54 protein-coding genes and 1 tRNA gene are annotated in these 55,778 nt (G+C 65.0%); 27 read left to right on the top strand and 28 right to left on the bottom strand.

The window, feature by feature from the left end:
- Window positions 1-100: 100 nt before the first annotated feature.
- Window positions 101-1,600, bottom strand: coding sequence for a CoA-acylating methylmalonate-semialdehyde dehydrogenase (locus tag ACU0B3_RS03735; protein WP_446259463.1), 1,500 nt, complete (start codon window positions 1,598-1,600; stop codon window positions 101-103).
- Window positions 1,601-1,747: 147 nt separating this feature from the next.
- Here ACU0B3_RS03735 and ACU0B3_RS03730 point away from each other — a divergent pair, with 147 nt between their 5' ends.
- The 3 genes from ACU0B3_RS03730 to ACU0B3_RS03720 all read left to right on the top strand — a co-directional run bounded on the left by ACU0B3_RS03730 (window position 1,748) and on the right by ACU0B3_RS03720 (window position 3,261).
- Window positions 1,748-2,182 (top strand): CBS domain-containing protein, encoded by a 435-nt coding sequence (locus ACU0B3_RS03730; protein WP_446259462.1) that lies wholly within the window; start codon window positions 1,748-1,750, stop codon window positions 2,180-2,182.
- Window positions 2,183-2,325: 143 nt separating this feature from the next.
- On the top strand, window positions 2,326-2,820 hold the full coding sequence (coaD, locus tag ACU0B3_RS03725) for a pantetheine-phosphate adenylyltransferase (RefSeq protein WP_446259461.1): 495 nt from the start codon (window positions 2,326-2,328) through the stop codon (window positions 2,818-2,820).
- A gap of 6 nt (window positions 2,821-2,826) precedes the next feature.
- Window positions 2,827-3,261, top strand: a complete 435-nt coding sequence (locus tag ACU0B3_RS03720; protein WP_446259460.1) for a gamma-glutamylcyclotransferase family protein — start codon at window positions 2,827-2,829, stop codon at window positions 3,259-3,261.
- Between the two features lie 31 nt (window positions 3,262-3,292).
- Here the strand turns inward: ACU0B3_RS03720 and ACU0B3_RS03715 are convergent, their stop codons facing one another.
- From ACU0B3_RS03715 to gap (ACU0B3_RS03695), 5 genes are all read right to left on the bottom strand, one after another.
- Window positions 3,293-3,457: a hypothetical protein gene (locus ACU0B3_RS03715; RefSeq protein ID WP_446259459.1), complete on the bottom strand. Its 165-nt coding sequence runs from the start codon at window positions 3,455-3,457 to the stop codon at window positions 3,293-3,295.
- A 148-nt stretch (window positions 3,458-3,605) separates the two neighbouring features.
- A complete protein-coding gene (locus ACU0B3_RS03710) occupies window positions 3,606-4,016 on the bottom strand; it encodes a DUF2383 domain-containing protein (RefSeq protein ID WP_446259458.1) in 411 nt (136 codons plus the stop codon).
- Between the two features lie 119 nt (window positions 4,017-4,135).
- A complete protein-coding gene (gene gap, locus ACU0B3_RS03705) occupies window positions 4,136-5,137 on the bottom strand; it encodes a type I glyceraldehyde-3-phosphate dehydrogenase (RefSeq protein ID WP_446259457.1) in 1,002 nt (333 codons plus the stop codon).
- Window positions 5,138-5,281: 144 nt separating this feature from the next.
- On the bottom strand, window positions 5,282-5,425 hold the full coding sequence (locus ACU0B3_RS03700) for a glyceraldehyde-3-phosphate dehydrogenase (RefSeq protein WP_446259456.1): 144 nt from the start codon (window positions 5,423-5,425) through the stop codon (window positions 5,282-5,284).
- 150 nt (window positions 5,426-5,575) lie between these two features.
- Complete coding sequence (gene gap / locus ACU0B3_RS03695) at window positions 5,576-6,580, bottom strand: type I glyceraldehyde-3-phosphate dehydrogenase (RefSeq protein WP_446259455.1); 1,005 nt, start codon at window positions 6,578-6,580, stop codon at window positions 5,576-5,578.
- A 145-nt stretch (window positions 6,581-6,725) separates the two neighbouring features.
- Here gap (ACU0B3_RS03695) and ACU0B3_RS03690 point away from each other — a divergent pair, with 145 nt between their 5' ends.
- Window positions 6,726-7,103, top strand: a complete 378-nt coding sequence (locus ACU0B3_RS03690; RefSeq protein ID WP_446259454.1) for a DoxX family protein — start codon at window positions 6,726-6,728, stop codon at window positions 7,101-7,103.
- 162 nt (window positions 7,104-7,265) lie between these two features.
- On the opposite strand, the gene tkt is transcribed toward ACU0B3_RS03690, so the two are convergent.
- Window positions 7,266-9,281 carry a transketolase gene (gene tkt / locus ACU0B3_RS03685; protein ID WP_446259576.1) on the bottom strand — a complete coding sequence of 672 codons (2,016 nt, stop codon included), beginning with the start codon at window positions 9,279-9,281 and terminating at the stop codon, window positions 7,266-7,268.
- Window positions 9,282-9,531: 250 nt separating this feature from the next.
- On the opposite strand from tkt, the gene ACU0B3_RS03680 reads away from it, so the two are divergent.
- Entirely contained in the window at window positions 9,532-10,062 is a 531-nt protein-coding gene (locus ACU0B3_RS03680; protein WP_446259453.1) for a hypothetical protein, read from the top strand.
- Window positions 10,062-10,457: a cell division protein ZapA gene (locus tag ACU0B3_RS03675; protein WP_446259452.1), complete on the top strand. Its 396-nt coding sequence runs from the start codon at window positions 10,062-10,064 to the stop codon at window positions 10,455-10,457. The genes ACU0B3_RS03680 and ACU0B3_RS03675 overlap by 1 nt, the downstream gene beginning before the upstream one ends.
- Before the next feature lie 262 nt (window positions 10,458-10,719).
- Here ACU0B3_RS03675 and grxD read toward each other — a convergent pair whose 3' ends face one another.
- The 5 genes from grxD to ACU0B3_RS03650 all read right to left on the bottom strand — a co-directional run bounded on the left by grxD (window position 10,720) and on the right by ACU0B3_RS03650 (window position 15,095).
- Window positions 10,720-11,082 carry a Grx4 family monothiol glutaredoxin gene (gene grxD / locus ACU0B3_RS03670; protein ID WP_446259575.1) on the bottom strand — a complete coding sequence of 121 codons (363 nt, stop codon included), beginning with the start codon at window positions 11,080-11,082 and terminating at the stop codon, window positions 10,720-10,722.
- Between the two features lie 18 nt (window positions 11,083-11,100).
- Window positions 11,101-11,388, bottom strand: coding sequence for a hypothetical protein (locus tag ACU0B3_RS03665; RefSeq protein WP_446259451.1), 288 nt, complete (start codon window positions 11,386-11,388; stop codon window positions 11,101-11,103).
- Window positions 11,389-11,447: 59 nt separating this feature from the next.
- The gene (locus ACU0B3_RS03660) at window positions 11,448-11,684 is read right to left on the bottom strand and encodes a BolA/IbaG family iron-sulfur metabolism protein (protein ID WP_446259450.1); all 237 of its coding nucleotides are present in this window, start codon (window positions 11,682-11,684) and stop codon (window positions 11,448-11,450) included.
- 70 nt (window positions 11,685-11,754) lie between these two features.
- Window positions 11,755-13,914, bottom strand: a complete 2,160-nt coding sequence (gene purL, locus ACU0B3_RS03655; RefSeq protein WP_446259449.1) for a phosphoribosylformylglycinamidine synthase subunit PurL — start codon at window positions 13,912-13,914, stop codon at window positions 11,755-11,757.
- Between the two features lie 275 nt (window positions 13,915-14,189).
- Window positions 14,190-15,095, bottom strand: coding sequence for a LysR family transcriptional regulator (locus ACU0B3_RS03650; RefSeq protein ID WP_446259448.1), 906 nt, complete (start codon window positions 15,093-15,095; stop codon window positions 14,190-14,192).
- A gap of 139 nt (window positions 15,096-15,234) precedes the next feature.
- On the opposite strand from ACU0B3_RS03650, the gene ACU0B3_RS03645 reads away from it, so the two are divergent.
- The 12 genes from ACU0B3_RS03645 to ACU0B3_RS03590 all read left to right on the top strand — a co-directional run bounded on the left by ACU0B3_RS03645 (window position 15,235) and on the right by ACU0B3_RS03590 (window position 28,568).
- Entirely contained in the window at window positions 15,235-18,651 is a 3,417-nt protein-coding gene (locus ACU0B3_RS03645; protein ID WP_446259447.1) for an indolepyruvate ferredoxin oxidoreductase family protein, read from the top strand.
- A gap of 67 nt (window positions 18,652-18,718) precedes the next feature.
- A complete protein-coding gene (locus tag ACU0B3_RS03640; RefSeq protein ID WP_446259446.1) occupies window positions 18,719-19,597 on the top strand; it encodes a lysophospholipid acyltransferase family protein in 879 nt (292 codons plus the stop codon).
- Between the two features lies 1 nt (window position 19,598).
- Window positions 19,599-20,408: a glutamate racemase gene (locus ACU0B3_RS03635; RefSeq protein ID WP_446259445.1), complete on the top strand. Its 810-nt coding sequence runs from the start codon at window positions 19,599-19,601 to the stop codon at window positions 20,406-20,408.
- A 63-nt stretch (window positions 20,409-20,471) separates the two neighbouring features.
- The gene (gene argC / locus ACU0B3_RS03630; RefSeq protein WP_446259444.1) at window positions 20,472-21,500 is read left to right on the top strand and encodes an N-acetyl-gamma-glutamyl-phosphate reductase; all 1,029 of its coding nucleotides are present in this window, start codon (window positions 20,472-20,474) and stop codon (window positions 21,498-21,500) included.
- 35 nt (window positions 21,501-21,535) lie between these two features.
- Window positions 21,536-21,979 carry a cytochrome c maturation protein CcmE gene (gene ccmE / locus ACU0B3_RS03625; protein WP_446259443.1) on the top strand — a complete coding sequence of 148 codons (444 nt, stop codon included), beginning with the start codon at window positions 21,536-21,538 and terminating at the stop codon, window positions 21,977-21,979.
- A gap of 80 nt (window positions 21,980-22,059) precedes the next feature.
- Window positions 22,060-22,671, top strand: coding sequence for a holin-associated N-acetylmuramidase (locus ACU0B3_RS03620; protein WP_446259442.1), 612 nt, complete (start codon window positions 22,060-22,062; stop codon window positions 22,669-22,671).
- Entirely contained in the window at window positions 22,662-23,267 is a 606-nt protein-coding gene (locus ACU0B3_RS03615; protein ID WP_446259441.1) for a holin family protein, read from the top strand. Before ACU0B3_RS03620 ends, ACU0B3_RS03615 begins: the two co-directional genes overlap by 10 nt.
- A 58-nt stretch (window positions 23,268-23,325) precedes the next feature.
- Window positions 23,326-25,293 (top strand): heme lyase CcmF/NrfE family subunit, encoded by a 1,968-nt coding sequence (locus ACU0B3_RS03610; protein WP_446259440.1) that lies wholly within the window; start codon window positions 23,326-23,328, stop codon window positions 25,291-25,293.
- Window positions 25,290-25,742, top strand: coding sequence for a cytochrome c-type biogenesis protein (locus tag ACU0B3_RS03605; RefSeq protein WP_446259439.1), 453 nt, complete (start codon window positions 25,290-25,292; stop codon window positions 25,740-25,742). The genes ACU0B3_RS03610 and ACU0B3_RS03605 overlap by 4 nt, the downstream gene beginning before the upstream one ends.
- Before the next feature lie 69 nt (window positions 25,743-25,811).
- The gene (locus ACU0B3_RS03600; RefSeq protein ID WP_446259438.1) at window positions 25,812-26,588 is read left to right on the top strand and encodes an enoyl-CoA hydratase-related protein; all 777 of its coding nucleotides are present in this window, start codon (window positions 25,812-25,814) and stop codon (window positions 26,586-26,588) included.
- Between the two features lie 150 nt (window positions 26,589-26,738).
- Entirely contained in the window at window positions 26,739-28,088 is a 1,350-nt protein-coding gene (locus ACU0B3_RS03595; RefSeq protein WP_446259437.1) for a selenium-binding family protein, read from the top strand.
- 132 nt (window positions 28,089-28,220) lie between these two features.
- A complete protein-coding gene (locus ACU0B3_RS03590) occupies window positions 28,221-28,568 on the top strand; it encodes a 2Fe-2S iron-sulfur cluster-binding protein (protein ID WP_446259436.1) in 348 nt (115 codons plus the stop codon).
- A gap of 164 nt (window positions 28,569-28,732) precedes the next feature.
- Here ACU0B3_RS03590 and ACU0B3_RS03585 read toward each other — a convergent pair whose 3' ends face one another.
- The 3 genes from ACU0B3_RS03585 to gltX all read right to left on the bottom strand — a co-directional run bounded on the left by ACU0B3_RS03585 (window position 28,733) and on the right by gltX (window position 32,203).
- Complete coding sequence (locus ACU0B3_RS03585) at window positions 28,733-29,413, bottom strand: substrate-binding domain-containing protein (protein WP_446259435.1); 681 nt, start codon at window positions 29,411-29,413, stop codon at window positions 28,733-28,735.
- 12 nt (window positions 29,414-29,425) lie between these two features.
- Window positions 29,426-30,721: a citrate synthase gene (gene gltA / locus ACU0B3_RS03580; RefSeq protein WP_446259434.1), complete on the bottom strand. Its 1,296-nt coding sequence runs from the start codon at window positions 30,719-30,721 to the stop codon at window positions 29,426-29,428.
- Window positions 30,722-30,787: 66 nt separating this feature from the next.
- Window positions 30,788-32,203 carry a glutamate--tRNA ligase gene (gltX, locus tag ACU0B3_RS03575; protein WP_446259433.1) on the bottom strand — a complete coding sequence of 472 codons (1,416 nt, stop codon included), beginning with the start codon at window positions 32,201-32,203 and terminating at the stop codon, window positions 30,788-30,790.
- Between the two features lie 79 nt (window positions 32,204-32,282).
- Between gltX and ACU0B3_RS03570 the strand changes: the two genes are divergently transcribed.
- Window positions 32,283-34,385: a ComEC/Rec2 family competence protein gene (locus tag ACU0B3_RS03570; RefSeq protein WP_446259432.1), complete on the top strand. Its 2,103-nt coding sequence runs from the start codon at window positions 32,283-32,285 to the stop codon at window positions 34,383-34,385.
- Here ACU0B3_RS03570 and lexA read toward each other — a convergent pair.
- The 6 genes from lexA to ACU0B3_RS03540 form a co-directional block, all read right to left on the bottom strand.
- Complete coding sequence (gene lexA / locus ACU0B3_RS03565) at window positions 34,379-35,071, bottom strand: transcriptional repressor LexA (RefSeq protein ID WP_446259431.1); 693 nt, start codon at window positions 35,069-35,071, stop codon at window positions 34,379-34,381. The two genes, ACU0B3_RS03570 and lexA, sit on opposite strands and share 7 nt — an antisense overlap.
- 94 nt (window positions 35,072-35,165) lie before the next feature.
- Complete coding sequence (locus ACU0B3_RS03560) at window positions 35,166-36,335, bottom strand: molybdopterin molybdotransferase MoeA (RefSeq protein ID WP_446259430.1); 1,170 nt, start codon at window positions 36,333-36,335, stop codon at window positions 35,166-35,168.
- The gene (gene moaC / locus ACU0B3_RS03555) at window positions 36,332-36,808 is read right to left on the bottom strand and encodes a cyclic pyranopterin monophosphate synthase MoaC (RefSeq protein WP_446259429.1); all 477 of its coding nucleotides are present in this window, start codon (window positions 36,806-36,808) and stop codon (window positions 36,332-36,334) included. Before moaC ends, ACU0B3_RS03560 begins: the two co-directional genes overlap by 4 nt.
- Window positions 36,805-37,620, bottom strand: coding sequence for an indole-3-glycerol phosphate synthase TrpC (trpC, locus tag ACU0B3_RS03550; protein WP_446259428.1), 816 nt, complete (start codon window positions 37,618-37,620; stop codon window positions 36,805-36,807). Before trpC ends, moaC begins: the two co-directional genes overlap by 4 nt.
- Complete coding sequence (trpD, locus tag ACU0B3_RS03545) at window positions 37,617-38,636, bottom strand: anthranilate phosphoribosyltransferase (protein WP_446259427.1); 1,020 nt, start codon at window positions 38,634-38,636, stop codon at window positions 37,617-37,619. Before trpD ends, trpC begins: the two co-directional genes overlap by 4 nt.
- Window positions 38,633-39,214 (bottom strand): anthranilate synthase component II, encoded by a 582-nt coding sequence (locus ACU0B3_RS03540; RefSeq protein WP_446259574.1) that lies wholly within the window; start codon window positions 39,212-39,214, stop codon window positions 38,633-38,635. The genes trpD and ACU0B3_RS03540 overlap by 4 nt, the downstream gene beginning before the upstream one ends.
- Window positions 39,215-39,353: 139 nt before the next feature.
- Between ACU0B3_RS03540 and ACU0B3_RS03535 the strand changes: the two genes are divergently transcribed.
- Window positions 39,354-40,979: a divergent polysaccharide deacetylase family protein gene (locus ACU0B3_RS03535; protein ID WP_446259426.1), complete on the top strand. Its 1,626-nt coding sequence runs from the start codon at window positions 39,354-39,356 to the stop codon at window positions 40,977-40,979.
- Between the two features lie 300 nt (window positions 40,980-41,279).
- On the opposite strand, the gene trpE is transcribed toward ACU0B3_RS03535, so the two are convergent.
- From trpE to fabI, 7 genes are all read right to left on the bottom strand, one after another.
- Window positions 41,280-42,788 carry an anthranilate synthase component I gene (gene trpE / locus ACU0B3_RS03530; protein WP_446259425.1) on the bottom strand — a complete coding sequence of 503 codons (1,509 nt, stop codon included), beginning with the start codon at window positions 42,786-42,788 and terminating at the stop codon, window positions 41,280-41,282.
- Between the two features lie 7 nt (window positions 42,789-42,795).
- Window positions 42,796-44,649: a peptidyl-prolyl cis-trans isomerase gene (locus ACU0B3_RS03525; RefSeq protein ID WP_446259424.1), complete on the bottom strand. Its 1,854-nt coding sequence runs from the start codon at window positions 44,647-44,649 to the stop codon at window positions 42,796-42,798.
- Between the two features lie 81 nt (window positions 44,650-44,730).
- Window positions 44,731-45,897, bottom strand: a complete 1,167-nt coding sequence (locus ACU0B3_RS03520; RefSeq protein ID WP_446259423.1) for an aminotransferase — start codon at window positions 45,895-45,897, stop codon at window positions 44,731-44,733.
- Window positions 45,898-45,908: 11 nt separating this feature from the next.
- A complete protein-coding gene (gene gpt, locus ACU0B3_RS03515) occupies window positions 45,909-46,424 on the bottom strand; it encodes a xanthine phosphoribosyltransferase (protein WP_446259422.1) in 516 nt (171 codons plus the stop codon).
- 159 nt (window positions 46,425-46,583) lie between these two features.
- Entirely contained in the window at window positions 46,584-47,189 is a 606-nt protein-coding gene (locus ACU0B3_RS03510; RefSeq protein ID WP_446259421.1) for a LysE family translocator, read from the bottom strand.
- Between the two features lie 4 nt (window positions 47,190-47,193).
- The gene (locus ACU0B3_RS03505; protein ID WP_446259420.1) at window positions 47,194-47,796 is read right to left on the bottom strand and encodes a hypothetical protein; all 603 of its coding nucleotides are present in this window, start codon (window positions 47,794-47,796) and stop codon (window positions 47,194-47,196) included.
- Window positions 47,793-48,599: an enoyl-ACP reductase FabI gene (fabI, locus tag ACU0B3_RS03500; RefSeq protein ID WP_446259419.1), complete on the bottom strand. Its 807-nt coding sequence runs from the start codon at window positions 48,597-48,599 to the stop codon at window positions 47,793-47,795. Before fabI ends, ACU0B3_RS03505 begins: the two co-directional genes overlap by 4 nt.
- A gap of 145 nt (window positions 48,600-48,744) precedes the next feature.
- On the opposite strand from fabI, the gene pdxH reads away from it, so the two are divergent.
- From pdxH to ACU0B3_RS03465, 7 genes are all read left to right on the top strand, one after another.
- The gene (pdxH, locus tag ACU0B3_RS03495) at window positions 48,745-49,350 is read left to right on the top strand and encodes a pyridoxamine 5'-phosphate oxidase (protein ID WP_446259418.1); all 606 of its coding nucleotides are present in this window, start codon (window positions 48,745-48,747) and stop codon (window positions 49,348-49,350) included.
- Window positions 49,351-49,436: 86 nt separating this feature from the next.
- Window positions 49,437-49,982, top strand: a complete 546-nt coding sequence (locus tag ACU0B3_RS03490; protein ID WP_446259417.1) for a cold-shock protein — start codon at window positions 49,437-49,439, stop codon at window positions 49,980-49,982.
- Window positions 49,952-50,416 carry a DUF192 domain-containing protein gene (locus tag ACU0B3_RS03485; RefSeq protein ID WP_446259416.1) on the top strand — a complete coding sequence of 155 codons (465 nt, stop codon included), beginning with the start codon at window positions 49,952-49,954 and terminating at the stop codon, window positions 50,414-50,416. Before ACU0B3_RS03490 ends, ACU0B3_RS03485 begins: the two co-directional genes overlap by 31 nt.
- Before the next feature lie 48 nt (window positions 50,417-50,464).
- A tRNA-Pro gene (locus ACU0B3_RS03480) sits at window positions 50,465-50,541 on the top strand.
- Window positions 50,542-51,073: 532 nt separating this feature from the next.
- On the top strand, window positions 51,074-54,736 hold the full coding sequence (locus tag ACU0B3_RS03475) for a vitamin B12-dependent ribonucleotide reductase (protein WP_446259415.1): 3,663 nt from the start codon (window positions 51,074-51,076) through the stop codon (window positions 54,734-54,736).
- The gene (locus tag ACU0B3_RS03470; protein WP_446259414.1) at window positions 54,736-54,972 is read left to right on the top strand and encodes a hypothetical protein; all 237 of its coding nucleotides are present in this window, start codon (window positions 54,736-54,738) and stop codon (window positions 54,970-54,972) included. Before ACU0B3_RS03475 ends, ACU0B3_RS03470 begins: the two co-directional genes overlap by 1 nt.
- Window positions 54,969-55,520 (top strand): ImmA/IrrE family metallo-endopeptidase, encoded by a 552-nt coding sequence (locus ACU0B3_RS03465; protein WP_446259413.1) that lies wholly within the window; start codon window positions 54,969-54,971, stop codon window positions 55,518-55,520. Before ACU0B3_RS03470 ends, ACU0B3_RS03465 begins: the two co-directional genes overlap by 4 nt.
- Window positions 55,521-55,778: the final 258 nt, after the last annotated feature.

Here is a 55,778-nt window from a genome sequence, read left to right as displayed (position 1 = left end):
ATATTTTTAGCCAGAAGAAGCTAGGAAGTGGCTCATACTTCTTCTGGCGAGAAATATCCCGGGGGTTTGGGGGCTGGCCCCCAATATCGGGACGGCGGAACTACTCCATAACGGGGATCGAGAACTCGCCGCCTTCCTTGATGCCGGAGGGCCAGCGGGCTGTGATCGTTTTGGTGCGCGTGTAGAACTTGAACGCGTCGGGGCCGTGTTGGTTGAGGTCTCCGAAGGCTGATTTCTTCCAGCCGCCGAAGGTGTGGTAGGCGAGCGGGACGGGGATCGGGACGTTCACGCCGACCATGCCGATGTTGATGCGCTGCGCGAAGTCGCGGGCGGTGTCGCCGTCGCGGGTGAAGATAGCGGTGCCGTTGCCATATTCGTGGTCCATGGCGAGGCCGAGCGCCTCTTCGTAGGACTGCGCGCGCACTGTGGAGAGGACCGGGCCGAAGATCTCCTTGCGGTAGATGTCCATGTCGGGCGTCACCTTGTCGAAGAGGTGCGCGCCGACGAAAAAGCCGTCTTCGTAGCCTTGCAGCGAGAAGTTGCGGCCATCCACGACGAGCTCGGCGCCCTGGTCGATGCCGGTTTGCACGAGGTTCAGGATGTTGTCCTTGGCCGCGCCGGTCACGACCGGGCCGTAGTCGACGTCGTCGCCGGCGGTGTAGGGGCCGACTTTGAGGGCCTCGATGCGGGGGACAAGTTTCTCGATCAGGCGGTCAGCGGTGTCGTCGCCCACCGGCACGGCGACGGAGATCGCCATGCAGCGCTCGCCTGCTGCGCCGTAGCCGGCTCCGACAAGCGCGTCGGCGGCCTGGTCCATGTCCGCGTCTGGCATCACGATCATGTGGTTCTTTGCGCCGCCGAAGCACTGCACGCGTTTGCCGTTCGCGCAGCCGCGTCCGTAGATGTACTCGGCGATGGGGGTGGAGCCGACGAACCCGACCGACTGGATGGTCGGGTGGTCCAGGATCGCGTCAACGGCCACCTTGTCGCCGTTCACGACCTGCAGGATGCCCTTTGGGGCGCCGGCCTCTTCCATCAGCTCCGCGAGCATGAGCGGCACGGAGGGGTCGCGTTCGGAGGGTTTGAGGATAAACGCGTTGCCGCAGACGATGGCGGGCGCGAACATCCACATTGGGATCATCGCCGGGAAGTTGAATGGCGTGATGCCGGCGGTCACCCCCAAGGGCTGGCGCATCGAATACATGTCGATGCCGGGACCGGCGCTGTCGGTGAACTCGCCCTTGAGCATTTGCGGCGCGGCGATGCAGTACTCGACCACTTCGAGCCCGCGGATCACGTCGCCTTTGGCGTCGGGCAGGGTCTTGCCGTGCTCGCGGCTCAGCGCCTCGGCGAGCTTGTCCATGTCGCGGTGCAGGAGCGAGACGTATTTCATCATTACGCGGGCGCGCCGCTGCGGGTTCACGGCTGCCCAGGCGGGCTGCGCGGCGGCGGCGATCTCGACCGCCTTGCCGAGCTCGTCCGCGCTTGCCAGCGGCACGCGGGCCTGCACCTCGCCGGTGGCGGGGTTGAAGACGTCGGCAAAGCGGCCGGACGTGCCTGCGGTGTGGGCGCCGCCGATGTAGTGCGAAAGTTCCTGCATTCCTGGTCTCCAGTCGTCGTGTTGCGCGCAGCATAGGCAGAGCGCGGGCCGGGCAACAGCAAAAAGCGCCGCGCTTGACAGGTCGGGGGCGGCGCGGGCAGGGTTGTTTTCCTCGGATTATGTTGAGGCAAGAAAAGGGGTTTTGCGATGAAAGTCTCGGATGTGCTCAAGCGCAAATCGGCGCGGGTTCTGGTGACGCTGCCGCCGAGCGCGTCGGTGCGGGATGCCGCCGCGCGCTTGGCCGAGGAAGGGATCGGGACGATCGTGATCTCGCGCGATGGCGCGCGGGCCGACGGGATCCTGTCGGAGCGGGACATCGTGCGGCGGCTGGCCTCGGACGGGGCGGGCGTGCTCGACACGCCGGTCGAGCGTGTGATGACGCGCAACGTGGTGACCTGTCACCCCGACGAGCCGGTCGATGCAGCGCTCTCGACGATGACCGACGGGCGCTTTCGGCATATGCCGGTCGAGGACAGTGGGACGATCATCGGCCTGATTACGCTGGGCGATGCGGTCAAGGCGCGGCTCGACGAGGTCGCATTCGAGCGCAACGCGATGGAAGAGATGATCCGCGGGCACTGACGCGCTGTTTACGCCGTTGGTTCTCGAGCGCATGACGGCCTAAGCGGCGCCTTCAGCGCAATAAGTCCGCGCGATCAGGGGCTTGCCAGATGCGCCTCGATGGTGTTTGCCTCGCACCGCGTTGACGTTTGAGGAGCCCGGCCATGCGCATCGGACTTTATCCCGGCACCTTTGACCCGATCACCCTGGGTCATATCGACATCATCCGGCGCGCGACGCGGCTGGTGGACCGGCTGGTGATCGGGGTGGCGATCAACCGGGACAAGGGTCCGCTCTTTGATCTCGATGAGCGGGTGGCGATGGTGGAGGCGGAGTGTGCCGGCCTCGCCGCGCAGAGCGGGGTCGAGATCGTCGTGCACCCGTTCGAGAACCTGCTGATCGACTGCGCGCGCGATGTGGATGCGACGCTGATCGTGCGCGGGCTGCGGGCTGTGGCGGATTTCGAATATGAATACCAGATGGTCGGCATGAACCGCGTGCTCGACGATACGATCGAGACGGTGTTCCTCATGGCCGAGGCGCGGCACCAGGCGATCGCCTCCAAGCTGGTCAAGGAGATCGCGCGGCTGGGCGGCGACGTCTCGCGGTTCGTGACGCCGGCGGTCGACACGGCCTTGCGAGAGCGGCTGGCGGGCTGAGCCGGCGTGACCGAGCGCCTGTTTGTCTATGGCACGCTGCGCGCGTCGGCAGATCATCCGATGGGCCGGCTTTTGCGCGATCATGCAGCTCTGATCGGGACGGGGACGATCCGGGCGCGGCTCTACATCATCAACGATCCAGACACGCCCGGGGACAACTTCTATCCCGGGGCGGTGCCGTGCGCTTCGGACGCCGAGCGCGTCGAGGGGGAGGTCTACGCGCTGCACGACCCGGAGACGGTGCAGGCAGCGTTTGACGAGTATGAAGCCTGTTCGCCCAACTGGCCCGAGCCGCATGAGTTCATATTGCGGCGGGTGCCTGTGACCCTGCAAAGCGGGGAAGAGGTGTGGGCGCGGTCCTACCTCTATGCCTGGGACGTGACCGGTGCACGGCATGTCGCGTCAGGCGTGTTCGACGCCTTGGCCCGGGACGTGCGCTGACGCCCCTGGTGCCACGCGTTTGATCCGGCTTTTAGCCGCCGTAGACCGCTTCGTGCGCGAGACGGTGCGCGTCGCCGCGGTGGATGTCGAGGTCGAGCGCCACGTCGAGCGGCATCGCTTCGATTTCGGCCACGGTACGGTTGTATTTGGCCCGTTTGTCGAGGCTGTGTGCGATCTTTTGATAAAGGCTTGCCATGTTCGTTTCCTTTCCATCAGCATGTTGATTGCGCTAACACCCAGGAAGTTACGCCGCTCTGGCGCTCAAACAAGGCGCAATGCCGCAACGCAGCATTGCGTATTTTGCAAAGGTTCTGAAGGAACCTTTTGGCCCCGCAGACAACGCGTCAATCAAGGTGGCGCGTCTCTGCGATGAGCGCGGTCAGCTCGGACGATGCGCGCAAGAGCTCGGGACGGACCTCGTCGGGTGCGGCTTCGATGGCGTCGCTGTAGGCGCGCTGCACCCTTTTCTCGCCGTTGCGCACCTGGTCCATGACGTCCTCGTCGATCTCGTCGAAAAAGTCGCGCATCTTGACCACGGCGCGGTTGACCGACGACATGAACGAGCCGTCGAGGTCGGCACCGTCCGGCAGAAGGCTGGCGATCTGGCGGGCGTGGCGGGCGTGCAGGTCGCGGAACTTCTCGGCGACCGGTTTGAAGTCGGGCTCGGCGCGGGCCACCATCACGTCAAAGCCGGCTTTGGCATCGACGTGGCGGGCGTGCAGCTTTTCGAGCGCGCGATGAAAACTCTGAGACATGGGGCCTCCGTAACGGATTATTGGCCCTCAAACGAACGCCGCCGCCTCGGAGTTCCGGGCGGCGGCTTGGGTCACAAAGATGTGCAGCCTCGTGTGCCGCGCGGCGCACGGCGCCTGGTTTAGAACAGCTTGCCCATGGCGACGGCGGTGTCGCTCATCCGGTTCGAAAAGCCCCACTCGTTGTCGTACCAGCTGAGCACGCGGCACATCGTGCCTTCCATCACCTTGGTCTGGTCGGTGGCAAAGATCGAGGAGCGCGGGTCGTGGTTGAAATCCATCGACACCAGCTTTTCGTCGGTCACGCCCAGCACCCCCTTGAGCGGGCCATCGGCGGCGGCTTGCATCGCGGCGTTGATCTCTTCGGCGGTGGTGTCGCGGGCGGCCTCGAAGGTCAGGTCCACGACGGATACGTTGGGGGTCGGCACGCGGATCGCAACGCCGTCGAGCTTGCCATTGAGCTCGGGCAGGACGAGGCCGACCGCCTTTGCCGCGCCGGTCGAGGTCGGGATCATCGACATTGCCGCCGCGCGCGCGCGGTAGAGGTCCTTGTGCATCGTGTCGAGCGTCGGCTGGTCGCCCGTATAGCTGTGGATCGTGGTCATGAAGCCCTTCACGATCCCGACGCTGTCGTTCAGCACCTTGGCCACCGGCGCGAGGCAGTTGGTGGTGCAGGACGCGTTCGACACGATGATGTCCTCGCCCGTCAGCGTGTCGTCGTTGACGCCGTAGACGATCGTCTTGTCCGCGTCCTTGCCCGGCGCGGAGATCAGCACGCGCGACGAGCCGTTTTCGAGATGGGCCTGGCACGCCTCCTTGGAGGTAAAGATGCCGGTGCATTCGAGCACGACGTCGACGTCTTTCCACGGCAGGTCCGCCGGGTTGCGCTCGGAGGTGACCTGCATGGCGCCGCGCCCGACGTCGATGGTGCTGCCCTTGACGGTGACCTCGGCCGGGAACCGCCCGTGCACGCTGTCATAGCGCAAGAGGTGCGCGTTGGTCTCGACCGGGCCAAGATCGTTGAGCGCGACGACTTCGATGTCGGTGCGGCCCGACTCGACGATGGCCCGCAGCACGTTGCGGCCAATCCGGCCAAATCCGTTGATGGCGACTGTCACGGTCATGAAATTCTCTCCTGTCTTTGGCGCGCGGCGCGCCCGGCAAAGGTCCTGTTATCGCTAACAGGGGCTTGCAGATCGGGTAAGCGCTGCCGCGCGGCGTGTCAACACGCGCGGGATGCTGTGACGGGGAGGTAGGGCAGGGCGGCGCTAGCGCCAGAAAGCGACCCAATCGAGCAGCTCGAAGAACTTCTTGCCGAGAAACAGCAGCGCTGTGCCGTCGTTCAGCACGAGGTCCGCAGCGATGCCGCAGCCGATCAAGAGCAAGAGCCAGAATGCCAACGTGTTGGTCATGGGATTTGCGTGGCAGGCGCGTGCCCGCGGGTCAAGCGGCGCGGCTCTCTTCGCAGGCAAGTGTTGTATCGCGGCAGATGGGTGCAAGCACCCATCCTACGGATGTCGCGCTGGGAAGTAGGATGTGGTGCTTGCACCCATCCACGGTTGTCAGTGGAGGAGCCGGCCCATGGCCGCGGCGACATCCGCCATGCGGCAGGAAAAGCCCCATTCGTTGTCGTACCACGCGAGCACGCGCACGGTGCGTCCGCCGACGACCTTGGTCTGGTCGGGTGCAAAGATGCTGGAATGCGGCGTGTGGTTGAAATCGATGGAGACTTTGGGATCGGGATCGTAGGCGAGGACCGAGCCCATGCGTCCTGCCGCGGCTTCGGCGACGATGGCGTTCACGTCCTCGACGGTGACGTCCTTGCCAGCCTCAAAGGTCAGGTCAACGGCGGAGACGTTGGGCGTCGGCACGCGGAGCGAGGTGCCGTCGAGACGCCCTTCGAGCTCGGGCAGCACTTCCTTGAGCGCCTTGGCTGCGCCCGTCGAGGTCGGGATCATTGCCATGGCAGCGGCGCGCGCGCGGTAGAGGTCCTTGTGCCGGCGGTCGAGCGTGGGCTGGTCGCCGGTGTAGCTGTGGATCGTCGTCATGATGCCGCGCTCGATGCCGATGGCCTCGTGCAGGACCTTGGCCAGCGGCGCGAGGCAATTGGTCGTGCAGGATCCGTTCGAGATCATGCGCTCGTCCGCCATCAGGTCGCGGTGGTTGACGCCGTAGACAACGGTGCGGTCGACATTGGTGGCGGGGGCTGAGATCAGGACCTTCTTGGCGCCGCGCTCGAGGTGGACCGCCGACTTGCCGCCGTCGTTGAACTTGCCGGTGCATTCGAGGACCACGTCGCAGCCCTCCCAGTCGAGCTCGGCCGGCTCGTAGGTCGAAAAGACCTGCATGGGTCCGCGGCCGAGGTCCATGGTATCGCCCTTGACGGTGACCTCACCGCCGAAGCGGCCGTGCACGCTGTCGTAGCGCAGAAGGTGTGCGTTGGTCTCGATCGGGCCTGTGGCGTTGATCTTGACCACCTGGACGTCGTTGCGCGCGCTTTCGGCGATATGTGCGAGCGTGCAGCGCCCGATCCGGCCAAAGCCATTGATACCTACGGTCACGGTCATCGCACATCTCCTGTCCTGCTTGAGGAGGTGCTACACGTAAAATGTGGCAGAGCAATGGAGAAAGTGTATATCTTCCAGACCGTTAGCGATAAACCTCAGGCGGTTGCGCTAACGTGAGCGGAAACAGGTGGCAGGGAGGCACATCATGTCGGCTGATCATCCCAATCAGAGTACGCGTTGGATCGCGATTGCAGGAAGGTGCCTGATCGCGGTGCTCTTTGCCGGCGGCGCGGTGCAAAAGGCGCTCGATCCTGCCCCGGCCATGGCGCTACTCGCGGGGCTGTCGCTGCCGGAAGTTCTCGTCTGGCAGGCACTTGTCTTCAACGCGGTGGCGGCGGTGCTCCTCGTTGCGGGTCTTTGGCTCGAGCGTGTGGCGCTGGCGCTTGCGACCTATTGCATCGTCACGAGCGTCTTTCACTACGTGCCTGAGGATGCCTGGCAAATCTCGATCCTCGTCAAGAATTGGGCGATTGCAGGTGGGTGTCTGTGTCTGGCGGCGTTGGCTCGGGAGCAGCGTATGTGAGAGTAAGGCTGGCACTTTTTACCGACGCCTAATTCAAAGCGCCCGCCTGACAGGCACTGTCAGGCCGCGCCGACCCGCCCCATGGGGCGGCGCGATGCGCCACCCCTCGGGTCGGCGCGTGAATTGCGGTTTCTTGCGACCACTCCGGTAAAAGGTCAGCCCTTAGAGCAACGACTGCGCCGCCTCGACCACCGCGGTATCCGTGATCCCGAAGTGCGCATAGAGCTGATCGGCGGGCGCGGAGGCGCCGAAGCCGGTCATGCCGACAAAGGCCGCCTTGTTCCACTTGCCGCGTTCGCCGGTCAGCCAGCGGTCCCAGCCTTGTTGCACGCCGGCCTCGACCGCAACGCGCACGGCCCCTGCGGGCAGGACCTTGCGGCGGTACTGCTCGTCCTGGGCAGCAAAAAGCTCCATGCAGGGCATCGAGACCACACGCGTGCCGATCCCCTGCGCCTGCAGGCGCTCGCGGGCGGACAGGGCCAGCTGCACTTCGGAGCCCGTGGCGATCAGGATCACCTGACGCTTGCCTTCCGCCTCGGCCAGCACGTATGCGCCCTGGGAGGTGAGGTTGCGCGTCTTGTGCTCGGTGCGCACGGTCGGCACGCCCTGGCGCGTGAGTGACAGGACGGAGGGCGTCTCGGTCTGTGTCAGCGCAAGCTCCCACGCCTCTGCGGTCTCGACGGTGTCGGCGGGGCGGAAGACCAGCGTGTTGGGCGTCGCCCGGCTGATCGCCAGATGCTCGACCGGCTGGTGGGTCGGGCCGTCCTCGCCGAGGCCGATGCTGTCGTGGGTCATCACATAGACAACCGGCAGTTTCGACAGCGCCGAAAGCCGCATCGCCGGGCGCGCGTAATCGGTAAAGCACATGAACGTGCCGCCGTAGGGTTTGACCCCGCCGTGCAGCGCCATCCCGTTCATCGCCGCGGCCATGCCGTGCTCGCGGATGCCGTAATAGACGTAACGCCCCTTGCGGTTGGTCTCGTCAAAGACGCCCATGTCCGCGGTCAGGGTGTTGTTCGAGCCCGTCAGGTCCGCCGAGCCGCCAATGGTCTCGGGCATGACCGGGTTGATGACCTCGAGCACCATCTGGCTCGACTTGCGCGTGGCGACCTTGGGAGCCGTCTCGGAGATCTGCTTTTTCAGCGCACGCACGACACCGGAGAGTTTCTTGGGTGTCTCGCCGGCGTGGATGCGCGCAAACTCGGCCTGCTTGCGGCCCGAAACGGAGGCGAGGCGCTCGCTCCACGCCTTGCGCTCGTCCGCGCCGCGGGTCCCGATCTCTTCCCACCACGACTTGACCTCGGTCGGGATTTCGAAGGGACCGTAGGGCCAGCCATACGCCTCTTTGGCCGCCGTCAGCTGCGCGTCGTCGGTGAGCGCGCCGTGGCCTTTGGAGGTATCCTGCGCCGCGTGGCCGATGGCGATATGCGTCTTGCAGGCGATCATCGAGGGGCGCCCGGCATTCTTGGCCGCCGTGATGGCCGCGTCGATGGAGTCGGGGTCGTGGCCGTCGATCTCTTGCACGTGCCAGCCGCACGCCTTGAACCGCTGCACTTGGTCGGTGCGGTCCGACAGCGTCACTTCACCGTCGATGGTGATGTTGTTGTTGTCCCAGAAGACGATCAGCTTTTCGAGCTTTTGCCGGCCCGCCAGCGCAATCGCCTCGTGGCTTACGCCCTCCATCAGGCAGCCGTCGCCTGCGATCACGTAGGTGTGGTGATCGACGAGCTTCTTGCCAAACTGCGCCCGCAGCGCCTCCTCGGCGATGGCAAAGCCCACGGAGGTCGCGATGCCCTGGCCAAGCGGGCCCGTCGTGACTTCGACGCCCCCGAGCAGGAAGTTTTCCGGGTGGCCGGCGGTCTTGGCACCCAGTTGGCGGAAGTTCTTGACCTCCTCCAGCGTCACCTCCGGATCGCCGCAGAGATAGAGCAGACCGTAGAGCAGCATCGAGCCGTGGCCCGCCGACAGGATGAACCGGTCGCGGTCGGCCCAGTCGGGCGTGCGTGCGTCGAACTTGAGGTGCTTGCCGTAGAGGACAGTTGCCACGTCCGCCATCCCCATCGGCATGCCGGAATGGCCGGAATTGGCCGCGTTCACGCCATCGAGCGCCAGCGTCCTGAGCGCGGTTGCGCGCATCCAGTGATCGGGATGGGCAGTGCGCAGGGCGTCGATATCCACTTGATGGTCCACTGGGCAAACTCCTTGGCGGCAGGGGCAAACGCTGCGCGTCTCATTAGCAGGGCACAAAGGCGCGTCAAGCACGCGCTGTAAGCCTTTGACATGGCTTGGGAGAGGCGGATTTGCCTGCCCTCGCATTCCGCATACACTCTTGGCAAGAAGACGCGATTCGTGAGGCGGCTCATATGGCGGCCTGATCGGGGACACCCTGGCATTCACATCGCAGGCAGACAGACGGGACATCAAGGCCATGAGCCAGATCAACGAGCTTGAGGGGCGCATTTCAGCCGCGCTCGACCGGATTGCGCGGGGGCTTGAAAACGCTCCCGATGGCGGGGGCGAGGAGAGTGTGCCCGCCGAAGTCCACGCCGCGCTTCAAGCCGCTCTAGAAGACGAGAAGACGGCAAATGCGCAGCTCGAAGAGCGGATCAAGAGCCTGACCGAGCGTCACGCGGCGGAGGTAGCGGACCTTCAGGCGCAACTCGAGTCTGTGGCTGAGGCGCCCGCGGCACCGTCGGACGACGGAATGCGCAACGCGCTCGACGCGCTGGAGATTGCGCTTGAAGAGCAGCGCGGCGCGCATCACCGACTGCAAAAGGCGAGCGCGGCGCTCAGGGAAGCTGTGGACCTGTCTGCCGTCTCCGCGGATCAGATCAACGACGCCCTCGCGGCTGAACTCGAGGCCGAACGCACCGCCCGCGCCACCGACCAGGCCGAGGTCGGCGCGATCCTCGTCGCGCTCGACACGCGCCTTGCCAAACCGTCCGAAGGAGATTCCTGATGCCGGAAATCGTGATCACCATCGGCGGCCGCTCGTTCGAGGTCGCCTGCGCCGAGGGCGAGGAGCATTACCTGCTGTCGGCTGCCAAGATGCTCGACACCGAGGCGCAAGTGCTTGCCGACCAGATCGGGCGGCTCCCCGAGGCGCGGATGCTGCTCATGGCTGGGTTGATGCTGGCGGACAAGACCTCCGCGCTCGAGGACAAGGTGCGCGAGACCGAGGACAAGATGGCCGACAAGATCAACGAGATCCGCGAGTTGCGCGACGCGCCGGCGCCCGTGCCCGACCGGATCGAAGTGCCGGTCATCCCGCCGGAGGTGACCGAAACGCTCGCCGAGCTGGCTGCCCGGGCCGAAGCGGTGGCCGACCGGGTGGATGAGAAGCTGGGGAGCTAGGGCGCTTCTGCCTTGGTTTGGATGGACGCCGCGGAGTGACCGGGCGGCTTCTCTAATTCCGTTCCAGCGAGTTATGTTGGTGCCGAACAGATAAGAACGCGCCGACCCGCGGGGTGGCGCAATCGCGCCGCCCACTTTGCCGAAGGCAAACCTTTGGTTTGACGGGGGCGGTTCGGCGCGGCCTGACCGTGACGGTCAGGCGGGTGCTTTGGATTAGGCGACCGGTTCGGTAGGCTTAGATTAGCTCGCGCTTAGAAAGCTTTTACGCGTTCGCTTCGCGGATCTTGTCGGCGGCTTCCTTGTCGTAGCTGACGCCGTTGTCGTCGAACATCGTGTCGAGCTCGCCTGACAGGGTCATCTCGGTGATGATGTCGCAACCGCCTACGAACTCACCCTTGATGTAGAGCTGGGGGATGGTCGGCCAGTCAGAGTACTCCTTGATCCCTTGCCGGATGCCCTCGTCGGCGAGCACGTTCACGTCCGTGTAGTCGACGCCCATGTAGTTGAGCACGCCCGCGACGCGCGAGGAGAACCCGCATTGCGGCATCTCCTTGGTGCCTTTCATGTAAAGCACCACGTCGTTGGCTTTCACGGTTTCGTCGATCTGGGTCTTGGCGTCGTTCATGGAAGTATCTGGCATGTCTCAGTCTTTCTGCTTTTGAAAGGCGCGGTGATAGGTCGCCGCGTAGGTTTCGTCTTCGGGCATCGGCTTGATATGCGTGGCAGCCGAGCGGGAGCTGTTTTGCGAAAAGGTCCAGTGCGTGCGTTCGAGCGCGTCGTTCCGGCGGTTCACCTGTTCGACGGAGGCAAGGTCCAGCCCCTCCATCCCGAGCGGGACCTCGGCATCCACAGGCATCTCAGGCCGGCGCTGGCTTAGCGGGCGGCGCGGGGCGCGGCGGAAGGGGGCCATGAGGAGGTTCAGGAGGGACATGGGCGCGGGTTACGTAGGATGGGTGCTGGCACCCATCCCCGTCGGAGTGTGAAAGGGCATCATTCGGGCGCCCGGGTCGTCAGGGCCAGCGCGTGCAGCTCGCCGTTTGCGCCGTCCATCTTGCCCTTGAGGGCGGCGTAGACCGCGCGTTGTTGCTGGACGCGGTTCTTGCCGCGAAAGCTCTCATCGACGACCATCGCCGACATGTGCACGCCGTCGTCGCCGCCGACTTCGATCTGCGCCTCGGGAAAGCTCTCCCGCAAAAGGCTCTCAATTTCCACACGGCTCATCGGCATCGGCAGGTCTCCGGCAACTCGTTCAAAGGCTAAGGTAAGACCGCGCCCGCGGCTCTGCAATCCCGCCGTTTCAGGTCAGCGCTGCGGCAAAGGCGGTGCGGTAGGTGGCGCTGAGCGCCTCGAGCGGGGCGGATGCGGCGCCAAAGGTGACGGCGCTGCCGCCAAACCGGCCCACGCTGGCGACGGGTACGCCGGCCTGTGCGGCGGCGATCATGAGCGCCTCGGCGCGGTCGAACCCGCAGGCCACGAGGTAGCGCCCCTGATCTTCGCCAAAGAGGTCAGGCGTCGCGCCGCTGTCGAGCGTGACGCCGACGCCGGCGGCTTCGGCCAACTCGAAGGCGGCAAGGGCAAGCCCACCGTCTGAGAGGTCGGTGCAGGCGGTGATGAGGTCGCGGTGCGCGCGGATGAAATCGCCGTTGCGCTTTTCCGCCTCCAGATCCACCGGCGGTGCGTCGCCCTCCACACGGTTGAAGACTTCGGCCAGCAAAGCCGATTGCCCGAGGTGGCCGGTTGTCTCGCCGATCACCATCGCCACGTGGCCCTCGCGCACGTCGCAGCCGATGATCTCGTCCTGTGAGGTGAAAAGCCCGACCGCCCCGATTGTGGGAGTGGGCAAGATCGCCTCGCCGTCGGTCTCGTTATAAAGCGAGACGTTGCCCGACACGATCGGCATGTCGAGCGCGGTGCAGGCCTCGCCGATCCCGTCCAGAGCCCCAACGAACTGCCCCATGATATGCGGCTTTTCGGGGTTCCCGAAGTTGAGGTTGTCGGTCGTGGCAAGGGGCAGGGCGCCCGCAGCTGTCAAGTTGCGGTAGGCTTCGGCGACGGCCTGCTTACCGCCCTCGACCGGGTTCGCTTTGACATACCGTGGGGTCACGTCGGAGGTGAAGGCGAGCGCCTTCTCCGTGCCGTGCACGCGGATGATACCCGCGCCGGCGCCGGGACCACGCGCGGTGTCGGCCATGACCTGGCTGTCGTATTGCTCGGTCACCCAGGTCTTGGCGGCGTAGTTGGGGGAGGCGATGAGCCACTTGAGCGCGTCAATGGGATCGACTTCGGGCACGTCCTTCAGCGGTTCGGCGGGCGGGGTCGGCTCCCAGGGGCGGTCGTATTCCGGCGCGGTGGAGGCGAGTTTCGACAGCGGCAGGTCGGCCTTGATCTCTCCATGGTGGCGGATCAGGAAGCGGTCCTCGGCAATCGTCTCCCCCACGATGGCAAAGTCGAGGTCCCATTTGTCGAACACCGCCTTGGCTTCAGCCTCGAGATCGGGCTTGAGCACCATGAGCATGCGCTCCTGGCTCTCGCTCAGCATCATCTCGTAAGCGGTCATGTTCGCTTCGCGCTGCGGGACCTTCTCGAGGTCGAGCGCGATGCCGAGCTCGCCTTTGTCGCCCATCTCGACGGCCGAGCAGGTTAGACCGGCCGCGCCCATGTCCTGGATCGAGATGACCGCGCCCGTCGCCATCAGCTCGAGCGTGGCCTCCATCAGGCGCTTTTCGGTAAAGGGGTCACCCACCTGCACGGTGGGGCGCTTTTCCTCGATGCTCTCGTCGAACTCGGCGGAGGCCATGGTCGCGCCGCCCACACCGTCCCGGCCCGTCTTGGCGCCAAGGTAGACGACAGGCATGCCCACGCCGGAGGCGGCGGAGTAGAAGATCTTGTCGGTGTCCACGAGGCCGGCGGCAAAGGCGTTCACGAGGCAATTGCCGTTGTAGGCGGGGTCAAAGCGGACTTCGCCGCCTACGGTGGGCACGCCGAAGCAATTGCCGTAACCACCGACGCCTGCAACGACGCCTGCCACAAGGGACCGCGTTTTGGGATGCGATGGCTCCCCGAACGACAGCGCGTTCATCGCCGCGACGGGACGTGCGCCCATGGTAAAGACGTCACGCAGGATGCCCCCCACGCCTGTCGCCGCGCCCTGGTAGGGCTCGATATACGAGGGGTGGTTGTGGCTCTCCATCTTGAAGACCACGGCTTGTCCGTCGCCGATGTCGACGATGCCCGCATTCTCCCCCGGGCCGCAAATGACTTGCGGGCCTGTGGTCGGCAGCTTCCTCAGATGGATTTTCGAGGACTTGTAAGAGCAATGCTCGTTCCACATCGCCGAAAAGATGCCCAGCTCGGTAAAGGTCGGCTCCCGCCCGATGATCTCGAGAATACGGTCGTATTCGTCCGGTTTCAGCCCATGGGCGTCGATCAGGTCGGGCGTGATGGCTGGCTCTTGCATCGGTGGCGGCATCCCCTGTCGTGTCGCCCCGTCTCTTACGGGAAGGCCGGGCGAGGGGGAAGCGCGTTTGGACCCACCATGGCGCGGCATGGAGACACCAGCCAAACGGCGGATAAAAAAAGGCCGGGGCTAAGCCCGGCCATAGTCCAACAGGGAGGTTGAAGACCGGGCTCGCGCCCATCGCCTTCGAGTGTCGATTTAGGAGCGCCCGGCTAAGGGATCAAGAAAAACTGCCCAGTATTTTTGCAAACCTGCCATGCACATGGCGCATAGCGTCAGTCGATGCCTTTTTCGCGGGCAGACCGGCGGTAGGCGATGATCTCGTCCTGCACAAAGTCGCGGAAGGCGTGGATGCGTTTCGAGTGCCGCAGCTCTTCGGGGTAGGCGAGGTAGACCGGCACCTCGTTCGATTCCACGTCCGGCAGCACCCGCTCGAGCTTGGGGAAGTCCTCGACCACGTAATCGGGCAGCACACCGATCCCGATGTCGTGCACCACCGATTGCAGCACGCCAAAGTAGTTGTTCACCGTCAGGTGCATCGGAATGTCATGCGCCAGGAGCGACTGGATCAGCTGCATGCCCGCCCCGACCTGCGGCGCGTTCGGGTTCTGGCTGATCAGGCGGTGCCGGGACAGATCGCTGAGCCGCTCGGGCCGGCCCACGGCATCGAGGTAGGTCGGCGTTGCATAAAGCCGCATGCGGATCGTCATCAGGCGCTTGCGGATCAGGTCGGCCTGGCTCGGCTCCTTCATCCTGATGGCCACATCCGCCTCGCGCATCGGCAGGTCGAGCACGCGCTCCTCGAGGTTCAGGTCGATCTTGAGGTCCGGGTACTGGTCATAAAGGTGCGTCAGACGCGGCGCGAGCCAGAGCGAGCCGAACCCGATGGTGGTCGTCACGCGCAGCTCGCCGAACACCTCCTCCTCGCTGTCACGGATGCGCGCCGAGGCCGTGTCCACCCGGCGCGTCATCGCCGAGGTCGCGTCAAAGAGCAGCTCGCCCTGTTCGGTCAGGATCAGCCCCCGCGCGTGCCGGTGAAAGAGCGTCGTGCCGAGCGATTCTTCGAGCGCCCGGATCTGCCGCGAGACCGCCGATTGCGACAGGTGCAGCGTGTCCCCCGCATGCGTCAGCGAGCCCGCATCCGCAACCGCGTGAAAGATTCTGAGCTTGTCCCAGTCCATGGCGTGCCTCTTTGGTCCGTCTCTTTGGTTATCATGAAACATCTCAAACACACCCGGCGTTACCCTAATGTGACAAGATTTTTCTAGGCAGGTCAGCATTTGTGACCTAATATAGCGCCATACACGCGGGGAGGCACGTATGACGGCACAGGTTTCGCTCAGCGACCGGTTCGATCTCGACAAACATCAGGTGCTGCTGAACGGCACGCAAGCCCTGGTGCGGCTGATGCTGGCGCAATCGGCGCGCGACCGCGCGGCAGGGCTCGAAACGGCGGGGTTTTGCACCGGCTATCGCGGCTCGCCTCTCGGGGCGGTGGACATGCAGATGCACCGTGCTGGCAAAGAGCTGGCAGCTGCCAACGTCCGTTTTCAGGAGGGCCTCAACGAAGACCTGGCTGCAACCGCGCTCTGGGGCAGCCAGCAGGCCGAGCTGCGCGGGGAGGGCAAGCAGGACGGCGTCTTTGGCCTCTGGTACGGCAAGGGGCCCGGCGTCGACCGCTCGGGCGATGTCTTTCGCCACGCCAACATGGCGGGCACGTCTCCGCATGGCGGCGTGCTGGTGGCGATGGGCGACGACCACACGGGCGAGTCGTCCACCGTGCTCCACCAATCCGAATGGGCGCTGATCGACGCCTACATGCCCATCGTCTCCCCCGCGGGCGTGCAGGAAATCCTCGACTACGGCCACTATGGCTATGCTTTGTCACGGTTTTCCGGCCTCTGGGTGGGCCTCAAGACGATGAAGGACACGGTGGAGGCAACCGCCGTCGTCAACGGCGACCCGCACCGGCTGTCCTTTGTCACGCCTGAATTTCCCATGCCCGAGGGTGGTCTGAACATCCGCCTCGTCGACACGCCGCACGCGCAAGAGGCGCGCATGATCGACCACAAACGCTTTGCCGCCGAAGCGTTCTCCCGCGCCAACGGCATGGACAAGCGCGTCTGGGGCAAGCCGGGCGCCAAGATCGGTTTTGTCGCGGCGGGCAAGAACTGGCTCGATCTCTGCCACGCGCTGTCGCTTCTCAACATCGACGAAGGCGAGGCCGAACGGCTCGGCATCACGACCTACAAGGTCGGCCAGACCTTCCCGCTCGATATGCAGGGCTTTCACGACTGGGCGGAGGGCCTCGACCTGATCGTCGTCGTCGAAGAAAAGCGCAAGCTGATCGAAGTGCAGATCAAGGAGGCCATATTCGACGACCGCCGCGGACGCCGCGTCTATGGCTGGTACAAGGGCGGGGCAGGCGGCATCCACCGCGATGAGCTCTTCCCCACGGCAGGCGCGCTCGACCCGATCCAGATCGCGCAAAAGCTGGGCGACATCCTCTGTGAAGAAGGGCGCGAAACGGACGGCATCCGCGCCGGCATGGCCCGGCTCGACGAGGCGCGCCGCGCCGACAATGCCCCCGACATCGCCGCGCGCCTGCCGTATTTCTGCGCCGGCTGTCCGCACAATTCCTCGACCAAAGTGCCCGACGGGAGCCGCGCCTATGCCGGCATCGGCTGTCACTACATGGTGCAGTGGATGGACCGGGAGACGACAGGCTTCACGCATATGGGCGGAGAGGGCGCGAACTGGATCGGGGAGGCGCCGTTCTCCACCCGCAACCACGTCTTCCAGAACCTCGGCGACGGGACCTACAACCACTCGGGCGTGCAAGCGATCCGCGCCGCCTTGGCCTCGGGCGTCAACATCACCTACAAGATCCTCTTCAACGATGCAGTCGCCATGACCGGCGGGCAATCCAACGAAGGCGGCCTCTCGCCCCAGCGCATCGCCGCCGAGCTCAAGGCGATGGGCGTCGGCCACATTGCGCTGGTCTACGACGAGAAAGAAGACATTGATCTCAACGCCTTGCCCTCCGGTCTTCATGTGCACGAACGCGAAGAAATGGATGCGGTGCAAAAGACCTGCGCGGGCGTTGAGGGAGTCTCCGCCATCATCTATGTCCAGACCTGCGCCGCTGAAAAGCGCCGCCGCCGCAAGCGCGGCAGCTTCCCGGACCCGGACAAACGCCTCTTCATCAACACCGACATCTGCGAGGGGTGCGGCGACTGCGGGGTGCAGTCCAACTGCGTCGCCATCACGCCGGTCGAAACGCCCCTCGGGCGCAAACGCGCCATCGACCAATCGGCCTGCAACAAGGATTTCTCCTGCGTCAAAGGCTTCTGCCCGTCCTTTGTCTCGGTCTCGGGCGGCACGCTCAAGAAAGCTGCCACGACCGAGCTGACGCTGCCTGACCTGCCCGAGCCCGAGTTGCCCAGCATCCAAGGCACGCACAACGTCGTCATCACCGGCGTCGGCGGCACGGGTGTCGTGACCCTCGGCGCCGTGCTTGCCCAAGCCGCGCAGATCGACGGCAAAGGCGCCGGCATGATGGAGATGGCCGGCCTCGCCCAGAAAGGCGGCGCCGTGCACATCCACCTCCGCCTCGCCAATGCCCCCGAAGACATCACCGCCATCCGCGTCGCCACCGGTGAGGCGCACGCGCTAATCGGCGGCGACATGGTGGTCTCTGCCGGTGCAAAAACCCTCGGACTGACCGCGACGGGCCAGACCCGCGCTGTGGTCAACAGCCACGAGATCGTCACCGGCGAGTTCACCCGCAACACCGAATTCCGTATTCCGCACGAAGACTTGGAGGTCTCTCTTAAAGCACGACTTCAAGAGGGTGTGTCGCTTTTCGACGCGACCGATCTGGCGCGCATCACGATGGGCGACTCGATCTTTTCCAACATGATGGTGCTGGGCGGCGCGTGGCAAAAGGGCCTCCTGCCGCTGCCCGATGACGCGGTCCGGCAGGCGATCGAGCTCAACGGCGCCGCGCCCGAGCGCAACCTGCGCGCCTTCGACATCGGCCGCTGGGCGGTCCTCGACCCGGCCGGCGCTGCAAAGCTTCTGACGCCGACGGTCGTGCAGCTGCCCGAAACGCTCGAGGACAAGATCGCCTTCCGCGCCGATCATCTGACCACCTACCAAAGCGCCAGCTACGCACGCAAATACCGCGCCGAGGTGGACGGGATCGCGGACCCGGCGCTCAAGGAAATCGTCGCGATCTCCCTGCACAAGCTCATGGCCTACAAGGACGAATACGAGGTTGCCCGGCTCCTGTCCGAGACCCGCGCCAAGGCGGCGGAGACCTTCGACGGTGACCTGACGCTCACCTACCACCTCGCGCCGCCGCACAAGTCCAAGCCCGGTCCCGACGGCCGTCCGCAAAAGATCGACTACACCGCACGCTCCGAGCGCCTCTTCCGTCTTTTGCCCCGGTTCAAACGCCTGCGCGGCACGCCGCTCGACCCGTTTGGCTACACCGCTGAGCGCAAGATGGAGCGGCAGCTGATCAAGACCTACCTTGCTGATCTCAAAGAGGTTCTGCCGCTCGACACTGCTGCCACCCGCCCGCTGATCGCCGAAGTCCTCGCGCTGCCGCAGCAGATCCGCGGCTTCGGCCCGGTCAAGGCACAGAACGCGGAAACCGCTCAAGCCCGGCGCGAGGAACTGCTCGCCGCCATCCGCGCCGGCGGGGCGTCCCTCGATGTCGCTGCGGAGTAGACGCTGCACCGCAGAATGACTATACGTCACCTTAAGTGTGACAAACGGGTAGATCAGAGGGGCAAACATGCCGAGCCAGGCCCGCGCGGTGCGCGACATCTCCTACGCCCATTCCGCTGAAACGCGTGCCGGGCGCGCCGTGATCCGCGTGCTTGAGAACACCACCGGACGCATGCGCCTGATCCGCCGCGCCAGGGGCTATGAGGACGAAGTCGCGCAAGGCCGCGACTTCTGGCAGGTGATGGTCGAACGCTACGGGCTGACGCTTGATGTCGCGCAGGGCTCGCTCGATCTGATCCCGCGCACCGGGCCGGTGATCGCGATTGCAAACCACCCCTACGGCATCCTCGACGGCCTGATGTTGGGGCATATCCTGTCGCAAACGCGGGGCGATTTCCGCATTCTGGCCAACCACGTGTTCCGCAAATCCGAGGCGGTGAGTCGGATCATCCTGCCGATCTCCTTTGACGACGGCAAAGAGGCGGTGCGCCTCAACCTGCAGACCCGCAAAACAGCGCTCGACTATCTTGCGCAAGACGGCGCGATGGGTGTCTTTCCGGGGGGCACCGTCTCGACGGCGGCCAAGCCTTTCGCCACGCCAATGGATCCGGGCTGGCGCGGATTCACCGCGCGCATGATCGCCAAGTCGGAGGCGCAGGTGGTCCCGATCCACTTTGACGGACACACCTCGCGGCTCTTTCAGGTCGCCTCGCACCTGCACAACACGTTGCGCATGGGCCTTTTGATCAAAGAGTTCAAAAAGCGCGTCGACACGCCCGTGCGTGTCTCCATTGGCGCGCCGATTGCGCGGTCCGAGATCGACGCCTTTGCCGGCGACACCAAAAAGCTCATGGATTTCCTGCGCAAAGCCACCTATGAGCTGTCGCCAACGCCGTTGGCTTCCTATGCTTACGGCTTTGAGTTCGAGGACCGCTACAAGCACTGACATGGCCGTAGGTGTATTCGATTCCGGGCTGGGCGGTCTGACCGTCCTCACGGCGGCGCAGGCGCGTCTGCCGCAGGTGCCGTTTGTCTATTTTGCCGACAGCGCCAACGCGCCCTATGGCGTGCGCACTTCCGATGACATCTATGCGCTGACCTGCGCGGCGGTCGAGCGCATGTGGGAGGCGGGCTGCGATCCGGTGATCCTGGCGTGCAACACGGCTTCGGCGGCAGCACTCCGGCGGATGCAGGAAAGCTGGCTGCCGAAGGACAAGCGCGTGCTGGGTGTGTTCGTGCCGATGATCGAGGCGCTGACCGAGCGGGACTGGGGCGACAATTCCCCGCCGCGGCAGGTCGCGGTGGAGCATGTGGCGCTCTTTGCGACGCCGGCGACCGTGGCCAGCCGCGCCTTCCAGCGCGAATTGGCGTTTCGTGCCATAGGGGTAGACGTCGAAGCTCAGGCGTGCGGAGGCGTTGTGGACGCCATCGAGGACGGCGACATGATCCTCGCCGAGGCGCTCGTCAAAAGCCATGTCGACGCGCTGAAACGCAAGATGCCAGAGCCGCAGGCGGCGATCCTCGGCTGCACGTACTATCCGCTGATGCAGGACGCCTTTCAGGAGGCGCTCGGCGCGGGCGTGACGCTCTACAGTCAGGCGTCGCTGGTGGCCGAAAGCCTTGCCGACTACCTCGACCGGCACCCGAATATGCTTGGAAGCGGCAGTGCGCGGTATCTGACGACGGGTGACCCGCGCCGGGTGAGCGACCGTGCCACCCAGTTCTTGCGACGACAGATCACGTTCGAGGCCGCGTGACCTGGAAAGGCGTTTGCCTTCACGCATCACATCAAGAACGCGCTCTAAACGTCTGAGAATGATATGACTTACAACATCGCAATCATCGGCGCCTCCGGCTATACCGGGGCTGAGCTGATCCGGCTCATCTCAGAGCATCCCGCTCTGAACATCACCGCACTCGCCGCCAATTCCAAGGCGGGGCTGAGCATGGCGCAGGTCTTTCCGCATTTGCGGCATCTGGACCTGCCGACGCTCATCCGCTGGGATGAGATAGACTTTTCCGCCATCGACCTCTGCTTTTGCGCCTTGCCGCACAAGACCAGTCAGGAGGTCATCTCGCAATTGCCCAAGGGCCTCAAGATCGTTGATTTGTCAGCAGATTTCCGGCTGCGCGATCCGGCAGCTTACGAGGCGTGGTATGGCAATCCGCACGCGGCGCCGGAGCTGCAAAAGGAGGCGGTCTACGGCCTGACCGAGTTTTACCGCGACGACATCCGCGCGGCGCGGTTGGTGGCAGGTACGGGCTGCAACGCGGCGACGGGACAGTACGTGCTGCGCCCGCTGATCGCGGCGGGTGTCATCGACCTCGATCACATCATCCTCGACATGAAATGCGCCGTGTCAGGCGCCGGCCGCGCGCTCAAGGAGAACCTGCTCCACGCTGAGCTGAGCGAAGGGTATCACGGATACGCCTTGGGCGGCACGCACAGGCATCAGGGAGAATTCGAGCAGGAATTCAGTGCCTTGGCAGGCAAAGCTGTCACGATCCAGTTCACGCCGCATCTGCTGCCGGTCAATCGCGGGATCCTGTGCACCAGTTATGTGCACGGGGATGCGCATGTGATTTACGAGACGCTGAGTGCCGCCTATGCGGACGAGGCCTTTGTGCAAGTGCTGCCCTTTGGCGAGGGCCCGAGCACGCATCACGTGCGCGGCTCCAACCATGTGCACCTTGGCGTTGTAGCGGACCGGATCGGCGGTCGCGCGATCGTGATCGGGGCGCTCGACAATTTAACCAAGGGGTCATCTGGACAGGCGCTGCAAAACGCCAATCTTATGTTAGACTTGGACGAGACGCTGGGGCTGACGATGGCTCCGCTGTTTCCGTGACCCGAAAAGCAGCCGGAAGGACGTGAGGTAAGCACATGAAAGGTTTGAAAAAACAGCGCCGTGTGCAGGTGATCCTCGTGGCCGTCGTGGCGCTTGTCGCCTCGACCGCGCTCATCGGCTACGCGATGCGCGACGGGATCAACTTCTTTCGCTCGCCCAGCCAGGTTATGGCCGAGCCGCCTGAGCCGACGGAAGTGTTCCGCATCGGCGGGCTGGTCTCGGACGGGTCCATCGTGCGCGGTCAGGGCGCCGAAGTCAGCTTTTCGGTGACGGATGGCGGCGCCACAGTGCCGGTGGTCTACGTGGGCGTGCTGCCGGACCTCTTTGAAGAGAACCAGGGCATGGTCGGCACGGGACGATACATCAACGGCGTCTTTGAAGCCACTGAAATCCTTGCCAAACACGACGAGACCTACATGCCGAAAGAGGTCATCGACGCGCTCAAGGAGCAGGGTGTCTATCAGGAAGTCGAGAGCTGATCCGCGCGGCGCCTTAGGGTTCCCTTAACCTCGCAGCCGCCTTTTGCAGTCCCAGAGTTTTATGCTTTGGGGGCAGGCACATGCACAACGTGCGCGACATCGCTGAAGAGATCGTCGGCCGGGAGGGCGGGTTCGTAAACGATCCCGACGATCCGGGCGGCGCGACCAATTTCGGCGTCACCATCCACACGATGCGGCGGCTCGGGCTGGACCTGACTGGCGACGGCACGGTCACCGAGCGGGATGTGCGCGAGTTGACCCGTGCGCAGGCGGTCAACATCTTTGTCACGCATTACTTCGACGAGCCGCGCATCGCGGATTTGCCAGCGGTGCTGCAGCCTTCGGTTTTTGACATGTATGTCAACGCGGGCGCCAATGCGGTGAAGATCCTGCAGCGGCTCCTGCGTCAGATGGGGATCGAGTGCGCGGTCGACGGGATCATCGGTCCCGAGACGATCGCGGCGGCGGCGCATGGCGCGCGCATTGCCCCCGACCACATCGCCGATGCTTACGCCATCGCGCGGCGCAATTACTATTTCGCGCTGGCGGACCGCCGCGTGTCGAGCCGCAAGTTCGCGCGCACCCGCGCCGGCGGGAAGGGCGGCTGGATCAAGCGGGCCGAGGAATTCCTTGCGCCGCGCTATCACATGACACAAGGCGAATTCGAGGCGAGGGTGGCGGCATGGGGATGATGGGACGCCTGCTCGACGCGCTCTTTGGCAGTGGCAACGTGATCAAGGAGACCGCGGAGGTGTTCCGCGTGAACGCCGAAGGGGAGGCCTCGCGCCAGGCGCAGGTGCAGCGGCAGGCGCTGCAGCAGTTCGGGGCGGAGTTTCTGACCCCGCGCCAGGGGCTCTTTGACCGGCTGATGGATGCGATCAACCGCCTGCCGCGTCCGGCGCTGGCGCTTGGCACGCTGGGGCTCTTTGTGGCGGCGATGGTCGATCCCGTGTGGTTTGCCGCGCGGATGACGGGGATCGCGCTGGTGCCGGAGCCGCTTTGGTGGCTCCTCGGCGTCATCGTGAGCTTTTATTTTGGCGCGCGGCATCAGGCCAAGGGGCAGGCGTTCCAGCGCGATCTGGCGGCGACCTTTGCACGCGTGCCGCAGGTGGTGGACGCGCTGGGTCAGCTGGACACGTTCAAGAGTGGTAGCCCGGCGGGGTCGGAGACGCCCGGTGTGGCCAATCCCGGCCGTGACGCGCGCGTGCAGCTGAGGGCGGTGCAGCCGTCCGGCAATGCCGCGCTCGAGACGTGGCTGCGCACGCGGAGCACCCCCGCGACAATGTGATCCCGAGAACGTCGCAAATCAGGTTGGCCCCGCCCGCGGGCCAGCTTATCTTTGCGCCATGATCACAGAACTTGGACATTTCGCGCTGATCCTCGCCTTTGTGGTGGCGATCGTGCAGACGGTGGTGCCACTTGTGGGCGCGCAGAAACGCTGGGCGGGCTGGATGGCCGTGGCCGAGCCTGCCGCGACGCTGCAATTCCTGCTGACGGGCTTTGCCTTTGCCGCGCTGACCTATGCGTTCGTGACGTCGGATTTCTCGCTGCGGCTGGTGGTGCTGAACTCACACACCGACAAGCCGATGCTCTACAAGGTGAGCGGCGTCTGGGGGAACCACGAGGGCTCGATGCTGCTCTGGGTTCTGATCATCGCGCTTTTTGGCGCCTGTGCGGCGTGGTTTGGCAAGGGGTTGCCGCCGACGCTGAGGGCGCGGGTGCTTGGGGTGCAGGCGGCAATTGGGGTCGCCTTCTTTGCGTTTATCCTTTTTACGTCGAACCCATTTTTGCGGCTCGCAGTACCGCCCTTTGACGGGCAGGACCTGAACCCGCTGCTGCAGGATCCCGGGCTCGCGTTCCATCCGCCGTTTCTCTATCTCGGCTATGTCGGCCTGAGCATGGCGTTCTCGTTTGCGATTGCGGCGTTGCTCGAGGGGCGCGTTGATGCGGCGTGGGGGCGCTGGGTGCGGCCATGGACCTTGGCGGCCTGGGTGTTCCTGACCATCGGCATCGCGCTGGGGTCCTGGTGGGCGTACTATGAGCTTGGCTGGGGCGGGTTCTGGTTCTGGGACCCGGTGGAGAACGCTTCGTTTATGCCGTGGCTCCTTGCGGCGGCGCTCTTGCATTCGGCGATTGTCGTGGAAAAGCGCGAGGCGCTGAAGTCCTGGACGATCCTTCTGGCGATCCTCGCCTTTGGCTTCTCGCTGATCGGGACATTTATCGTGCGCTCGGGCCTTCTGACTTCGGTGCATGCCTTTGCCAATGATCCCGAGCGGGGTGTGTTCATCCTGATGATCCTCGGGTTCTTCACCGGCGGCGGGCTCATCCTTTTCGCGATGCGAGCGAGCACGATGGAGGCGAAAGGCATCTTTGGCGTGGTCTCCCGCGAGAGTGCGTTGGTGGCGAACAATGTGCTGCTCGCCGTGTCCGCGTTTGTCGTCTTTGTCGGGACCATGTGGCCGCTGATCGCGGAGATGTTCTTTGACCGGACGCTCACTGTCGGACCGCCGTTCTTTAACCTCGCGTTCACGCCGTTCTTTCTGGTGCTCGGGGCGATCCTGCCGATTGGCTCGATCCTGCCGTGGAAGCGGGGGGACGTTGGACGCTCTGCTATGGCGATGCGGTGGGCGTTGGTGCTCGCCTTGGTCGTCGCGCTCGCCTCGCTCGCCTGGGCGCTGCAAACCGGACGGTCTGCGCTGGCACCCATCGGACTCTTCATCGGGGCGTGGCTTGTCTTTGGCGCGCTGATCGAGCTTTGGATGCGGACGGGGAAATCCGGGGCGAGCCGTCTCTTCCGCCTGCCGCGCGCGGATTGGGGGAAGGCGATTGCTCACGCGGGCCTCGGCATCACCTTTATCGGCGTGGCGGGTCTGACCGCCTGGCAGGAGGAGGACATCCGTGTCGCCATGCCGGGCCAGGCCTACGAGGTTGGCGCGTTTGAGCTGGAGCTCGTGGAGGTCCGCAATGTCGAAGGGCCGAACTACCTGTCGACCATGGCCGAAGTGATCCTGCGCAAGGACGGCGTCGAGCAGACGCGGCTCTTCCCCGAGAAACGTATCTACCCCGTGGCGCAGATGCCGACGACGGAGGCGGCCATCGACTATCGCACTCTGCGGGACGTCTATGTGGTGATCGGGGATCAGCAGGCGGCGGGCGGCTGGACGGTGCGCACGTATATCAAGCCGCTGGCGAACTGGATTTGGGCGGGTTCGATCCTGATGGCGCTTGGTGGGCTGATCTCGCTCACGGACCGCCGGTTCCGGGTTGCGGCAGGGGCACGCAAAGAGCCGCAAGGCGCGGTGCCGGCGGAATGAAACGGCTTCTTTTGATCTTCTCGCTGCTGGCAGCGCCCCTCTGGGCGGTGGAGCCGGACGAGATGCTGGCCGATCCGGTGCTTGAGGCGCGGGCGCAAAACCTCGACGATGCGCTGCGCTGCGTGAAATGCCAGTCCGAGAGTATCGCCTCGTCCAACGCCGAATGGGCCAAGGACGCGCGGATGCTGGTGCGCGAGCTGGTGGCCGAGGGCAAGACCGACGAAGAGGTCGTAGACTTTTTCGTCGCCCGCTACGGCGACTTCGTGAAAATGCGCCCGGACGCCAGCGGGGCCAACCTTCTGCTCTGGGCGTCGGGTCCGCTGATGCTGCTGATCGCGCTCGGTATCGCTTTTACCTTTCTGCGCAGCCGGTCATCCGCCCGTCCCGAAGGCGGCGGCACACTGACCGCGGACGAAGAGGCGCGGCTCAAGCAGATTCTCGACGAGTGACGCTGGGTTTCGCTGCCGCTTTGCGGTAAACCCTGCCAGACTGAACCGATCAGTGCAGGAGCAAGCGGCATGGACTACGACACGATCACGCTCGAGGTGCAGGACGGCTGCGCAACGCTCACGCTGAACCGGCCCGATCAGCTGAACGCGATGACGACGCAGATGCGTGCCGAGATGCTGCACGCGGTCAAGGCGGCCGAGGAGATGGCCAAGGTCCTGGTGATAACCGGGGCAGGGCGCGCGTTTTGCTCAGGCCAGGATTTGGGCGACGCACCTAGCGCAAGCAAGCTCGACCTCGAACGGCTCTTGCGCGATGAATACGGCCCCCTGATCCTCGCCATCTCCGAATGTGACCTCCCGACGATTGCGGCGGTCAATGGCGCAGCAGCGGGCGCAGGCGCCAACCTGGCGCTGGCCTGCGACGTGGTGATCGCGGCGGAGTCGGCCTACTTCATGCAGGCGTTCAGCCGCATCGGCCTCATCCCCGACGCGGGCGGCACCTGGACCATGCCGCGCCTCGTTGGCCGGGCCAAGGCGATGGGCGCTGCGCTCTTTGCCGACAAGATCTCCGCCACCGATGCCGAGGCTTGGGGGCTGATCTGGGAGGTGCTGCCCGACGCCACGTTCGAGGCCGGCTGGAAGCGCCGCGCGGACACGCTGGCGCAGGGTCCAACTGAAGCCTACCGCGCCATCAAGGAAGCGATGCGCGCCACCGGCAGCAACACGCTCAGCGAACAATTGATCGTCGAAGCACGCCTTCAGGGGCGCTGCGGACGCTCCCGCGACTTCCAGGAGGGCGTTCTCGCCTTCAGCGAAAAGCGGAAACCGTCCTTCGAAGGGCGCTGATCTCAAAACATAAATTGCGATTCGTGGCCTGAGGTCGGGAAAACCGGACCATCCTGCTGTCAACAGAATCCTTGACAGGTTCGAATCTTTTTCTCCCAATTGTCTGACATTTGAGCATCTGTGCTTAGTCAATGAAAGGGAGGGAAGAAGATGAGTGAATGTTGTGGACCGGGTTACGCCTCGCCAGCGGATGCCATGCAAGCAGAGCGGGAAAAGCTGCTCTACACGGTCGCGCTATACGTGGGAACGGGTGTGGAGGCGCCCGATTACCTTGCGACGGTGGATGTCGATCCCGACAGTCCGACCTATGCGAGCGTGATCGCCCGCACCGAGATGCCGCAGATCGGGGACGAGCTGCACCACTCGGGCTGGAACGCCTGCTCGTCCTGCAACGAGGACAGCTCGATGAAGCGGCAGTACCTGCTGCTGCCCGGCGTGCGCTCGTCCAACATCAACGTGGTCGACGTCTCGGACGCGCAGAACCCCAAGCTGCACAAGGTCATCTCGGGCGACGAGATCAAGGCCAAGACCAACCTCAGCGGTCCGCACACCGTGCATTGCCTGAAACAGGACATCATCATCTCGATGCTGGGGGACGCCGATGGCAATGCGCCGGGCGGGTTCCTGCACATCGACAAGGATTTCAACATCGTCGGCCGGTGGGAGAACGACATCACCGGGATGAACTACAACTACGACTTCTGGTACCAGCCGCGCCACAACATGATGGTGAGCTCCGAATGGGGCGCGCCGAACACCTTCATGCCCGGCTTCGACCTCGAGGACGTGGCGGCGGGCAAATACGGCCAGTCGATCCACTTCTGGGATTTCGAGGGCAAGAAGATCGTCAAATCCATCGACATGGGTGCCGAAGGGATGATCCCGCTCGAAGTGCGCGGCATGCACGACCCGGCCTCGAACGAGGGGTTCTTTGCCGCCACGCTTTCGTCCAACGTCTTCCGCTGGTGGAAAACCGACGACGGCGATTTCGAGATCGAAAAGGTCATCGACGTGCCGACCATCGATGTCGAGGGCTTTCCGGTGCCGATGCCGTCGCTGATCACCGACATCCTGATCTCGATGGATGACAAGTACCTCTACTTTGCCAACTGGCTGCACGGCGATCTGCGCCAGTACGACATCACCGACCGCGCGAACCCGAAGCTCACTGGTCAGGTCTGGCTGGGCGGGATGCTCGGCAAGGCGCCCGAGGTGAACGGGGTCGCGGTGCAGGGCGCGCCGCAGATGATCCAGCTCAGCCTCGACGGCAAGCGGCTTTACGTGACGACCTCGCTCTTCTCGTCGTGGGACAACCAGTTCTACCCCGACATGAAGGACAAGGGCGCACAGATGTACATGATCGACTGCGACACCGACAAAGGCGGCATGTCGATCAACCCGGACTTCGTCGTGGACTTTGGCGGCGAGCCGAACGGCCCGAGCCGCTGCCACGAGATGCGATACCCGGGCGGGGACGTGACCTCCGACATCTGGATGTAGCCCCGTGTGCGGATGCGGCGCCTGCGGTCTGGCCAAGGAGGTTGGCGAGGCCGCGGGAGACAAAGCCGCGACAGCGACCCGCGCGGCACCCCCGCGCTGGTCACTAACGGCTTGGCTGAGGCACCTCTTTCGATGACGCCTACCACCACTCACCGCGTCACCTTGCGCAATCGCGGGGTGACGCTCGACGTCCGCGAAGACGAGCCGATCTACGCCGCCGCCCTCGAGGCCGGCGTCCAGCTTCCCATCGCATGCAACTACGGCGGCTGCATCACCTGCGCTGCCAAGATGCTCTCCGGCAAGGTCCGCCAACCCAAAGGCACCGCCCTCAACCGGCGGCAATCGCAGAACGGCTACATTTTGCTTTGCGTCGCTCGCCCCACCGAAGACTGCGAGATCGACGTCGGCGTCGAAAGCCACGACACGCTCTACCAGAACCCGTTCTCGGTGAAGCCCGGCGCTAGGCTCCGGCGGGACTGAAGTTCTTTTGTATCGGAACAGAAGTTCACGCGCCGTCCCGCGGGGTGGCGCAATCGCGCCGCCCGTTTTGCCAAAGGCAAACCTTCGGTTTGACGGGGGCGGGTCGGCGCGGCCTGACAGTTCCTGTCAGGCAGGTGCTTTAAATTGAGCGTATGTTTTTTTGGCTAATGACTGAATCGCCAGCCACCAAGCCTTTGCAGTTCTGCGTTTCGTACCGGATCAGTCAGCCAATTCACCAGCACCTGCGCTTCTGGCTGAGCCGACTTCGAAAGGCAAAGCGACAGATCAATATGCACGCCGAGCTCCCAAGGACAAACGCCCACCACATGCACGTCCGTCTCCTGCGCAATGTTGGTGAGGGGCAGGGCGGCGAGTTCAACTTCTCCCGCCCGGAGCGCGCGCATGGGACCGCCGCCTTCGAGCGTGTGCACTTTCGGATCGACTTCCAATGAAACGCCTAGCTTCCGGGTCAAATCGCGGAACATGCTGCCACTGGTGCCGCTGCCGGTGAGCCCGATGCTTGCGCTTTTGGTGAGCAAATCGGCCAGCGCATCATGCGTCTCGGCGACTTCCTCGACCGGCGCACGCGCCGCAAAAGCCAAAGGCGACCGAGCAACAGGCACATGAGACCCCTCAACCGCATCGCCCGCTTCGATCATCTGCCGGCAATAGCGCGGGTTGGTCATGGCGAGGTCCCAAGCCGGGCCCTCCGCCACATACCCCGGCACCTCGGGGTTGAGCATATGCACGATGTCGAGCGCGATCCCGGTCTCGGAGGTGAAGTCCGGCCCGAAAGCCCCGACCCCCTCCTTGAACGCCACCGGGATGATGCAGCGCAGCGGCACGCTCCGCGCCGTTTACCGGTTCTCGATCTCGACGTAATCTCGCGCGGTCTTGCCCTGGTACAGCTGCCGCGGACGGCCAATCTTGAGCTGCGGATCGTCAAGCTGCTCTTCCCATTGGGAAATCCAGCCCACCGTCCGGCTCAGCGCAAAGATCGGTGTGAACATCGACGTCGGGAACCCCATCGCTTCGAGAATGATGCCCGAGTAGAAATCGACGTTCGGGAAGAGCTTCTTTTCCGCAAAATAAGGATCGCTCAGCGCCTCTTTCTCCAGCGCCTTGGCGACCTGCAGCTTGGGGTTGTTCTCGACGCCGAGAAGTTCGAGCACCTCGTCCGCCGACTGCTTCATCACCGTCGCGCGCGGGTCGAAGTTCTTGTAGACCCGGTGACCAAAGCCCATCAGGCGGAACGGGTCTTCCTTGTCCTTGGCACGGGCGATGAATTCCGGGATTCGGTCCACGGTCCCGATCTCTTCGAGCATCTCGAGGCACGCCTGGTTCGCGCCGCCATGCGCCGGACCCCAGAGGCAGGCGATGCCCGCCGCGATACAGGCAAAGGGGTTCGCGCCCGACGACGACGCCAGCCGCACCGTCGAGGTCGACGCGTTCTGCTCGTGATCCGCGTGCAGCGTAAAGATGCGGTCCATCGCGCGGCTGAGGATCGGGTTGACCTCGTAATCCTCCGCCGGCACCGCAAAGCACATGCGCAGGAAATTCGACGCATAATCAAGGTCGTTGCGCGGATAGACGAAAGGCTGCCCGATCGAGTATTTGTAGGCCCAGGCCGCAATCGTCGGCATTTTCGCGATCAGGCGGTGCGAGGCGATCTCACGCTGCTTGCGGTCATTGATGTCCGTGCTGTCATGGTAAAACGCCGACATCGCGCCGACCACGCCGACCATAATGGCCATCGGGTGCGCGTCGCGCCGGAACCCGCGGAAGAAGTTCTGCATCTGCTCGTGCAGCATCGTGTGACGGGTGATTGTCTGCTCGAACTCCTCGAGCTCTGTCGTCGACGGCAGCTCACCGTAAAGCAGCAGATAGCACACCTCGAGGTAGTGCGATTTGCCGGCCAGCTGGTCGATCGGATAGCCCCGATGCAAAAGCTCGCCCTTGACCCCGTCGATAAAGGTGATCGTGCTGTCGCAGGACGCCGTCGAGGTGAACCCGGGATCGTAGGTAAAGACGCCAGCCTGCCCGTAGAGCTTGCGAATGTCGATCACGTCGGGACCGGCGGTGGGAGAATAGACCGGCAGGTCGTAGGTTTCGCCATTCAGCTCGAGTTTGGCAGTCTTGCTTGCGTCAGTCATACAGATCCCCATTTCGTTCCCGTTTGTGCGCCCTTCGGCGCGGTCGTTGGACTGGCCCGACGGGGGCTAGCCCGCTGCGGCGGCGGCGATCCGCGCGCTGGTCTCCTCGCGCCCCAGCACCAGCATCATGTCAAAGACACTCGGCGTTGCGGTGCGCCCGGCAAAAGCTGCACGCAAGGGCGCGGCGAGCTTGCCAAAGGACAGTCCATGCGCCTCGGCAACGCCATTCAGCAGCGCCTCCAAAGCCTCACGCTGCCAGCTAACATTTTGCAACTGCGGCGTCAATTCGGACAGTATACGACGGGATACATCATCGAGCGCCTTGGCTGATTTCTCGTCCGGCGCGATTGGGGTATCAGCAAGCACGAAGTGCGCCTTTTCAATGAGTTCTGGCAGTGTCTTCGCGCGTTGCTTTAAGAATGGCATAGCCTCGGCCAGCCATGCTTTTTGCTGGCCTTCCGGCAGGTCGCGATCTGTGGCGGCGCAAAACGCCTCCAGTTCGCGCAGCAGTGCAGCATCGTCCGCGCGCGCGATGTGTTGGCCCGAGATGTTGTCCAGTTTCTTGAAGTCGAGGCGCGACGGGCTCTTGCCGATCCCGCCCAGATCGAACCACGCCTGCGCCTCATCGTCGGTAAAGACCTCGTCGTCGCCATGGCTCCAGCCCAGCCGCGCCAGATAGTTGCGCATCGCCGCCGCCGGGTAGCCCATATCGCGGTATTCCTCGACCCCGAGCGCGCCGTGCCGTTTCGAGAGTTTCTTGCCGTCCGGCCCGTGGATCAGCGGGATATGCGCCCAAGTCGGCACGTCCCATCCCATCGCCGTGTAGATGCCCATCTGCCGCGCGGCGTTGTTCAGGTGGTCGTCTCCGCGGATCACATGCGTGACGCCCATGTCGTGGTCGTCTACAACCACAGCGAGCATATAGACCGGCGTGCCGTCCGAGCGTAGCAGGATCATGTCGTCAAGCTGGTCGTTGCCGATCCGAATGTCGCCCTGCACTACATCCTGAATGACCGTATGCCCGTCCTGAGGCGTTTTGAGCCTGACGACAAACGGCAAATCGGGATGAGTCTCGGGCTCCGCGTCGCGCCATGGGCTTTGAAAAAGCGTTGATTTGCCCTCAGCCTTGGCCGTCTCGCGAAAGGCTGCGATCTCGTCCTGGGTGGAAAAGCACTTGTACGCCTTTCCCGTCTCGAGCAGCGCGTGCACAACCTCCGCGTGTCTTGTCGCACGCGCCGCCTGGCTGATCACCTCCCCGTCATGGTCAAGGCCGAGCCACGCCATCCCCATCAGAATCGCGTCCGTCGCTTCCTGTGTCGAGCGCGCCTTGTCGGTGTCCTCGATCCGCAGCAGGAACTTGCCCCCGCGCCCGCGCGCATAGAGCCAGTTAAAGAGCGCCGTGCGCGCGCCCCCGATGTGCAGAAACCCCGTGGGCGAGGGGGCAAACCGGGTCACGATCGGGGTGGCGGCGGAAGCGCTCATGGCGGGCTTTACCTTTTCCTAAGACACTTTGGCGTAGTTGAGTGCGGAGATGTATCCCCGGGGGCGCGCGAGAACAAGCATGGGAGTAGCCGGCACACTCAAGGCATTTCGCGCAGCTCAAGAGGGGCACGTCTTTCCCTGGGCGCCGGTCTGTCTGGCGCTCGGGATCGGCGGATATTTCGCGCTCAAGGTCGAGCCTTCGGTGGCGGTACTGTGGGGAATTGCCTTTGTCGCGTTAGTGGCCGGTACGCTGGCCGTCACGTTGCGTATACGGCTGGTGTCGGGGTCCAGCGTCCTCTGGGCGCTTTGCCTCGTTGCGGCAGGTGTCGCTCTGGCCGGCCACCGGGCGCACAGCGTTGGCGGACCTGTGCTGGAGCGCCCGACCTACGGGCCGGTGGCCGGGCGCATCGTGATGGTCGACCAATCCGCCTCCGGCCTGACGCGCGTGACGCTCGACCGGGTCGAGCTCAGCCGTCTGCCGCCCGAAGCCGTGCCGCGGCGGGTGCGGGTCAGCCTTGCGGGCGATGGCCCCCATACCGAGCTGGTGCCCGGGCAATTCGTCGGAACGACCGCCTATCTGGCCCCCGTACGCGGTGCGGCAGAGCCCGGGGGCTTTGATTTTCGCCGGCACGCCTGGTTTCAATCCCTTGGCGGCGTCGGCTATGCGCGCGCGCCGATGCTGGCGCTTGCGCCGCCCAGCCGGTCGGGTCTGGCGGTGCGCGTCACGGCGCTGAGGCTGGCGATCTCGGAGCGCATTCAGGAGGTGCTTCCCGGTCCCAAAGGCGCCTTTGCCGCCGCCATTCTGGTAGGCGATCGCGCAGGTCTCGACCCCGAAAGTGTCGAGGATTTGCGCCAGACGAACCTCGCACATCTCCTTGCCATTTCAGGGCTGCACATGGGGCTGGTGGTGGGCATGGTCTTTGCGGTTGTGCGGTACGGCCTTGCCCTGGTGCCGGCGGTCGCGCTGCGCTGGCCCATCCGCCAAATCGCTGCCGTGGCTGCATTTTTTGCGGCCACCGGGTACTTCTTTCTCTCCGGCGGGACCGTCGCGACCGAGCGCGCCTACGTCATGGCGGCCGTTGCGCTCGGGGCGGTTCTGCTAAGCCGACGCGTCCTCTCGCTCCGCGCCGTGGCGCTGGCCGCACTGGTGGTGCTGAGCTTGCGGCCGGAGGCGTTGCTGTCTCCGGGCTTTCAAATGTCCTTTGCCGCGACAACCGCCCTGGTCATCGTCTTTTCAGCTGCGGGTCGCAGCGTGATGCGGCGTGTGCCAAAGGGCTTGCGCGGCGTGGCCTCGCTGATGCTCGCCTCGTCCGTTGCGGGGCTTGCCACCGCGCCCATCGCCGCGGCGCATTTCAATCTCTTTGCGCATTACGGGCTCATCGCGAATCTCGCCGCGGTACCTGCCATGAGCTTTGTCGTGATGCCTGCCGCGCTCCTAGGGTTGGTGCTCTTGCCGCTAGGCCTCGCGCAAGCGCCCTTCGCGCTGGCCGGCCTCGGGATCGGCTGGATCGTTACCGTGGCCGAGACCGTGTCGGAATGGGAGGGCGCAGTGCGCGGGATCGCCGCGCCGCCGGAATGGACGCTCCCGTCCCTGACCCTGCTACTGCTCTGGATTGCGCTTATTCAGGGGCCTGCGCGGTGGGCGGCCGCCCCCGCCTGCGCCGTGGTGATGCTCGGTTGGAACGCCATCGACCGCCCCGACATCCTGATCGATGCCGAAGGCGAGCTGGTCGGCATTGAACACGAGGACCGCCGCGTCCTCAGCCGTGCCAAGGGCGCAGGCTTTGTCGCAGGCGTCTGGCTCGAAAACGACGGGTTGGCACTGTCACAGGAAAGCGCGGCTGCCGGCTGGGCAGACGTCGCGGCGGGCTGGGACATCCACCATGTGCGCGGCAAACACGCCGCCCGCACGCCGCCGCGCTGCATCGAAGGCCGTGTCATCGTTTCAGATCAACGGCTTGACCTTCCCGGCCCGTGTCTCGTGCTGTCTTCAGACGTCTTGAGGAGCTCGGGCAGCATCGCAGTCTGGAGCACGGTAGACGGTATGCGCGTTCGCACAGAGCAAGAGGTCGCCGGCGAGAGACTTTGGACTCGTACCGCTTACGTCCCAGTCGTCGACTGGCCGGAAACCGCGCCGGTGAGGTCCGCGGCAGTGATACCCCGCCCCGAAGTCCCTCAGTAGGTGCGGATCAGCCCGACAAGGCGACCTTGCACTTTGACGAGATCGGACGGGAAGACACGCGTCTCGAACGCCGGGTTTGCCGCTTCGAGCGCAATCGCGGCGCCTTGTCGGCGGAACCGCTTGAGCGTTGCCTCGTGATCCTCGACCAGCGCCACGACGATGTCGCCATCCTGCGCGGTCGACGTCTCGCGGATCACAACAACGTCGCCGTTGTTGATACCAGCGTCGATCATCGAATCGCCCTTGACTTCAAGGGCATAATGCGCACCCGAGCCGCTGAGCATGTTCGATGGCACACTCACGTTGGCAGAGCGGTCCTCGACCGCCTCGATCGGCACACCCGCCGCGATCTTGCCCACGAGCGGCAGCGCTACAGCCTCGACCGAAACGGCCTGCGCTGCGGGCGGAATGCTGTCCGGGCGGTCCCCGTCGATCACCTTGGGCGTGAAGCCGGCGGGTTTGCCCCCGAGCGATTCCGGCAGCCGCACGACCTCCACCGCGCGGGCCCGGTGGGCGAGGCGGCGGATGAACCCACGCTCCTCGAGCGCGGTGATCAGCCGGTGGATGCCCGACTTGGACCGCAGGTCCAGCGCGTCCTTCATCTCGTCAAAGGACGGTGGCACGCCATCGGCCTGCACACGTTTGTGAATGAATTCCAAAAGGTCCAACTGCTTCTGAGTCAGCATTGCCCGATCCCTGCATCGCGTGCCATCCAGCTGCGGCACCTCGCTTTGTTCTATACCTGTTCCTGTTTTGTGTCAACTTTGCCAGATATCGCTGTCAGAGCGGGATATAGGCGACCTCTGTTCCGGCTGGCAGATCGGGCGCGTTGGGGGGCTGGATCAGGAGGGCGTTCGCCGCACCCAGCACCGTCAAGAGCGAGCTGTCTTGACGGTCGGCGGGGGTGATCTGATTGCCCTCGAGCCGCGCGCGCATGTAGTGCTGGCGGGCGCTGCCGGCGCGCAGCGGCACGGCAAGCTGAGCGGTCAACGGCGCAAGGCCCGTGCGCGGCAACCCCAGAAACGCGTCGATCATCGGGCGCAGAAAGACATGGCCACAGACCATCGCCGAGACGGGGTTGCCCGGCAGGCCCACCATGGCGGAGGTCGAAAAACGTCCGGCCATCAAAGGCTTACCCGGGCGCATCGCGATCTTGTAGAATGTGCGGTCAAGACCAAGCTCACCTGCGACCGCGCCGACCAGGTCGTGATCCCCGACCGAGGCGCCGCCGATGGTCACCACCAGATCGGCGCCCTGCGCGAGGTCAAAGGTCTGCACAAGCGAGGCGCGTGTGTCACGGGCGATCGGCAAGAGGCGCACATCGGCGCCCGCCGCCTCGAGCAGCGCTTTCAGGCCAAAGGTGTTGGAGACGATGATCTGATCGGGACCGGGCGCCTCGCCGGGCATCACCAACTCGTCGCCGGTGGACATCAGCGCCACGACCGGGCGGCGCGCGACCGTCACGCGCGGCACGTTCATCGAGGCGGCCAGCGCGATGTCGGCGGGCGTCAGGCGGCGCGGCGCAGCGAGCCGCGTGCCGGTGGTGAAATCGCCGCCCTTGGGTCGGATGTAGCTTTGCGCTCCGGGCGTGCCGGTCACGGTGATCCGGTCGCCGCTGCGGGTGACGTCTTCCTGCACGACGATGCGGGCGGCATTTGCCGGAACCGGCGCGCCGGTAAAGATGCGGACGGTTTCGGTGTCCAAGACAGGGTCGAGGCGGCCGTGGCCGGCGGCGGATTCGCCGACGACGGTAAAGGTGTCGCCGGGTTTCGCGTCCACGCTAACCGCGTATCCGTCCATAGCAGAGGCCGAAAAGGGCGGCTGGTCGCGGGTGGCGACGATGTCCTCGGTGAGAACACGGCCTGCCGCGTCGACGAGCGGCACCAGTTCAGGCTGGGTCGGCACGACAAGGTCAAAGAGATGCGCAAGCGCCTGATCGACGGAGATCACGGGGCGGTGTACCTGCCGGACTTGCCGCCGTCCTTGAGTGTGACGTGCAGCCCGCCGATCTCCATCCCGCGGTCGACGGCCTTGACCATGTCGTAGACGGTGAGCGCTGTTGTGGAGGCCGCCGTCAGCGCCTCCATCTCGACGCCGGTCTGGCCGGTGGTTTTGACCTCGGCCTCGATCCGCACACCGGGCAGGGCCTCGTCGCAGGTGAGGTCCACGCGTACCTTGGTGACGGGGAGTGGATGGCAGAGCGGGATCAGGTCAGCGGTGCGTTTGGCGCCCATGATCCCTGCGAGCCGTGCGACTCCGAGCACGTCGCCTTTCTTGGCGGCGCCGGTTTGCACAAGCGCGAGTGTTTCGGGCAACATCTTTACATAGGCAGCCGCGACGGCCACGCGGGACGTTACGTCCTTGTCCGAGACGTCCACCATTTGCGCCGCGCCGGAGGCGTCAAAGTGGGTGAGACCACTCATAAGCCCACCTGCTGAACTTCATTCAAAGTCAGAAGCTTACGGGTCGCAGTTGCCACATCCTCTTGCCGCATAAGGCTTTCGCCGATCAGGAAACAGCGCGCTCCGTACCGTGCCAGATCGGCCAGGTCTGCGGGCGTCGAAAGGCCGCTTTCAGCGACGATGATCTTATCCTCGGGCACACGGCGCGAAAGTTGACGTGATACATCAAGAGAGGTCTTGAACGTCTTGAGATTGCGGTTGTTTATGCCAAAGAGACGCGACTCGAGGTTGGCGGCGCGGTCCAGCTCCTCGCGATCATGGACCTCGATCAGCGCATCCATGCCCCATTCGGCGGCGGCGGCTTCGAGCTCTTGCGCCTGCGCGTCCGAGACGCTGGCCATGATGATCAGGATGCAGTCCGCCCCGAGAGCGCGGGCCTCGGCGACCTGATACGTGTCGTACATGAAGTCCTTGCGCAGCGCGGGCAGCTCGGTCGCGTTGCGCGCCTCAGTGAGGAAGGACTTGGCGCCTTGAAAGGACGGCGTGTCGGTGAGGACCGACAGGCACGCGGCGCCGCCGGTCTCGTAGGCTTGGGCCAGCGTGGCGGGGTCGAAATCGGCGCGGATCAGCCCCTTGGACGGGGAGGCTTTCTTGACCTCTGCGATGAGGCCGTAGCCCTCCCGCGAGGCTTGCAGCAAGGCGTCGGCGAAAGGGCGCACCGGAGACGCCTCGCGCGCCGCGTCCTCGACGTCGGCCAGCGGGACGGCGGCCTTGTCGGCGGCGATTTCGTCGAGCTTGTAGGCTTTGATCCTGTCGAGGACGGTCTCGGTCATGCGGCCTCCGAAGTGATGCGGGCGACGGTCTCGACCGCGCGTTTGGCGGCGCCGGAGCCGAGCGATTGGCGGGCCATCTCGGCGCCTTCCGTGAGGTCGCTGGCAGCGCCCGCAATGAGCAGGGCGGCGGCGGAGTTGAAGAGTATGGCGTCGCGGTAGGCGGAGGGGTCGTCGTCTAGCACCGCGCGGAAGGCGACCGCGTTTTCCTCGGGCGTGCCGCCGATGATCGCCTCGAACGGGTGCTCGGGCAAGCCGGCGTCGGCGGGGGTGATTTCGAACTCGGAGACGCTGCCATCCTTGACCTCCGCCACCCAGCTGGTGCCGGTGATGGTCAGCTCGTCGGTGCCGTCCGAGCCGTGCACCAGCCAGGCGCGCTCGGTCCCAAGGGTCAGCAAGGTCTCGGCCATGGGCCGGATTAGGTCGCGGGAAAAGGCGCCGGTGAGCTGGCGTTTGACGCCTGCGGGATTGGTCAGCGGGCCGAGGATGTTGAAGATCGTGCGCGTGCCAAGCTCGGCGCGAGTCGGCATCACATGCGCGATCGCCGGGTGGTGCATGGGCGCCATCATAAAGCCGATCCCGGCCTCTTTCAGCGCCTTTTCAACCACGTCCGGCCCGACCATGACGTTGAGACCGAGTTGGGTCAACGCATCCGCCGCGCCGGATTTCGAGCTGAGGTTGCGGTTTCCGTGCTTGGCCACGGTCACGCCCGCGCCTGCCACGACAAAAGCCGTCGCGGTCGAGATGTTGAGCGTGCCTTTGCCGTCGCCGCCGGTGCCGACGATGTCCATCGCGCCTGTCGGCGCTTTGACGGAGCGGCACTTTGCGCGCATCACGGCGGCTGCGGCGGCGTACTCATCCACCGTCTCGCCGCGCGTGCGCATCGCCATCAAGAGCCCGCCGATCTGGCTGGGGGTCGCCTGACCCTCGAACAGCATCTCGAACGCCGCGTCGGCCTGCGCCCGGGTCAAAGGCCCGTTCGCCGCGGCGTCGATCAGGGGTTTCAGCGCGTCGCTCATGCCGGCACCTTCACCAACGACAGGAAGTTTTGCAACATCGCGTGGCCGTGCTCGGTGCGGATGCTCTCGGGGTGGAATTGCACGCCTTCGATGGGCAGCGTCTTGTGGCGCAGACCCATGATCGTGCCGTCCTCGAGCTCAGCTGTGATCTCGAGGCTGTCTGGCAGCGTGGCGCGGTCGATCACCAGCGAGTGGTAGCGCGTCGCGTCAAAGGGGGAGGGCAGGCCGGCAAAGACGCCCTGTCCGCTGTGGCGCATCGCGCCGAGCTTGCCGTGCACGATCTCGTGGCAGCGCACGACCTTGCCGCCGAACGCCTGTCCGATGGTTTGGTGACCGAGGCACACACCCAAAAGGGGCGTTTGCGTTTCGGCAGCGGCATGCACCATGTCGAGGCAGATGCCGGCCTGATCGGGGTCACAGGGGCCGGGAGACAGGAGGATCGCCGAGGGTTTCAGCGCCATCGCATCCTGCGTCGTCAGCGCGTCGTTGCGGTGCACCACCACCTCTGCACCCAGCTCGCCCAGATAGTGCACGAGGTTGTAGGTAAAGCTGTCATAGTTGTCGATCAGCAGCAGCATCAGCAGGAAACGTCCCATCGTGGCGGAGCAGGCTAGAGCCCGGTGCGGTGCATGGGCTATAACATGCCGAGCCTTCCGGGCAAGACACCTTGGCCCGGGGTGGGGCGTGGCACGCGAAGTCGGGTGAAGAGGGGCGTAGATGGCGCGAGGCTTTCTTTCGGGAACGCTATGGGGCGTGGCGATCACGGGCGTCTGTCTCGGGGTCTGGTCGGTCTCGAACACGCAAGGGGCGCGCGTGCCGCCGGAGGTGATGACGGACATGGCGCCGGGCGCTGGCGTCGACGCCGAGGCAGATCAGGAGATGCAGGTCGAGGCGGGCTCGGTGGCTGAGCCTGCGCCTCAGCGGTTGGAGCCTGCGGGCGAGCCGGAAGAAAGCGCACCGGATACGTTGGCCGCGTTGGTCGAGGAGGCGCGCAGCCCCGGTGACGCGCCAGAAGTGGGCGCAGAGCCTGAGGCAGTGACGGGTCAGGTGGCGCCCGAGGCGGTGCAGCCCGCGCCCGCTGACGAGACGCCGGTTGTACGTGCCACGCCGTCCGAGCTTGGCGTTGCGCCCGAGGCGGATGCAGTGGCCGAGGAGCCGACCCTGGCAGTGCCGCCTGCAGACGTGGCGAGCACGGCGCCGGAACTGGCCGATCCTTCGGATCCGGCCACAAGCGTTGCGCCACCGGCGGCGTTGGAGTTGCCGGATGTGCAGACCGCACCCGAGATTGCCGCAAACGCGAATCTAGCAACCTCGCCCGCCGAAGAGATCACCACCGCGCCGGCGCCTGCCACGGCGGATGTTGCGGTGACGGTGCCAGAAGTGCCGGCTGGTACGCCGGAGGCGGGTGCGGTGGCTGACTTGGCCGAGACCGAGTCGCCCTTGCCGGCGCCGCGCCCGGCCTTGCCGCTTGTCGAGGGCGCCGATGCTGCGCCCGCGCCGGAGACGGCCTCGACCTCACCGCAGATCGCGTTGCAGCTGCCGCGCACGACCGGGGATCGGCCGAGCATCGGCCGGCCCGCGCAGTCCTTGACCGGAACGTCGACCTCGGCACTGCCGCGGGTGGGGGATGAGGCGGGCGCTGCGCCGGATGCTACCACGACGGCAGCCCCGTCGCGCCCGCGCCCGGTGGAGGCGCATGCCGAGCCGATCGAGCTTGCGTCGGACCGTCCGTTGGTTGCGATCGTCCTGATCGACGACGGGCAGGGGGAGCTGGGGCCGGAGGCGCTTGACGGTTTTCCCTACCCGGTGACGGTGGCGGTGGATCCCATTGGTCCGGACGCCGAGGCGCGGGCCTTGGCCTACCGGGCGCTGGGGCTTGAAGTGCTGGCTTTGGCGTCCCTGCCGGACGGGGCTTCGCCGCAGGATGTAGAGGTGTTTCTGGCGGCAACGCTCGGGTCGGTGCCGCAAGCGGTGGGCGTTCTAGAGGCGCCCGAAGGGGGGCTTCAGTCGAGCCAAGACGCGGCGCGCCAGGCGGTCGATGTGCTCTCGCAGACGGGCCACGGGCTGGTGGTCAACGCGCAGGGGCTCAACACCGCCGCCGCGCTGGCGGGACGAGCCGAAGTGCCGGTGGCCACGGTCTTTCGCGATTTCGACGGGAGCGGGCAAACCTCGCGCGTGATGCGCCGGTTCCTCGACCAGGCGGCGTTCAAGGCGCGTCAGGAGGGCGAGATCGTGATGGTGGGGCGCATGTCCCCGGAAACGGTCAGCGCGCTTCTGGTGTGGGGCTTGCAGGACCGTGCAGCGCAAGTCGGGCTGGTGCCGGTGTCGATGGTGCTGCGGTAGGTAGGGTGGGCCGTGCCGCTGTTTGGGCGTTGGAGCTGATATCGACCAATTAGCTTCTGAAGAGGTGGGGCGGCACTGCCCACCTTGCGGGACGTAGGTGAGGCGCTTCACCGGTCGGCAAACTGCGTGGCGATCTACACGATGGGAGGTCTGCACCCGTAACGGCAGTGCCTACCTTACGTGAGGTGAGTAAAACACCTCACCGGTTCGGCTCGCTTGTTGCCAGTCTCAACCCGGGACATTCCACATCCGTATCGGCAGTACCCACCTTACTGGTAGGGTGGGCACTGCCGAAAATGGTTAATTGCCCTTCGCGCCGAACCGGGCGGCGTCGGCGGCGGCGCGGCGGATGGCGTTGGACTTGTGCACCGTTTCTTGGAATTCCGCCTCGGGGTCGCTGTCGTAGACGACGCCGCCGCCGGCCTGGATGTAGAGCGTCTCGTCCTTGACCAGGGCCGTGCGCAGGGCGATGCACATGTCCATGTCGCCACCTGCCGAGAAGTAGCCGACGCCGCCGCCGTAGAGGCCGCGTTTTTCTGGCTCGAGCTCATCGATGATCTGCATCGCGCGCACTTTCGGAGCGCCCGACACGGTGCCGGCCGGCATTCCGGCAAAGAAAGCCGAGAGCGCGTCCTGGTCTTCGGCCAGCTCACCCACCACGTTCGAGACGATGTGCATCACGTGGCTGTAGCGCTCGACGATGAATTCTTCGGTGGGTTTGACCGTGCCGATTTTGGAGACGCGGCCGACGTCGTTGCGCCCCAGATCGAGCAGCATCAGGTGCTCGGCCAGTTCCTTTTTGTCGGCCATCAGATCCGCCTCGTTGGCGGCGTCCTCCGCCGGAGTCGCGCCGCGGGGGCGCGTGCCGGCGATGGGACGGATGGTGACCTCACGTCCGAAGACACGCACGAGGATTTCCGGGCTCGCGCCGATCACGTGAAAGCCGCCGAAGTTGAAGTAGAACATGAAGGGCGACGGGTTGGTGCGCCTGAGGCTGCGATAAAGCGCGAAGGGCGGCAGCGGGAAAGCCTGCGCCCAGCGTTGCGAGGGGACCACCTGAAAGATGTCGCCCGCCTTGATGTACTCCTTGGCTGTCTCGACGGCGGCCTTGTAACCTTCATGGGTGAAGTTCGAGGTCGGTGCGGGCAGGTCCTCGGCAAGGCCGAGGTCGCGGCTGTCGGACGGCACCGCGCGGTCGAGGTCGCGCAGCGCGTCCATCACCCGCTCGGCGGCCTGCGCGTAGGCGGCGCGCGCCGATTGCCCCTCGCTCACCCAGGCGGGCGCCACGACGGTCACGTCGCCCTTGACCCCGTCGAGCACGGCCACGACCGAGGGGCGCAGCATGACGGCGTCGGGAATGCCGATCGGGTCGGGGTTGATGTCCGGCAGGTGCTCGACCAGCCGGATCATGTCGTACCCGAGATAGCCAAAGAGGCCCGCCGCCGCCTGCGGCAGACCATCCGGCAGGTCGATGTGGCTCTCGGCGATCAGGTTGCGGAGGGAGGTGAGGGGGTCCCATTCTTCGTCCACAAACGCCTCGCGGTCGAACCGCGCCATGCGGTTGAGGCGCGCCTTGGTGCCGCGGCACTCCCAGATGAGGTCGGGCTTGAGGCCGACGATGGAGTAGCGCCCGCGTACTTCTCCGCCCGTCACCGATTCGAGCATGAAAGCATCGCGCTGCGGGCCAGCGAGTTTGAGCATCAGCGACACCGGCGTGTCGAGATCCGCGGCGAGGCGCGCGTAGACGACCTGGTGCTCGCCGCGCGCATAGGCTGCGGCGAAGGTGTCAAAATCGGGAATGATCTGCATCAGGCGCTCACGGGAACTGCGCGTGCACGGCGTTGACCGCGCTCTGATCGAGCGTGATCCCGGCCCGTTGCTGCACGTCCTGCGCCAGCGCCTGGAAGAGGTCCTGCGCGATGCTGCCGGACATCTGATCGGTCACGGTCTCGAGGAGCTGCGTGCTTTCCTCGGAGGCGAGATCCGGCGCGATGACCTCGTCGAGGCGCAAGATATAGGCGGCGTCGCCCTCGGTCAGCACGGTGACCGCGCCACGCTCGAGCTCGAAGGCCGTCTCGACCAGCGTCACCGGCGCGCCGTCGAGGAAGGCACGGCGCAGCGCGTCGCGCTCGCGGTTTGGAGCGAGGTCCAGCCCCTCGAACGTGCGGCCCTCGCGCAGCTGCGCGGCGAGCGCCTCCGCCTCAGCCTCCAGCAGTTTGAGCGTCTCCGCCTCGCGCCAGGCCGCCTCGACCGCCGGGCGTGCCGCGTCAAAGGGTTCGGGCCGCGGGGCGATCACCTCGTTCACACGCAAGGCAAAAAGGCCGCCGTCCGACAGCTCACCCAGCTCGGGAAAATCACCCACCTCTGCGGCGCGCGCGGCGCTGGCAAAGGCGTCATAGCCGGCGATCCCCTCGTCCGAGGTGCGCGTCCAGTCGATCGTGCCGGTCTGCATGTCCGTCTCTGATCCCAGCTCTTCGAGCGTGGCGCCACCAGCAAGAAGGTCTTCGACGTTCTGCACTTGCGCCTCGACCAAGCGGCGGGCGCGGTCGCGCTGGACGTCCTCGGCGAGGATGACGCGCGCCTCTTCGAACGGTGTCTCCTGCGCGGCGAGCACGGCGTTCACACGGTAGAGTGCCGGGCCGAAATCTGACGGCACAGGGCCTACCACAGTGCCGGTCACCGCCTCGAAGACGGCCTCCTGCGCCCCCTCCGGCAGTTCGCTGCGCATCACGTCGCCGAGATCCACATCGTCGAGCGACAGCCCGCGTTCCGTCACCAGGTCGTCAAAGGTCACCTGGCCATCGTCGATCCGGCTCCGCGCCTCTTCCGCTGCGGCGTCGTCAAGAAAGGCGAGCCGCTCGATCAGGCGCCGCTCGGGCTGGTTGAACTCCGCCGAGCGCTCCTCATAAAGCGCGCGCAGCTGGTCTTCGGGGGCCTCCATCTCGTCCACGATCATGTCCGGCGTAAGCCAGGCGTAGGTGATCGCCTTGGTCTCGGGCAGGGTAAAGGCGGCGATGTTTTCGTCGTAAAAGGCTTGCAGCTGGGCGTCCGTCGCAGCAGGCGGCGCGGTCTCGAGCTGGCCCGCGCCGACCTCCGCCCAGGTGAAATCGCGCGCCTCACCAATGAAGTTGACCATCGCCGTGCCGTAGGTCTGCGGCATGGGGGTGGCCGACAGAACAGCGCCCTGCAGCAGCGTGCGCGCGCTTTCGGCGCGCAGGTTGTCCTCGAACACCGACTCGCTCACGCCCGCGTTTTCGAGCGCGAAACGGTACGCCTCCCGGTCGAAATTGCCGTCGATGCCCTGGAAGCTCGAGATCGACAGGATCTGCTCGCGCAGATTCTCGTCCCCGACCGACAGGCCGAGCTCGGCGGCTTCATGCTCGAGCGCGGCGGAGGTCACGAGTTGCTGCAGCGCGCGCTGGTCGACGCCGAACGCCTGCGCCTGCTGGAAGGTGAGCGTGGTGCCCGATTGCTGCTGAAAGGCACGCATCTCGGACTGAATGGCGCGCACGTAATCCTGCACCGCGATCGGGCGGTCCCCGACCGAGCCGATGGTGCGCACGGTGCCGCCGACGCCCGCCGCGCCAAAGCCGATCATGGCAAAGCAAAGAAGGCCGACGATGATCCAGACAAACGTCTTGGAGACTGAGTTGCGCGCGGGTTTTGCCATCGGTGCCGTCCCTCTCTTATGTGCGGCCGAAGCCGGGTCCGGCGATGTCTACGCGGGCCGGCGGGGCAGGGCAAGCGGGCGTTAGACCTTGAGCGCCGCCAGCCGAGCCGCGAGGTCGCCAAGCCCGGCGTGGTCCATGTTGGCAAAGGCGACGCGCAGGTGCCGCGCGGCCTCGGCATCGCCGTCCGGGGCAAAGAACGTGCCGGGCAGGCAGAGCACGGATTGATCGTGGAGAAGCGTCTTGGCGACTTGCGTTGCCTCCGCCGCAAACGGGTGGCGCAGGTAGGCGAAATAGCCGCCCAGCCCGGACAGGTGCCAGCCGGTGGCCTCGAGCTGCGGCAGGAGCCTTTGCACTTCGGCGCGGCGGGCCAGCAGCGTCTCGCGTTCCTCGGCCAGCCATTGCGTCAGCTGTGTCATCCCGTAAAGCGCCGCCTTCTGGCCCAGCGGCGTGGGGCAGATGGTGACCGTGTCGATGAACTTGGCCGCGTCCTCGAGACGGGCCTCGGACGTCACCAGCGCGCCGACACGGTGGCCCGTCAGGTGGTAGGATTTGGAAAAGGAGTAGAGGTGGATCAGCACCTCGTCCCAGTCGGGATCGGTAAAGAGGTCGTGCGGCGCGCCAGGCGTGCTGAGAAAATCACGGTAGGTCTCGTCGAGCACCAGGGCGATGCCGCGCGCGCGGGCCAAGTCGCGGAAGGCTGTGAGGAGATCGGGCGGATACTCGGCACCTGTCGGATTGTTGGGCGATACCAGAACGATGGCGCGTGTTCTTGATGTGATGCGTGAAGCTGCAAGTTCGGGGTCGGGCAACATGTCTGGCCCAGTCGGGAGCGGCACTTTCACGGCACCGGCCATGTCGAGCCACATGGCGTGGTTGAAGTACCACGGGACCGGCAGGATGACTTCGTCGCCCGGCGCGACGAGGCTGGCCATGGCGGCGACAAATGCCTGGTTGCAGCCGGATGTGAGGCCGACCTGACCCGCGGTGACCGCGCCTCCGTAGAGCCGGGACGTGGTTGCGGCGGCCGCCTCGCGCACTTCGCGCAGTCCCCAGTTGCCGGTGTATTTGTGCGCCGCGTCGTCGTGCAGCATCAACTCGGCCATGTGGGCGCGCAGCGGGGGCGGCGGCGGGTCGGCAGGGGCGGCTTGCGCGGCGTTCAGGAGTGGCAGATCACTGGGCGGGCGCGTGTCGAGCCAACGGTACGCCTCGGTCACAGGCGAGGAAAAGGTGCGCGATGTCAGAGACATGTGGCGCGCTCTTAATCCGTGCCGCGGTAGGGTTCTACGTATTGCAGGGCCATGTCCCAGGGAAAGAAGATCCAGGTGTCCTGGCTGACTTCGGTGATGAAGGTGTTGACCTGCGCCCGGCCCATGGGCTTGGCATAGACGGTGGCGACATGGGCCATCGGATAGAGGCTGCGCACGAGTTCGAGCGTCTTGCCGCTGTCGACGAGGTCGTCGACGATCAGCACGCCGTCGCCGTCGCCCATCAGCTCGGCGTCGGGAGACTTGAGCACTTGGGCCTCCCGGCGCTGGTCCGCCTGGCCTCCGCCCGAGTGATAGGATTTCACGCTGATCGTATCGACGGTGCGGATGTCGAGCTCGCGCGCGACGATCATGGCGGGCGCCATGCCGCCGCGGGTGATCGCCACGACGGCTTTCCAGCCTTCTGCCGGGGCGTCGTCCTGCAAGCGCCAGGCGAGCGCGCGCGCATCGCGGTGGAGCTGGTCCCAGCTGACGTGGAAGCCTTTTTCGTGCGGCAGGCGGTCGGTCATGGCGGGGCTCCTTGGCTTCGGGTCGTGCATCTATGTCATACGACGACGCTCATTTGTAAATGTGCCGTCTTGGGGCTCTGCCCCAACCCCCCCATAAATTGGGGGCTCTGCCCCCAAACCCCCGAGGTATTTTGGAACCAGAGAACTTGGGGGACCGGGCTAGCTGCGGTCGAGGAGGAGGCGGAGGCCAAGGGCGCCGAGGAGGCCGGCGGCGATGCGGTCGAGCCAGGGTTTGAGCCGGATGTAGCCGGCGCGGGCCGGGGCCGAAGAGAGGGCGAGCGCGACGCCTGTGTAAAAGAGCCATTCGAGCGCGAGGTGGTTGAGCACGATCAGCGCGATGTCGCGCGGGGCGAGCCCTTGCGGGAAGACAACAACGATCACGGCCGCGGCGAAGAGCACGGATTTGGGATTGGCGAGGTTCACGAGGAGACCGGAGACAAAGGCGCGCCCGGTGGGCATGGGCGCGTCGCCCAGCGGGTCCCGCGCGTGGCGCCAGGTCTGGACCGCAAGGTAGATGAGATAGAGTGCGCCGAGCGTCTTGAGCACAGCGTAGGTCCAGGGAAAGAGGTCGAAGACGAGCTTGAGGCCGAGGAGGGCGGCAAGGGTCCAGAGCGCCGCCATGGTGCCGAGGCCGATGCCGAGTGCGATACCGGCGCGGCGGCCGGCGCTGACGGAGGTCTTGATGGCCATCAGGAAGGCGGCGCCCGGGCTGACGATGGCGGCGCCGAGCACGAGGTTGAAGGCGAGGATTTGTTCCCAGGTCATGGGCTCACTCCGTGCGGGTCAGGATCATGGCGGTCAGCTGGGTGACGTCAGGCGCGCCGGGCTGGATGGCGCGGGTGAACTGCACGCCGGCCATCGTGTCTCCGTCCAGCAGCACGAAGTCGAAGATCGTTGCCGCGCGGGCGGTGCCTTCGGCGCCGGTGACCTCGGCGCGCATCTGTGGCAGTTCGGCCAGCGGGCAGGGCAGGTTCTGCACTCGGCGCTCGAGCCCGGCCATGACGTCGGCAAAGGCGAGGGTGCGCGGGCCGCGTCCGTCGAGGTGGAACTGGCCTGGCGGCAGCTGTGTCAGGGGGATGGCGCCGCCGCCGATGGCAAAGGTGCCGGTGCCGTCTTCGGTGAGCGTCAGGCGGGCGGGCACGTTGACTGGCGCTTCGGCGCTGCGGGTCTCGTTGCCGATCTGGGTGCGGGAGGAAATGACGCGGACAGTCCAGTCGCCGCTGACCAGGGCTGCGCTGTCTGCGCCGGTTGCGCTGCAAAGCACCTGTGTCTGTGTTTGTGCCTCTGCCTCAGCCTGGGCTAATGCGGGGCCTGCCAGAAGGGCGCAGGCGGCGACGGCAAGCGCCCGACTTTTGCCGGTATGTGTCCTCATGCCTTGGTGATGTCGGGCGCGTCGACGGCCTTCATGCCGACCACGTGGTAGCCCGCGTCGACGTGCAGCGTTTCGCCGGTCACGCCCGCGCCGAGATCAGACAGCAGGTAAAGCGCCGAATTGCCCACGTCGTCGATGGTCACGTTGCGGCGAAGGGGCGAGTTGTACTCGTTCCACTTCATGATGTAGCGGAAATCGCCGATGCCGGAGGCGGCGAGCGTCTTGATCGTGCCGGCGCTGATCGCGTTCACGCGGATGGCGTCCTTGCCGAGGTCCTCGGCCAGATACCGCACGGACGCCTCGAGCGCAGCCTTGGCCACGCCCATCACGTTGTAATGCGGCATCACCTTTTCGGCGCCGTAATAGGTCAACGTCAGCGCGCTGCCGCCTTGCGTCATCATCTTTTCCGCGCGCTGCATGACGGCGGTGAACGAATAGACGGAGATGTCCATCGACATGGCAAAGTTGCCGCGGCTGGTGTCGAGGTATCGTCCGCGCAGCTCGGTCTTGTCGGAAAACCCAATCGCGTGCACCACAAAGTCGAGGCTGTCCCAATGCGCGCGCAGACCGTCGAAAAGGCCGTCGATCGACGCCTCGTCGCCCACGTCGCAGGGCAGGACGATGTCCGATCCCAGCTGTTCGGCCAGCGGGATCACGCGTTTCTTGAGCGCGTCGCCCTGGTAGGAGAACGCCAGCTCGGCGCCCGCCTCGCCCAGTGCCCGGGCGATCCCCCAGGCGATCGACTTGTCGTTGGCCAGGCCCATGATCAGGCCGCGTTTGCCCGCCATCAGTTGGTTTGCCATGCGCCTGTCCTTCACTGAGCCGTCACGTGCGGGATGCTTAGGCCATGGACGGGCGCGCATCAAGACAGCAGCGCGCTCTTGCCGAGGTGCGGGCTTTGCGCCATCTCACCCCTCAACCGAAGCAGGCATCAGAGGGGAGGCGCGCATGGCCGACCGGGACGGGATTTTCAGCGGGGACGATCCGATCGCCATCGTGCGGCGCTGGCTGGCGGAGGCCGAGGCGACGGAGCCGAACGATCCGAACGCCATCGCGCTTTCGACGGTGGATGCGGATGGCCTGCCGAACGTGCGCATGGTGCTCCTCAAGGAGATCGAGGATGCGGCGTTTGTCTTTTACACCAATTACGAGGGGCAAAAGGCGTCCGAGCTCGACCAGGCCGGCAAGGCGGCGTTTGTGCTGCACTGGAAATCGCTGCACCGGCAGGTGCGGGTGCGGGGGCTGGTGAGCCGGGAGGACGGGGCGCAGGCGGACCGGTACTATGCCTCCCGCTCGCTCAAATCGCGGCTCGGGGCGTGGGCGTCGGCGCAATCCCGCCCACTTGACAGCCGCGCCAGCCTGATGGCCGAAGTGGCTAAAGTGACGGCCCAGCACGGCACCGCGCCCAACCGTCCGCCGCACTGGGGCGGGTACCGGATCACCCCTTTGGAGATCGAATTCTGGGCGGATGGCGCCTTTCGGCTGCACGACCGGTTCCGGTGGCGGCGCGCCTCTGTACAAGATGAGTGGAGTGTGACACGGCTCAACCCATAAGTGTGTCAGGGTGACGTAACCTCCTGTCACAAAATTGAACTTGCCAAGGTGAAATCCCTGCACCATCTCTGGTCCAGGGTGTGACTATGACTGATGAACTAAATGACGCGCCGGCGGGATCGGACCGTGTGGCGGGAACCGTAAAGTGGTTTGATCCGGTAAAGGGCTTCGGCTTTGTCGTGTCCGATGCCGGAGGACCGGATATCCTGCTCCACGCCAATGTGCTGCGCAATTTCGGCCAAAGCTCCGTCGCCGATGGCGCACGGATCGAGGTGGAGGTGCAGGCAACCGCGCGCGGCAAGCAGGCCAGCGCCGTGCTCGCGATCCAGCCGCCCGAGGACGGCGAGGCGGCGCCGCTTTCGGACTTTGACGATCTGGACCCCAGCGTGCTTGAGGCCGCGCCTCTCGAGCCCGCGCGGGTCAAGTGGTTCGACAAGGCCAAGGGGTTCGGCTTTGCCAACGTGTTCGGCCGGCCCGAGGATATCTTTATCCACGTCGAGGTGCTAAGGCGGTCGGGGCTTGCGGATTTGCAGCCGGGCGAGGCGCTCTGCCTGCGCGTGGTGGACGGCAAACGCGGGCGTATGGCGACCGAGGTGACAGCATGGGAAGCCGCATTGTCGCAATCCTCCTGACGCTGGTTTTCAGCGCCAGTGCAGCACTCGCTTGTACGGCGGAGCGGATCGAGCTGCGCGGTGCCTTTGGCGAGGCGCAGTTCCGGGTGGAGGTCGCCGACACCACCGCTGAACGCAACCGCGGGCTGATGTTCCGCCGGTCGCTCGGAGCGTCGGCCGGCATGCTCTTTGTCTACCCCACGCCGCGGCGCGCCTCGTTCTGGATGAAGAATACGCTGATCCCGCTCGACATGATCTTTGCCGATGCGGCGGGGATCGTCACGCGGGTGCATGCCAATGCCATTCCGCGCGACCTGACGCAGATCGACGGGGGCCCGGGCGTGCAATACGTGCTCGAGATCAACGGCGGTCTCGCCGCGCAGATCGGGATCGGAGAGGGCGCCGAGATGCGGCACCCGGCAATTTCCCAAAGCAAAGCCGCCTGGCCCTGCTGAACGCTCTTTTCAACGCAGGTACAAGCGGCTAAGACGCGCGCACGGCTTCGGAGCGTGGCGCAGCCTGGTAGCGCACCTGTTTTGGGTACAGGGGGTCGTGAGTTCGAATCTCGCCGCTCCGACCAGCCGGAATTTCCCCCCTGACATACATCTGACATACATCTTGTGGTGGTCTGGCAAGGCCAAACCCCCAAATGCTGCAAGCGCACCCTATGGCTTTGGCACAACAGATGCGCCTTTGCCTTATCCTTCGGCAATTGCTTAACAATCCGTTAACGGAGGTGGGCAAGTTCGTGCAAAGTCTCAAGCGCAGCCGTTAACCCTGCCGGATCTTTCGCATTTCCCGAACCGCGCATTTACCCCCAGCTGTGCAGGAATCGCGGCCTGGTCTGCGTGGGGAAAGTTCAAGGAAATTTTTTGCCTGAAGGGCGAGATTTTCACGTTGACCCTCTGGGCCGGATTACGCCAGTTTGTGTGCACCGCACAGCAAGCCCACCATATGTAGTGGGCAGCGGGACGGAACAGGGACAAGCCACCCTCCAGACGTTTCAGCGAGGTTCAGTCAATGAACCCCAGGGCGCGCGCCTCTTCGAAAGGCGCGCAGGATGGCTGCGTGCCGGTTCCGGCGTCAGGACAGAGACAGGATTTAGGTGGGACATGAAAATCGAGCGCGCATTTACCAAGTCGGGACAGGACGCCTACGCGGAGCTGTCGTTTGTCACGACGTCGTCGGAGATCCGCAATCCCGACGGCACGATCGTCTTCAAACTGGATAACGTCGAGGTCCCGCAAAGCTGGAGCCAGGTCGCCAGCGACGTGATCGCGCAAAAGTATTTCCGCAAGGCGGGCGTGCCGGTGGCGCTGAAAAAGGTCAAGGAAAAGGGCGTGCCCGAATTCCTGTGGCGCTCGGTCCCGGCCAGCGACGACACCGAGACCACGGGCGAGACCTCGGCCAAGCAGGTCTTTGACCGGCTCGCGGGCGCCTGGACCTACTGGGGCTGGAAGGGCGGCTATTTCACCACCGAAGCCGACGCGCAGGCGTATTTCGACGAGATGCGCCATATGCTCGCCACCCAGCGCGCCGCGCCCAATTCGCCGCAATGGTTCAACACCGGCCTGCACTGGGCCTACGGGATCGACGGCCCGTCGCAAGGCCACCACTACGTCGACTACAAGACCGGCAAGCTCACCAAGTCCAAAAGCGCCTACGAGCACCCGCAGCCGCACGCCTGCTTCATCCAGTCCGTCTCGGATGACCTGGTGAACGAAGGCGGCATCATGGACCTCTGGGTGCGTGAGGCACGGCTCTTCAAATACGGCTCTGGCACCGGCACCAACTTCTCGAGCTTGCGCGCCGCGAACGAGCCTTTGTCCGGCGGCGGCAAATCCTCCGGCCTCATGGGCTTTCTCAAGATTGGCGACCGCGCGGCGGGCGCGATCAAGTCGGGCGGCACCACGCGCCGCGCGGCCAAGATGGTGATCTGCGACGCCGACCACCCGGACATCGAAGAATTCGTGAACTGGAAAGTGCGCGAGGAGCAAAAGGTCGCCTCGATCGTCGCCGGCTCCAAGATGCACGAGGAAAAGCTCAACGGCATCTTTGCCGCGATCCGCGCCTGGGATGGCGATGAGGCCGACGCGACAGACACGAGCAAAAACAGCACGTTGAAGGCCGCAGTTAAAGCCGCCAAAAAGAATGCGATCCCCGAGACCTACATCAAGCGCGTGCTCGACTACGCGCGGCAGGGATACTCGAGCATCGAATTCCCGACCTACGACACGGACTGGGACAGCGAAGCTTACGCCTCGGTCTCTGGCCAGAACTCGAACAACTCCGTCCGGGTCACCGACGCCTTCCTCAAGGCGGTCGAAACGGATGGCGACTGGGAGCTGATCCGCCGCACCGACGGCTCGGTCGCGCGCACCGTCAAGGCGCGCAAGCTGTGGGAAGACATCGGTCACGCCGCCTGGGCCTGCGCCGACCCCGGCATCCAGTACCACGACACAGTCAACGCCTGGCACACCTGCCCCGTAGACGGGCAGATCCGCGGCTCGAACCCGTGCTCGGAGTACATGTTCCTCGACGACACGGCGTGTAACTTGGCCTCGATGAACCTCCTGACCTTCCTCAAGGACGGGAAGTTTCAGGCCGAGGACTACATGCACGCGACGCGCCTTTGGACGCTGACGCTCGAGATCTCTGTGATGATGGCGCAGTTTCCGTCGAAAGAGATCGCACAGCTGTCGTATGACTTCCGCACGCTGGGTCTGGGCTACGCCAACATCGGTGGCCTTCTGATGAACATGGGCTTCAGCTACGATTCGGATGAGGGCAGGGCGCTGTGCGGCGCGCTGACGGCGCTGATGACGGGCGTCTCCTACGCGACCTCCGCCGAGGTTGCGGGTGAGCTTGGTCCCTTCTCAGGCTACAAGCGCAACCGCGAGCACATGCTGCGGGTCATGCGCAACCACCGCAACGCGGCCTATGGCGCGACCGAGGGCTATGAAGAGCTGGCGGTGAAACCCGTCCCGCTAGACCACGCGAACTGCCCCGACCAGGACCTGATCGCGCTCGCCACCGGCGCCTGGGACGAGGCGCTCAAGCTTGGCGAGAAGAACGGCTACCGCAACGCGCAGGCCACTGTGATCGCGCCCACCGGCACCATCGGCCTCGTGATGGATTGCGACACGACTGGGATCGAGCCGGACTTTGCTTTGGTGAAGTTCAAAAAGCTCGCCGGCGGCGGTTACTTTAAGATCATCAACCGCTCGGTCCCGACCGCGCTCGAAAAGCTCGGCTATTCCTCGGCGCAGATCGAAGAGATCGTCAGCTACGCCGTGGGACACGGCTCCATTGGCAACGCGCCGGGCATCAACCACACCTCGCTGGTGGGGCATGGGTTCGGCAAGGCGGAGCTCGACAAGATCGAGCAAGCGCTCGCCTCGGCCTTTGACATCCGGTTCGTCTTCAACCAGTGGACGCTGGGCGAGGAGTTCTGCACCGGCACGCTCGGCATCCCGGCAGCGCAGCTGAACGATCCGACCTTCGACATGCTCAAGCATCTCGGCTTCTCCCGCCGGGACATCGAGGCGGCGAACGACCACGTCTGCGGGACCATGACCCTCGAAGGCGCGCCGCATCTCAAGGACGAGCACCTGCCGATCTTTGACTGCGCAAACGCCTGCGGGAAGAAGGGCAAGCGGTTCCTGTCGGTCGAGAGCCACATCACGATGATGGCGGCGGCGCAGTCGTTCATCTCGGGGGCGATCTCCAAGACGATCAACATGCCGAACGAGGCGACGATCGAGGATTGCCAGGCGGCCTACGAGCTGAGCCACCGTCTGGGGGTCAAGGCGAACGCACTTTACCGCGACGGCTCCAAACTCTCGCAACCTCTGGCAGCGGCGCTGGTCGAGGATGACGACGAGGCGGCGGAGATCCTCGAAAGCGGCACCCAGACCGAAAAGGCGCAGGTGCTGGCCGAGAAGATCGTCGAGAAGGTGGTGATCAAGGAGGTCATCAACCGCTCCCGGGACAAGATGCCGGAGCGTCGCCGGGGCTATACCCAGAAAGCCATCGTGGGCGGGCATAAAGTCTACCTGCGCACGGGTGAGTACGCGGACGGGCAGCTCGGTGAAATCTTCATCGACATGCACAAGGAAGGCGCCGGCTTCCGCGCGATGATGAACAACTTTGCCATCGCCGTCTCCGTGGGCCTGCAATACGGCGTGCCGCTGGAGGAGTTCGTGGACGCCTTCACCTTCACCCGGTTCGAGCCGGCGGGCATGGTGCAGGGCAACGAGACGATCAAGAACGCGACGTCGATCCTTGACTACATCTTCCGCGAGCTGGCCGTGTCCTACCTCGACCGCACCGATCTGGCGCATGTCAAACCCGATGGCACGCATTTCGACGACCTCGGGCGCGGTGAGGAAGAGGGGAAAGCCAACTTCCGCGAAGTGCCGGGCACCAAAGCGAGCGATCCTTTGGAAGTGCTCAAGCAGGTCGCGTCGTCCGGCTATCTCCGTGGCCGCGCGCCACAAGAGCTGGTCGTGCTGCAAGGCGGGCAGGGGCAGGCGATGGCGGTCGAGCCGCAGACGGGTGATCCGGTTGCGACCCTCCAGACCATCGTGCCGGAAACAGCAACATCGGCTGGCGCGATTGCCACTGCGACGGCAACGAGCATGGACGCGCGCACCAAGGCCAAGATGCAAGGCTACGAGGGCGACCCTTGCGGCGACTGCGGCAACTACACGCTGGTGCGCAACGGCACCTGCATGAAGTGCAACACCTGCGGCGCCACGTCGGGGTGCAGCTGATGCCGGTCGCGCTGGACCAGGTGCAGCTGGAGCTGAGCGCCGCCGAGCGCGCCAGCCTCCGCCGCATCCTCAGCGCGGGCTACGAGGCGGAGGTGCAGCAGTCGCGGCTGCGCGCCTTCCTCGGGCGGTACGTGCATTGCGAGAACAGCCGCATCAACTGGGTGGCACTCGCTGAGGCGGTGTTGAGAAGCAACCAAGGCGAAGCAGTTGTCGTTGGACTTGCGGGGCAGCCATGATGAATTTTAGCGAGGTATTAGACTCGGTACCAAATGTGGAACAGCGGAAATTTCTTCGGGCGTTCAACACGTTTCAAGCTGACGAATGTCGACCTGTTTCAATTAGCGATTTAGCTCAGCAGCTTGGTTTTGAAGTGACACTCGTCGAATTGCCGAGGGACGTAAAAGGCCGTCTAGTATCCCAAGCATTTTCGCAAAATGGCTACGAGATACAAATCAACCGCAATGCGTCGAGAAGGCAGCAGCGCTGGACTGTCGCGCATGAAATGGCGCATTTCTATCTTCACACGGACTACTCTGATCCATTCTCTGAAGACAGTTATCGAGCAGCACCTGGTTTTCACTTCTATCGTACGGATGAGCTGAAAAATGAGCGGCAAGCGAACGAATGGGCTGCGGCACTTTTCTTTGGCGACAACGCACTCCGTAGGGTTTGGACGAAATTAGACCAAGATATCGAAAGTGTCGCAAAGGCGTTTGGTTTGAACGAGGAAGCAATCAGGATCGCCACAAAGAACTGGGGAGTGACACCAAGAGCTAATTTCTGAGATCGCTTGGGGTGTAAGGGGGGAGCGTCCCGATCAGTCCAAGTGCCAGCGGGTCCGGGTTTAGCAGCACCGGACCCGCGACGAGATCAAAGCCCTGTTAGGGGGGCAAAGGGTTTCCGGGTGGGTGCGCTCACCCGGGCGACGTTCAGGCCGCAGGCGAAACTAAACCGAGCGGTGTACCAAATGAGCCTGAACGGCAAAACTTCAGGGGGGCCTTAGGGTCCCCCCTTTTCTTCGACGGCAGTGCCCACCTTACTC

This window comes from Pseudaestuariivita sp. (genome assembly GCF_052825805.1).
This window is presented reverse-complemented; position numbering and strand designations above follow the sequence as displayed.

Coding starts and splice junctions, on each gene's coding strand:
- ACU0B3_RS03590 (WP_446259436.1), top strand. CDS start 28,221: ATGACGCCTACCACCACTCACCGCGTCACCTTGCGCAATCGCGGGGTG.
- ACU0B3_RS03730 (WP_446259462.1), top strand. CDS start 1,748: ATGAAAGTCTCGGATGTGCTCAAGCGCAAATCGGCGCGGGTTCTGGTG.
- trpC (WP_446259428.1), bottom strand. CDS start 37,620: ATGACCGAGACCGTCCTCGACAGGATCAAAGCCTACAAGCTCGACGAA.
- pdxH (WP_446259418.1), top strand. CDS start 48,745: ATGGCCGACCGGGACGGGATTTTCAGCGGGGACGATCCGATCGCCATC.
- ACU0B3_RS03710 (WP_446259458.1), bottom strand. CDS start 4,016: ATGTCTCAGAGTTTTCATCGCGCGCTCGAAAAGCTGCACGCCCGCCAC.
- purL (WP_446259449.1), bottom strand. CDS start 13,914: ATGCAAGAGCCAGCCATCACGCCCGACCTGATCGACGCCCATGGGCTG.
- moaC (WP_446259429.1), bottom strand. CDS start 36,808: ATGAGTGGTCTCACCCACTTTGACGCCTCCGGCGCGGCGCAAATGGTG.
- coaD (WP_446259461.1), top strand. CDS start 2,326: ATGCGCATCGGACTTTATCCCGGCACCTTTGACCCGATCACCCTGGGT.
- ACU0B3_RS03520 (WP_446259423.1), bottom strand. CDS start 45,897: ATGTCTCTGACATCGCGCACCTTTTCCTCGCCTGTGACCGAGGCGTAC.
- ACU0B3_RS03465 (WP_446259413.1), top strand. CDS start 54,969: ATGATGAATTTTAGCGAGGTATTAGACTCGGTACCAAATGTGGAACAG.
- fabI (WP_446259419.1), bottom strand. CDS start 48,599: ATGGCAAACCAACTGATGGCGGGCAAACGCGGCCTGATCATGGGCCTG.
- ACU0B3_RS03650 (WP_446259448.1), bottom strand. CDS start 15,095: ATGGACTGGGACAAGCTCAGAATCTTTCACGCGGTTGCGGATGCGGGC.
- ACU0B3_RS03690 (WP_446259454.1), top strand. CDS start 6,726: ATGTCGGCTGATCATCCCAATCAGAGTACGCGTTGGATCGCGATTGCA.
- ACU0B3_RS03605 (WP_446259439.1), top strand. CDS start 25,290: ATGAAACGGCTTCTTTTGATCTTCTCGCTGCTGGCAGCGCCCCTCTGG.
- grxD (WP_446259575.1), bottom strand. CDS start 11,082: ATGAACGACGCCAAGACCCAGATCGACGAAACCGTGAAAGCCAACGAC.
- ACU0B3_RS03615 (WP_446259441.1), top strand. CDS start 22,662: ATGGGGATGATGGGACGCCTGCTCGACGCGCTCTTTGGCAGTGGCAAC.
- ACU0B3_RS03635 (WP_446259445.1), top strand. CDS start 19,599: ATGGCCGTAGGTGTATTCGATTCCGGGCTGGGCGGTCTGACCGTCCTC.
- ACU0B3_RS03660 (WP_446259450.1), bottom strand. CDS start 11,684: ATGCCGATGAGCCGTGTGGAAATTGAGAGCCTTTTGCGGGAGAGCTTT.
- ACU0B3_RS03505 (WP_446259420.1), bottom strand. CDS start 47,796: ATGAGGACACATACCGGCAAAAGTCGGGCGCTTGCCGTCGCCGCCTGC.
- ACU0B3_RS03645 (WP_446259447.1), top strand. CDS start 15,235: ATGACGGCACAGGTTTCGCTCAGCGACCGGTTCGATCTCGACAAACAT.
- ACU0B3_RS03620 (WP_446259442.1), top strand. CDS start 22,060: ATGCACAACGTGCGCGACATCGCTGAAGAGATCGTCGGCCGGGAGGGC.
- ACU0B3_RS03680 (WP_446259453.1), top strand. CDS start 9,532: ATGAGCCAGATCAACGAGCTTGAGGGGCGCATTTCAGCCGCGCTCGAC.
- ACU0B3_RS03570 (WP_446259432.1), top strand. CDS start 32,283: ATGGGAGTAGCCGGCACACTCAAGGCATTTCGCGCAGCTCAAGAGGGG.
- ACU0B3_RS03735 (WP_446259463.1), bottom strand. CDS start 1,600: ATGCAGGAACTTTCGCACTACATCGGCGGCGCCCACACCGCAGGCACG.
- gpt (WP_446259422.1), bottom strand. CDS start 46,424: ATGACCGACCGCCTGCCGCACGAAAAAGGCTTCCACGTCAGCTGGGAC.
- ACU0B3_RS03535 (WP_446259426.1), top strand. CDS start 39,354: ATGGCGCGAGGCTTTCTTTCGGGAACGCTATGGGGCGTGGCGATCACG.
- ACU0B3_RS03510 (WP_446259421.1), bottom strand. CDS start 47,189: ATGACCTGGGAACAAATCCTCGCCTTCAACCTCGTGCTCGGCGCCGCC.
- ACU0B3_RS03470 (WP_446259414.1), top strand. CDS start 54,736: ATGCCGGTCGCGCTGGACCAGGTGCAGCTGGAGCTGAGCGCCGCCGAG.
- ACU0B3_RS03610 (WP_446259440.1), top strand. CDS start 23,326: ATGATCACAGAACTTGGACATTTCGCGCTGATCCTCGCCTTTGTGGTG.
- ACU0B3_RS03525 (WP_446259424.1), bottom strand. CDS start 44,649: ATGGCAAAACCCGCGCGCAACTCAGTCTCCAAGACGTTTGTCTGGATC.
- trpD (WP_446259427.1), bottom strand. CDS start 38,636: ATGAGCGACGCGCTGAAACCCCTGATCGACGCCGCGGCGAACGGGCCT.
- ACU0B3_RS03540 (WP_446259574.1), bottom strand. CDS start 39,214: ATGCTGCTGCTGATCGACAACTATGACAGCTTTACCTACAACCTCGTG.
- ACU0B3_RS03640 (WP_446259446.1), top strand. CDS start 18,719: ATGCCGAGCCAGGCCCGCGCGGTGCGCGACATCTCCTACGCCCATTCC.
- ACU0B3_RS03700 (WP_446259456.1), bottom strand. CDS start 5,425: ATGACCAACACGTTGGCATTCTGGCTCTTGCTCTTGATCGGCTGCGGC.
- ACU0B3_RS03675 (WP_446259452.1), top strand. CDS start 10,062: ATGCCGGAAATCGTGATCACCATCGGCGGCCGCTCGTTCGAGGTCGCC.
- gap (WP_446259455.1), bottom strand. CDS start 6,580: ATGACCGTGACCGTAGGTATCAATGGCTTTGGCCGGATCGGGCGCTGC.
- ACU0B3_RS03595 (WP_446259437.1), top strand. CDS start 26,739: ATGAGTGAATGTTGTGGACCGGGTTACGCCTCGCCAGCGGATGCCATG.
- lexA (WP_446259431.1), bottom strand. CDS start 35,071: ATGCTGACTCAGAAGCAGTTGGACCTTTTGGAATTCATTCACAAACGT.
- ACU0B3_RS03665 (WP_446259451.1), bottom strand. CDS start 11,388: ATGTCCCTCCTGAACCTCCTCATGGCCCCCTTCCGCCGCGCCCCGCGC.
- ACU0B3_RS03600 (WP_446259438.1), top strand. CDS start 25,812: ATGGACTACGACACGATCACGCTCGAGGTGCAGGACGGCTGCGCAACG.
- ACU0B3_RS03490 (WP_446259417.1), top strand. CDS start 49,437: ATGACTGATGAACTAAATGACGCGCCGGCGGGATCGGACCGTGTGGCG.
- ACU0B3_RS03485 (WP_446259416.1), top strand. CDS start 49,952: ATGGGAAGCCGCATTGTCGCAATCCTCCTGACGCTGGTTTTCAGCGCC.
- trpE (WP_446259425.1), bottom strand. CDS start 42,788: ATGCAGATCATTCCCGATTTTGACACCTTCGCCGCAGCCTATGCGCGC.
- gltA (WP_446259434.1), bottom strand. CDS start 30,721: ATGACTGACGCAAGCAAGACTGCCAAACTCGAGCTGAATGGCGAAACC.
- gltX (WP_446259433.1), bottom strand. CDS start 32,203: ATGAGCGCTTCCGCCGCCACCCCGATCGTGACCCGGTTTGCCCCCTCG.
- ccmE (WP_446259443.1), top strand. CDS start 21,536: ATGAAAGGTTTGAAAAAACAGCGCCGTGTGCAGGTGATCCTCGTGGCC.
- ACU0B3_RS03715 (WP_446259459.1), bottom strand. CDS start 3,457: ATGGCAAGCCTTTATCAAAAGATCGCACACAGCCTCGACAAACGGGCC.
- argC (WP_446259444.1), top strand. CDS start 20,472: ATGACTTACAACATCGCAATCATCGGCGCCTCCGGCTATACCGGGGCT.
- ACU0B3_RS03475 (WP_446259415.1), top strand. CDS start 51,074: ATGAAAATCGAGCGCGCATTTACCAAGTCGGGACAGGACGCCTACGCG.
- gap (WP_446259457.1), bottom strand. CDS start 5,137: ATGACCGTGACAGTCGCCATCAACGGATTTGGCCGGATTGGCCGCAAC.